The following is a 56,115-nucleotide window of genomic DNA, read 5'->3' as shown; positions in this document are numbered from 1 at the left end:
CCGCCTTGATGGCACGCCATGGTGGCTTGCAAGGATTGTTTGAGTTGCTCAGGGGTCAGGGGCGCCCCAAGATCGAGTCGCGGAGGATAAGACACGTTTAAACAAACAGATTCGGGAGTAGTTATCAAAGAAGGCATGGAGTCCTACAGGCATTACATGCTGCAAACTAAAAAATAACGTCAAGAATCTTATAGCACTAAAAATGAAATGGCCCGTGCTGCAAGACGTATGGCAGACGACTGGGTACTCATGTCTAAACTCAGTGCTATAACAAGATTTGGTTCAGCCGACTAACAGAAACAGGTCTGTATAGTCGTTCGCCCTACGCGCTTTACCCTGACAACAGAGGCCCATTAATGAAATGCTTCGGGATCTGCGGTCTGCTGTTATTGGCTCAAGCCAGCTCAGCGATGGCACAGGACAACACGCAACAAAATAAAGATGAAGGCTTCTGGTACTTGCAAACCAGTGTCTATACACGGCATTTTTCCCCAGATCCTGATCACAACAACAATCAAGACCTTATCGGCATTGAGCGCAATGATGGCTCTGGTTGGTTAGTGGGCGGCGCCACTTTTCGCAACTCATTTCGCCAACGCGCGTATTACGCCTATGCAGGTAAACGCTTTGATAGCGACACTTATCCGGTGTATTTAAAGTTGACGGCAGGGCTGCTGGAAGGCTACCACGGCAAATATCAGGACAAGATCCCACTCAACCGCTTCGGCGTGGCCCCAGTGATTATCCCCTCGGTGGGGACTCATTACGGCCCTGTGGCCGCCGAGCTGGTGCTGCTCGGTTTCAATGCCGCAATGATTACCACGGGGCTGCGTTTCTGATTTCGTGGCAGCCTGGCTTGCCAGCGATGCAGGCGATGCGATTTATCGGGAAAACCGCGTCGATTCCATCGCGGGCAAGCCCGCCCGCCCCCACGAAGATTTAAAGCGTCTACAGGGTTACTTCAAGGCCGTGGCGCGTAGGCAAACACGTCGGCGCGCATTTGGTGCGCGTCCATGCCTGCTTCAACCAAGGCGTCAAGGGTGCCGTAAATCATGGCAGGCGAACCGCTGGCGTACACGTGGACGGCGCTAAGGTCACTGATGTCTTCGCACACGGCTTCATGCAACAGCCCGCAACGCCCTTCCCAGCCGCACAAATCACTCACAACTTTATGCAGGAACAGGTTAGGAATCTGCTCCCAGGCATCCCACTCTTCCAGCGCGTAAAAATCTTCAGGGCGACGTACACCCCAGTACAAATGCACGGGGTGCGCAAAACCTTTCGCACGGCAGTGCTCGATCAGGCTGTGCATCTGCGCCATGCCGGTGCCCGCGGCGATCAGTACCAACGGTCCGTCCGGCAATTCAGACAAATGCGTGTCGCCAAACGGCAGTTCCAGGCGGACCATTTTGTTACGCTGAAGCTGTTCGATCAGGCTGCGGGCGCTGTCTTCACGTACCAGCACATGCAGCTCAAGGTCACGCCCCGAGTGCGGCGCGCTGGCCAGCGAGAAGGCCGATTTCTCGCCGTTTTCACGCTCCAGCATCACGTATTGCCCCGCGTGGTAACGCGGCGCCTTACCCGCAGGGGCACGCAAGCGCACCCGCCACACATCGCCACCCAACTCGACACATTCATCCAACTGACACACCAGACTACGCACCGGTAATTCTCCCAACGCAAGCACGCCATCCCACAACACCACACAGTCTTCAAGCGGTGCCGCCAGGCAGGTATAGACCTCACCGTGGTCACGTATCGCTCCCGCCTGCTCCACCTGGCCCTCAACCAGCAAGGCCGCACACACATGGCAATTACCATTGCGGCAGCTTTGCGGGCATTCATAGCCCAGGCGCTGCGCCGCATCCAGAATCCGCTCGCCAGGCAAGGTTTCCAACACGGCGCCTGAAGGCTGCAAGGTTACACGCATCAATCTATTCCTAATTGATTCCAGATGTCATCGATACGGCGAGTGACCGCTTCATCCTTGACGATGACCCGACCCCACTCACGGGTGGTCTCACCCGGCCACTTGTTGGTTGCATCCAGACCCATCTTCGACCCAAGGCCTGACACCGGCGAGGCAAAATCAAGATAGTCGATTGGCGTGTTGTCGATCATCACTGTGTCGCGCTTGGGGTCCATGCGCGTGGTGATAGCCCAGATCACGTCGTTCCAATCGCGAGCGTTGATGTCGTCGTCAGTCACGATAACGAATTTGGTGTACATGAATTGGCGCAAAAACGACCACACACCCAGCATTACGCGCTTGGCGTGTCCCGGGTACTGCTTTTTCATGGTCACGATGGCCATGCGGTACGAGCAGCCTTCGGGCGGCAAGTAGAAGTCGGTGATTTCCGGGAACTGCTTTTGCAGAATCGGCACAAACACTTCGTTGAGTGCCACACCCAAAATCGCCGGCTCATCCGGTGGACGGCCGGTGTAGGTGCTGTGATAGATCGGCTTGATCCGGTGTGTGATGCGCTCGACGGTGAACACCGGGAAGCTGTCGACTTCGTTGTAGTAACCGGTGTGATCGCCATACGGACCTTCGGGAGCCATTTCGCCGGGGTGAATCACGCCCTCAAGGATGATTTCAGCCGTAGCGGGCACTTGCAGGTCATTGCCACGGCACTTCACCAGTTCAGTACGGTTGCCGCGCAGCAGGCCTGCGAAGGCGTATTCGGACAGGCTGTCTGGCACCGGAGTCACGGCACCCAAAATGGTTGCCGGGTCGGCACCCAGCGCCACCGATACCGGGAACGGTTGGCCAGGGTGTTTTTCGCACCAATCACGATAGTCCAGCGCGCCGCCACGGTGGCTCAGCCAGCGCATGATGACTTTGTTGCGGCCAATGACTTGCTGGCGATATATGCCCAGGTTCTGGCGGTCCTTGTTTGGACCTTTGGTCACGGTCAGGCCCCACGTGATCAGGGGCGCCACGTCACCGGGCCAGCAATGCTGAACCGGCAACATGCCAAGGTCGACGTCGTCGCCTTCAATCACGACTTCCTGGCACACCGCGTCTTTGACGACTTTCGGGGCCATGGAAATGATTTTGCGGAAAATCGGCAGCTTCGACCACGCGTCTTTCAGGCCTTTAGGCGGCTCAGGTTCTTTGAGGAACGCCAAAAGCTTGCCGATTTCACGCAGCTCGCTGACCGCCTCGGCACCCATGCCCAAGGCCACGCGCTCAGGCGTGCCGAACAGGTTGCCAAGCACGGGGATGTCGTGACCTATCGGGTTTTCAAACAGTAAAGCCGGGCCTTTGGCGCGCAAAGTGCGGTCGCAGATTTCGGTCATTTCCAGCTTGGGAGACACCGGAACCTGGATGCGCTTGAGTTCGCCGCGCTTTTCCAGGCCGCTGATAAAGTCGCGTAAGTCGCGGTACTGCATGCTTGAGCCTCATGTTGGCCGTGGCGTTGGGGCAACGAGTGTAGCGCCCAAGCCGCGTGTTCAGAAGGGAGAGCTGCCCAAATCAAGACCTAATCAAGAAAGGTCAGACAGCAAAAAGCCGGGTTTCCCCGGCTCTTGCTTAGCTTCCGGCGATTTACTTACGCTTCATCGACAGGAAGAACTCATCGTTGGTCTTGGTCTGTTTCAGCTTGTCGATCAAGAACTCAATGGCTGCGACTTCGTCCATCGGGTGCAACAGCTTGCGCAGAATCCACATGCGTTGCAACTCGTCATCAGCGGTCAGCAACTCTTCACGGCGGGTGCCGGAGCGGTTGATGTTGATCGCAGGGAAGACGCGTTTTTCAGCGATTTTGCGGTCCAGAGGCAATTCCATGTTACCGGTGCCTTTGAACTCTTCGTAGATCACTTCGTCCATCTTCGAACCGGTTTCAACCAGTGCGGTAGCGATAATGGTCAGCGAGCCGCCTTCTTCGATGTTTCGCGCAGCACCGAAGAAACGCTTGGGTTTCTCAAGGGCGTGAGCATCAACACCACCGGTCAGTACCTTGCCGGAGCTTGGAATTACGGTGTTGTAGGCACGGGCCAGACGGGTGATGGAGTCGAGCAGGATGACCACGTCTTTTTTGTGTTCAACCAGGCGCTTGGCCTTCTCGATCACCATTTCAGCAACCTGCACGTGGCGAGTTGGTGGCTCGTCAAACGTGGAAGCAACCACTTCGCCGCGCACGGTGCGCTGCATTTCGGTTACTTCTTCCGGGCGCTCGTCGATCAGCAGAACGATCAAGTGCACTTCCGGGTTGTTACGCGAAATGTTCGACGCGATGTTCTGCAACATGATGGTCTTGCCCGCTTTTGGCGGAGCAACGATCAGACCGCGCTGACCTTTACCGATCGGGGCGCAGAGGTCGATAACACGACCGGTCAAATCTTCGGTGGAACCGTTACCGATTTCCATCTTCATGCGTACGGTCGGGAACAGCGGGGTCAAGTTCTCAAAGAGAATCTTGTTTTTCGCGTTCTCTGGACGATCGTAGTTGATCGTGTCGACTTTCAGCAGTGCGAAGTAACGCTCGCCTTCTTTTGGCGGGCGGATTTTGCCGACGATGGTGTCGCCAGTACGCAAGTTGAAACGTCGAATCTGGCTAGGCGAGACGTAGATATCGTCCGGGCCGGCCAAGTAAGAGGCATCAGCAGAGCGAAGGAAGCCGAAGCCGTCCTGGAGGATCTCCAGCACGCCATCACCGGAGATTTCCTCGCCGCTTTTCGCGTGCTTTTTCAGCAGGGAGAAAATCACGTCCTGCTTGCGCGAACGGGCCATATTTTCTATGCCCATCTGTTCGGCCAATTCGAGCAGTTCGGTAATCGGCTTTTGCTTGAGTTCAGTCAGGTTCATATAGGAATGACGTAATCATTTATGGAGGGGGAAATTAAGCTTTTGGCTTAATGAGGCCGCGCCGCAGAGAAGGCGACAGGATCGCGTACTAATTCGATAAGGAGTGCGTCGGCGACGGCTTGCAGGGGGCAGTGGAGAAACCAGTGCGGGGCCGAATGTAACACTTGAGTTTCATAGCGTCTAGTCCTTGAGCCATGAAAAAGCCCCGCACTTTGCGGGGCTTTTATCAACGCTTAGATATTAGCGTCGAGGAATGCAGCCAGTTGCGACTTCGACAGCGCACCAACCTTGGTGGCTTCAACGTTGCCGTTCTTGAACAGCATCAACGTTGGAATACCACGTACGCCGTGCTTGGCAGGGGTTTCCTGGTTCTCATCGATGTTCAGCTTGGCAACAGTCAGCTTGCCTTTGTAAGTCTCGGCGATCTCATCCAGAACTGGCGCGATCATCTTGCAAGGGCCACACCATTCAGCCCAGTAGTCGACCAATACAGCGCCTTCAGCCTTGAGAACATCGGCCTCAAAGCTAGCGTCGCTAACGTGTTTAATAAGATCGCTGCTCATGGAAGTCTCCGTGGTTGTAAGCAAAAACGTAGCACATCATAGCCGTCATCTCAGCGTTCAGGAAGCTGACACATCATTGACTCTTACTATGACGGTGCATGAGCCGGGGTATCGTGCCCTCTTATGACGCTCCGGGTGTCACAAAAGCGATCCCGGTCCGCGAAGCCGCATGCCTAATATGCTCACACATGGCTTTGTGCGCAGCCCCGCTGGCGTGACGGGCTAATGCTCGAAGGATCTTTTGGTGTTCTTGCCAGGTTTCCATCGCTCGTTCGGGCCGAATAAAGGGCAACTTCTGACTTTCCAGAAATATATCAGCGCGCGTGATCAGAATATTCGCCATGGCCTGATTACCGCTGGCCCGCAAAATGATCTGATGAAACTCAAAGTCCAGATGGGCCGCCTGCACAAAATCCTCGGCCTTTAACTCGTTGCGCATGGCATCGACATTGTCTTGCAGCACATCCAGTTCATCGCGGGTCAGCCTCACTGCCGCCAAACCCGCCGCAAACCCCTCTAACGCATAGCGCAGTTGAAAGATGTCTTGTGGGCAGGCTTGTGCAGCAAAGGGCCAGTCTGAAGCCGTAGCGATTACCCCCGGCTCATCCACCGACTGCACGTACACACCTTTACCCGGCTGCACACTGACTTCGCCCAGCGCACTCAATGACGACAACGCCTCACGCAACGAGGCTCGGCTAACGCCGAGCTGCACGGCCAGGTCACGTTGCGACGGCAGTGCGTCGCCCGGCGCAAATCCGCGCTCATCGATCAGTTTACGAATGGCTAACAGCGCCACTTCGGGTACAGCTCGCGCGCTTGAATTCATCACAAATCGGCTTGATCGGCTGAAGAAAGGCGTAGTTGTAAAGCTATTGCCAGCGCTCGGCAAGTCACGCCCCATAGGGGTTCAAGCCCTGAACCCAATGCCCGATTCAGGTGCAGAAACCCCACGAACTGTTCAGACCAGTCAGACCGCCAAGAGCCTTTTGAACTCAGCCTCTCAAGCCCGTCAACGGCTGTTGGCATGGCCTGTGCTCTGTCCGGAAGCAGACATCACCGTCCGCTTGTTTTCGGAGAGTTGCCATGACCCAACGCTATAGCGCCCTGATATACGCCTTGTTTGCCAGCCTGATGCTGAGCCAGGCACCGGCCCACGCCAATGACCTTGATGAGGTCATGGCACGCGGCACGCTAAAGGTTGCGGTCCCGCAGGACTTCCCGCCTTTCGGCTCGGTGGGCCCCGACATGAAGCCGCGCGGCCTGGACATCGACACCGCAAAGCTGCTGGCCGACCAGCTCAAGGTCAAGCTTGAGCTCACGCCCGTCAACAGCACCAACCGCGTCCCTTACCTGACCACCGGCAAAGTCGACGTGGTGATTTCCAGCCTCGGCAAAAACCCTGATCGCGAGAAAGTCATAGACTTCTCCCACGCCTATGCGCCCTTCTACCTCGGTGTGTTTGGCCCACCAGACGCAGAAATCAAGACGCTGGATGACCTCAAAGGTAAAACCATCAGCGTGACCCGCGGCGCCATCGAAGACATTGAGCTGACTAACGTGGCCCCTGCTGGCGTGACGATTAAGCGCTTCGAAGATAACAACTCAACCATAGCGGCTTATCTGGCGGGCCAAGTAGACCTGATCGCCAGCGGCAACGTGGTGATGGTGACCATCAGTGAGCGCAACCCCAAACGCATCCCGACCATGAAGCTAAAACTCAAGGACTCGCCGGTTTACGTGGGCGTAAACAAGGGCCAACCCGAACTCCTGGACAAAGTGAACCAGATTCTGGCCGCCGCCAAAGCTGACGGCAGCCTGGAAAAGAACGCGCTGCTATGGCTTAAAGAGCCGCTGCCAGCTGACCTTTGATCACGCACAACGGGGTCAACCATGGCTTATCAGTTCGACTTTTTACCGGTGCTGCAAAACAGTGATCTATTGTTACGCGGCGCCCTGTTCACCCTTGAACTGACCGCCATTGGCACGCTGCTTGGCGTGAGTCTGGGGATTGTTGGCGCCGTGGTCCGAGCCTGGAACATCCGCCCTTTCGCCGCACTGTTTGGGCTGTATGTCGAGTTGATTCGCAACACGCCGTTTCTGGTGCAGTTGTTCTTTATCTTCTTCGGCCTGCCCGGCCTGGGCCTGCATATCAGTGAATGGCAGGCCTCGGTGCTGGCGATGGTGATTAACCTGGGGGCTTACTCCACCGAAATCATTCGCGCCGGTATTCAAGCCATCCCCAAAGGCCAACTGGAAGCGGCAGCAGCCCTGGCCATGACTCGTTTTGAGGCGTTTCGCCATGTGGTCTTGCAGCCAGCGTTGGCCAAGGTGTGGCCGGCGCTGAGCAGCCAAATCATCATCGTGATGCTGGGTTCGGCGGTGTGTTCACAAATTGCCACCGAAGAATTGAGCTTCTTCGCCAATTTCATTCAGTCGCGCAACTTCCGAGCATTTGAAACCTACGCCCTGACTACCCTGATTTATCTGTGCATGGCCCTGCTGATTCGCCAGCTATTGAACGCGTTCGGCCGCCGTTACCTGAACAGGAGTCGCTGATGGACTTTACCTTCTGGGACATCGTGCGCAATTTGCTGACGGGGTTGCAGTGGACCGCTGCGCTGTCAGTCGTCGCGTTTATCGGCGGCGGCCTGATCGGCTTGCTGGTATTGCTGATGCGCATTTCTAAAAGCCGCTTCGCCCGGATCCTGGCGCGCGGCTATATAGAGCTGTTTCAGGGCACGCCCCTGTTGATGCAACTGTTTTTGATCTTCTTCGGCGTGGCATTGCTGGGCATCGACATTTCTCCGTGGATGGCCGCAGCCCTGGCACTGACGCTGTTTACCAGCGCTTATCTGGCCGAGATCTGGCGCGGCTGCGTCGAGTCGATTGCCAATGGCCAGTGGGAAGCCTCGGCCAGCCTGGCGATGAGCCCGCTGGAGCAAATGCGCTATGTGATTTTTCCGCAGGCTTTTCGGGTGGCCATCGCGCCCACCGTAGGGTTTTCGGTGCAAGTGATTAAAGGCACCGCCGTCACATCGATCATCGGCTTCACCGAGCTGACCAAGACCGGCAGCATGCTGGCCAACGCGACCTTTGAGCCTTTTATGGTCTACGGCCTGGTGGCGCTCGGTTACTTCCTCTTGTGCTACCCCTTGTCGCTCAGTGCGCGCTATCTGGAAAGGAGACTGCATGCCTCTGCTTAGAGTTACCGCCCTGCATAAATACTACGGCGACCATCACGTGCTTAAAGGTATCGACCTGAGCGTCGAACAAGGCCAGGTGGTCGCGATCATCGGTCGCAGCGGCTCGGGCAAAAGCACCCTGCTCAGAACCTTGAACGGCCTTGAGTCCATCAATGACGGGGTGATTGAAGTCGATGACGAATACCTGGACGCCGCCCGCGCCGACTTGCGCAGCCTGCGCCAGAAGGTCGGCATGGTGTTTCAGCAGTTCAATTTGTTCCCGCACTTGAGTGTCGGTGAAAACGTCATGCTGGCCCCGCAAGTGGTGCAAAAAGTGCCCAAGGCCAAAGCCGCACAGTTGGCGCGCGAGATGCTAGAGCGCGTGGGGCTGGGCGATAAGTTCGACGCATTCCCCGAGCGTCTGTCCGGCGGGCAACAACAGCGAGTGGCGATTGCCAGAGCGCTGGCCATGTCACCCAAGGTGCTGCTGTGTGACGAGATCACCTCGGCGCTCGACCCCGAACTGGTAAACGAAGTGCTCAATGTGGTGCGCCAGTTGGCCCGCGAAGGGATGACGCTGATCATGGTCACCCACGAAATGCGTTTCGCCCGCGAAGTCGGTGACAAGCTGGTGTTTATGCACCAGGGCAAAGTGCATGAGGTGGGTGACCCGAAAGTCCTGTTCGCCAACCCGAAAACCCCTGAGCTGGCGAATTTTATCGGTACGGTTGAGGTTTAGACCCTACGGGAGAGAGCTTGCTCGCGATCTGTTTAACGAGCTACAGATCGCGAGCACGTTCGCGCCTGCAATTAAAAGGCGGGGCTTATACAGGGTTTTGGTGACGGAAATTAGATTGCTAAAACAATACGGGTCGGCAGGAACACGCTAATGTGATTTCTGACGTGCTCCACATCAATGCAACTGACATCACGCGTTGGCGCGGGCGTTTGATCGTGGCACGATGGCGTAGTTATCGACCGAGACCCCTCTACCATGCCCCAATCCAAAAGCAAGAATCCATCCCTGATCGCCGCAATAGATCTGGGTTCTAACAGCTTTCACATGGTGGTGGCCAAAGCCCAGAACGGCGAAATACGCATTCTTGAACGTCTTGGCGATAAAGTGCAGCTCGCTGCCGGTATCGACGAAGACCGCAAACTCAACGAAGAATCCATGCAGCGTGGGCTTGATTGCCTGAAGCGTTTTGCACAGTTGATCAAGGGTATGCCATTGGGTGCCGTGCGCATCGTTGGCACTAACGCCCTGCGTGAAGCCCGTAACCGCAACGAATTTATTGTGCGCGCGGAAGAGATTCTGGGTCACACCGTGGAAGTCATTTCGGGACGTGAAGAAGCACGCCTCATTTATCTAGGCGTGTCGCACACCCTCGCCGACACCCCGGGCAAGCGCCTGGTAGCCGACATCGGCGGTGGCAGTACTGAATTCATCATCGGCCAACGCTTTGAACCGCTGCTGCGCGAAAGCCTGCAAATGGGCTGCGTGAGCTTTACCCAGCGCTATTTCCGCGACGGCAAGATCACCCCGGCGCGCTATGCACAGGCTTACACGGCTGCGCGGCTTGAGATCATGAGCATTGAGCACGCGCTGCACCGTTTGACCTGGGATGAAGCCATCGGCTCCTCGGGCACCATTCGGGCGATTGGCCTGGCCCTGAAAGCAGGCGGACATGGCACCGGCGAAGTCAACGCCGAAGGTCTGGCGTGGCTCAAGCGCAAGCTGTTTAAACTGGGCGAAGCCGACAAGATCGACTTCGAAGGCATCAAGCCTGACCGTCGCGCGATCTTCCCGGCGGGCCTGGCCATTCTTGAGGCGATTTTTGACGCCCTGGAATTGAAACGCATGGACCACTGTGACGGAGCTCTGCGCGAAGGCGTGCTCTACGACCTGCTGGGCCGCCATCATCACGAAGACGTTCGCGAACGCACCCTCAGCTCGCTGATGGAGCGCTACCACGTTGATCTTGAGCAAGCGGCACGGGTTGAACGCAAAGCCCTGCGCGCCTTTGATCAAGTGGCCAAGTCGTGGAAACTCGACGACGGCGTCTGGCGTGAACTGCTGGGCTGGGCAGCCAAGGTGCATGAAGTGGGGCTGGATATTGCCCACTATCACTACCACAAACACGGCGCCTACCTGATTGAGCACTCCGACCTTGCCGGTTTCTCACGCGAAGACCAGGAAATGCTCGCGCTGCTGGTGCGCGGTCATCGCCGTAATATCCCTAAAGACAAATTCGCCGAATTTGGTGCTGATGGCATCAAGCTGATTCGCTTGTGCGTGCTGTTGCGCTTTTCGATTTTGTTCTACCACATCCGTGGCAATCAGGAAGCGTCGCAGGTCAAACTGCGCGCCGAGGGCGACCACTTGGACGTGATCTTCGCCGATGGCTGGCTGGAGCAAAACCCATTGACCCAAGCCGACTTCGAGCAAGAAGCACAATGGCTGGAACGGGTCGGGATTGTGCTGACTATTTCCTAAGACTTGGCGCTACCCGTGGGAGCTGCCGCAGGCTGCGATCTTTAAGATCAAAAGATTGCAGACTTAGGCAACTCCCACGCGGTGTTCCCGAGTTACACCGACGGCCCGGTACTCACGGTCAGTACAGGCAGGCTCAGGCGGTCCAGCAAAGTTGCCTGGACGCTGCGCGGGTTCTGGTTGCCGGTCGGCGTGTTGCGCACGTAACGGCCGTCTGGTTGCAGGCTCCAGCTGTGCGTGTTGTCGGTCAGGTAGCACTCCAGCTCCTTCTTGACCCGCAGAATCAACTTTTTGCCTTCTACCGGGAAGCACGTCTCGACGCGTTTATCGAGGTTGCGCTCCATCCAGTCAGCACTCGACAGGAACATCTGTTCTTCGCCGCCATTGAGGAAGTAGAACACGCGCGTGTGTTCCAGGAAGCGGCCAATGATCGAGCGCACGTGGATATTGTGCGAGACGCCTGGAATGCCAGGACGCAGGCAGCACATGCCACGCACCACCAAATCAATGCGCACGCCCGACTGGCTGGCCTTGTACAGTGCGCGGATGATTTTCGGGTCAGTCAGCGAGTTGAACTTGGCAATGATGTGCGCAGGCTTGCCCTCTAACGCGAACTGGGTTTCGCGCTGGATCATGTCGAGCATGCCTTTTTTCAGGGTGAACGGCGCATGCAGAAGCTTTTTCATGCGCAGGGTTTTACCCATGCCAATCAACTGACTGAACAACTTGCCCACGTCTTCGCACAATGCATCATCAGACGTCAGCAAGCTGTAGTCGGTGTACAGGCGCGCGTTGCCCGCGTGATAGTTGCCTGTACCCAAGTGCGCATAACGCACGATTTCGCCCGCCTCACGGCGCAGAATCAGCATCATCTTGGCGTGGGTCTTGAAACCCACCACGCCGTAGATCACCACTGCACCGGCCGCTTGCAGGCGGCTGGCCAGTTGCAGGTTGGATTCTTCGTCAAAGCGCGCACGCAGTTCGATAACCGCCGTCACTTCTTTGCCGTTACGCGCAGCATCCACCAAAGCGTCGACGATTTCTGAGTTGGCGCCGCTGCGGTACAGCGTCTGGCGCACGGCCAGTACATGCGGGTCTTTGGCCGCCTGACGCAGCAAATCGACCACCGGAGTGAACGACTCAAACGGGTGCAGCAGCAAAATGTCTTGTTTGCTGACCACGCTGAAAATGTTCTCGCTGTTCTGCAACAGCTTTGGAATCGCCGGGGTAAATGGCGTGTATTGCAGTTCCGGATGGCTGTCCAGACCTGTAATGCTGAACAGACGAGTGAGGTTCACCGGACCGTTGACCTGGTACAACTCGGTCTCGTGCAGGCTGAACTGCTTGAGCAGGTAGTCGGACAGGTGTTTCGGGCAGGTGTCTGCCACTTCCAGACGTACTGCATCACCATAGCGACGCGAGAACAACTCGCCACGCAGGGCGCGGGCCAAGTCTTCTACGTCTTCAGTGTCGACCGCCAAGTCAGCGTTTCGCGTCAGGCGGAACTGGTAGCACCCCTTAACCTTCATGCCCTGGAACAGGTCATCGGCGTGGGCGTGGATCATCGACGACAGGAACACGTAGTTGTCGCCCGTGCCGCCCACGTCTTCAGGCACCTTGATAACACGCGGCAACAGACGCGGAGCCGGAATGATTGCCAGGCCAGAGTCACGGCCAAAGGCGTCGATGCCTTCAAGCTCAACGATGAAGTTCAGGCTCTTGTTGACCAGCAACGGGAACGGGTGCGTCGGATCGAGACCGATCGGGGTGATGATCGGCGCAATTTCGTCGCGGAAGAACTTGCGCACCCACACTTTGATCTTGGTGTTCCAGTGACGGCGACGGATAAAGCGCACCTGATGCTTTTCAAGCTCGGGCAGCAGAATGTCGTTGAGGATCGCGTATTGGCGGTCAACGTGGCCGTGTACCAGCTCACTGATCCGGGCCAGCGCTTGGTGCGGCTGCAGGCCATCGGCGCCAGCTTGCTCACGGGCGAAGGTGATTTGTTTTTTCAGGCCGGCAACGCGAATTTCGAAAAACTCGTCCAGGTTGCTGGAAAAAATCAGCAGGAACTTCAACCGCTCCAGTAACGGATAGGACTCATCCAGTGCCTGCTCCAGCACCCGGATGTTGAATTGCAGTTGCGACAGCTCGCGATGGATGTACAAGCTGCTGTCATCCAGACCAGGAACGGCAATCGTCGGGTGCGCAGGCGCAGGCGCCTCAGTCACAGCAGGTGCGTGAGCTTCCGGTACGGGCGGCGTTTCTAACGCCTCTTCCAAAACCGGTTCAGCCTCAGTAGCAACAAGTTCTGTCTGTCCTTCGGTATTCATTGAATGTTCCTGTAAGAGCGGGTTTGACTCTCGTGACCGTTAAGCGGCGCGTGCAATCAAGCTGCCAGAATGCCACCAACGCCTGCGGGTTTAAACCGCTCAGAGACGCTTTATGCGGGCTGGAGCCTGGTTAGAGGCTGATTTGTTGAATTTGTTCTGCGACGCCGAACTTCTAGCCGCTGGCGCAGGCTGCGATAAGGCCCGCAGGGCCTTCGCATTAAAAAACAGGACTGCTGCGCTAGCCATCGCACCCTGCGCCAGCGGCTAAACATTTTTATCTGCGTCGCGCGCGGCCTTTATAGCAACCTGCCATGAACACTAGATGACAACACCGCTGATGTAAGTCAAATACTTACCATTTGTAGGATTTGTTAACGACAAGACACAGTTCGATACTTTCCCGAACGTCCCTTAAGGCGTAGGCTGCGCGTTCATTTCGCCAGCATCCAGACAATGCTCCAACAATTTCTTCAAGAATTTGGCTACTTCGCCCTGTTTCTAGGGACGTTCTTTGAAGGCGAGACCATTTTGGTTCTCGCAGGCTTCTTGGCGTTCCGCGGATACATGGACCTCAAACTGGTCATGATCGTGGCATTCCTCGGCAGCTATGCCGGCGATCAGCTGTGGTACTTCCTGGGGCGCAAGCACGGCCGCAAACTGTTGGCGCGCAAACCGCGCTGGCAACTCATGGGCGACAAGGCGCTGGAGCATATTCGCAGGCACCCGGACATCTGGGTCTTGAGTTTCCGCTTCGTCTACGGCTTGCGCACGGTTATGCCTGTTGCCATTGGCCTCTCGGGCTACCCGCCGGGCCGCTACTTGCTGCTCAACGGCATTGGTGCCGCCATCTGGGCCATCGCCCTGGCCACCGCCGCGTATCATTTTGGCGCCGTGCTTGAAGGACTGCTGGGCAGCGTCAAGAAGTACGAGTTGTGGGTCTTGGGCGGCTTGCTGGTCCTTGGGTTGAGTCTGTGGGCGCGTCGGCGCTTCAAAAATGCCCGCCTGATCAAACAGGCCGCGATTGAAGCGCAAAAAAACCAGGCCGGCGAGGCTAGCAAGCCACCTGTTGAGTAACCCGGTTTTTGCGCCCGCACAGACCCTCCCTGTAAGGCGTTGCGCTCGCAGCGCCTGCGCAGCCGGGAACCTCCCTATGGCATCCAGTGCCAAATAAGGCGACATTAACGCCATAAATAAGGAGACCCACCATGACCACCAAACACGTTGCCGTTATTCTTTCCGGCTGTGGCGTCTATGACGGCACTGAAATCCACGAAAGCGTGATCACCCTGCTGCGCCTCGACCAACGCGGCGCCAAGGTGCAATGCTTCGCGCCCGACATTGCGCAGCTGCACGTCATCAACCACCTGACCGGCGAAGAAATGCCCGAGTCGCGCAATGTACTGGTTGAGTCGGCGCGTATCGCCCGGGGTGAGGTCAAGGACATCCGCGATGCCAAGGTCGAAGACTTTGACGCACTGATCGTGCCCGGCGGGTTTGGGGCGGCAAAAAACTTGTCCAGTTTTGCCTCTGAAGGCACCGCCTGTAACGTTCAGGCAGATGTGCTGGCGTTGGCCGAAGCCTTCGCCGAAGCGGGCAAGCCGATTGGCCTGATGTGCATTTCACCGGCCATCGCCGCCAAGATCTACGGCCCCGGCGTCACCTGCACCATCGGCAACGATCCCGACACCGCAGCCGCCGTTGAAAAAATGGGCGCGACCCACAAAGAGTGCGAAGTGTCCGAGATTGTTGAAGACAAGGCGCGCAAATTGGTCAGCACCCCGGCGTACATGCTGGCTCAGTCCATTAGCGAAGCCGCATCGGGCATCAATAAAATGGTCGACCGCGTCCTGGAGCTGACCCAAAAAGCCTAATCAGCCGCGCGCCAGCCGGGTCAGAATCCGGTCCAGCGAATTGGCGAACGCCTGCTTATCGCGTTCGCCATACGCGCCCTGCCCGCCTCCCATCTGACCTTGCTCGCGCAGATCAGTGAACAGGTTGCGCACCGCCAGCCGATCCCCCATGTTTTGCGGGTCAAACTCTTTACCACGCGGGTCCAGCGCGGCCACCCCTTTCTTGACCAGCCGATCAGCCAGCGGCACATCGCTGCAAATTACCAACTCACCGGGCACTGCGTGTTCGACGAGGTAGTCATCGGCCGCATCCGGGCCGCTGGGCACCACAATCAGTTTGACCAATGCATACGTGGGCTTGATCTGACTCTGCCCCGCCACCAGCACCACCTCAAACTGACGCTTGAGCGCAAACTTGATGACTTGATCCTTCGCAGCCTTGGGGCAAGCGTCTGCGTCGATCCAGACACGCATGGGAATAACTCCAGAAAATAGTGATCCAAACCCTGTAGCCGCTGGCGCAGCGGCTACAGGGGCAACGGGGTTTACGACGTCTGTACCCGGCGTTTTTCTACACGTTTGCTGCGCCCGTAAAGCACGATGATCGCCAGTATCGCCACAACTTGTGCGCCCAATGAATAGGCGTCGGCATGGATCCCCAGCCAGTCGAACTCGAAAAACGGCACAGGCCGTGTACCGAAGATCCCGGCTTCTTGCAGTGCTTTCACACCATGGCCCGCGAAGACGACTGACAAGGTGCACAGCAACGCGGCGTTGATGCCAAAGAACAGCGCCAGCGGCAACTTGGCAGAGCCGCGCAGGATGATCCATGCCAGGCCGATTAACAGCACCAGCGCCGTGGCACCGCCCGCCAGCACGGCGTTGTGGCCTGCCGGGCCAGCTTGCAGCCACAGGGTTTCGTAAAACAGGATCACTTCGAACAGTTCACGATACACCGAGAAGAACGCCAGTACAGCGAAGCCAAACCGCCCACCCCCGCTGACCAGGCTGGTTTTGATGTAGTCCTGCCATGCGGCGGCATGGCGGCGGTCGTGCATCCACACCCCCAGCCACAGCACCATGACGCTGGCAAACAACGCCGTGCAGCCTTCAAGCAGTTCACGCTGAGCACCGCTGACGTCAATCACATAGGCCGCCAGCGCCCAGGTCGCAAGGCCCGCCACCAAGGCCAGCGCCCAGCCGACGTTGACGCTGCGTGCCGCCGATTGCTGGCCGGTGTTGCGCAAAAAGGCGAGGATCGCGGCCAAGACCAAAATCGCTTCCAGGCCTTCACGCAGCAAAATCAACAGGCCCGAGATGTAGCTCAAGGACCAGCTCAAACCATCACTGCCGAGCAACCCGGCCGACTCTTTGAGCAAGGCTTTTGCGGTGTCCAGACGCTGTTCGACTTGCTCAATCGGCATACCGTCCTGCAACGATTGCCGGTAAGCCATCAAGGCTTTTTCGGTATTTTTGCGTACGTTGCTGTTGACGTTGTCCAGCGAGCTTTCAACCAGTTCAAAACCTTCCAGATACGCCGCTACAGACAGGTCGTAGGCTTGTTCGCGATCCCCTTCACGATAGGCCGCGAGGCTTTTATCGAGGGTTTCGCGGGTGTAGTCGAGCAACTGCGCCGGGCCACGCTTGACCTGCGGCGGCTGAGCCCGCTGTGCACGGAAAGTGGCAGCGGCCTGCGGGCCTTCAGCGGCCAACACTTCGCCAGGTGTCTGGCGGGCCAAATCAGCGAGGTTGTAGTTTTTATCGGCTTTAGCCGCCGCCGGATCAGCACTCAAACCGGCGACATAGGTGGCCAGATCCCAACGTTGACGGTCGTCCAACTGGTCGGCAAACGCTGGCATGTCTGTGCCTTCAACACCCAGCCCCAGCGTGTTGAAGATCGCGTAGAGGCTCAAGCGGTCCAGACGTTCTGCATCACGCAGGTTGGCTGGCGGCGGGGTCATGCCCACACTGGCCGGGCCATCACCTGCACCGGTCGCGCCGTGGCACACCGAGCAATGCTGGGCATACAACGGCGCGCCGCGGGTTGGATCAGGCGTAATGACCGGCGCCTGAGTGACTTCGTAGGCGACGGCGAGTTTGGCACCTAGCTGACGCGCCTCACGGGCGACACTGGCGCCGTCTTGGCGCTGTTCTATAGCCGATTGCAGGGCAGTGACGCCTTGCGCCAGTGCCGCGCGCTCAGGGCGTTCTGGCAAATCGGCAATCAGCCCCTTGAGGACCGTCAAAAACTCTAACTGCTCGCGGTATTCGGTTTCGTCGATGACCTTGCCGTCTTCAACCGTAGGCGGATAGTCCGCACCGATGTAGTCAATAAGGTGCAGCGCTTGAGCGGCGCCTTGCGGGGAGTTGGCAGACACAGCAAGGCTGCACAACGCAAGCACTGGCACTATTAGCCAGGCTAAAAAACGCGAGCGGGCGGTCATTAATAAATCCGAATGGAAATGAGAAGTAACATATTGTTCACTGTAAGAAGGGTTTGACTCAAGGCGAATATGAGGCGCACCCGACCGACAGATCAAAAATCTGCTCTGCGCATCAAATCAAGCGTCACGTCACTTGGCTTTGTAGTACTGCGTCATGAACTCGACGAAGGCGCGCACTTTGCGCGCCAGGTGTCTGGCATGTGGGTAGAGGGCGTAATAATGACGCTGTCCCGCGTGGTAGTCGGGGAGGATATGCACCAATTGGCCGTTTTGCAGGTGGGGTTGCACCGTCGCTCGAGTAAACGCGGCAATGCCCATGCCAGCCAACACAGCGCTATGCAACGAAGTGATGATGTCGGTCCTGAAACGCCCCTTGAGCGCCAGCGTGACCGCATCACCACGGGCACTGTTCAATCGCCACTCAGGGTTTGCGCCAAACATCAGCAATTGATGATGACTCAGTTCATCGACCTGACGAGGCAAACCGTGACGCGCTACATAGCCTGGCGATGCCACCAAAATCAGCTCAGAGACGGTCAAGGTTTTGGCCACCAGCGAAGAGTCGTCCAGCGGGCCGCTGATGCGCAGCGCTACGTCGAAGCGCTCAGCCACCAGGTCAACAAATCGATCTTCGCAGGACAAGTCAATCTGGATCTTCGGATAGCGCTGCTGGAACGCAGGCAACCAATGCATCAGTTCCAGCGTTCCAATCACCAGGGGTGCGCTGATACGCAACGTGCCCGAGGGGTCACCGTGATCAGCAACCGCCAGGGCCGCCTGATCCAGCCGTTGCAGAATGTCGACACACGCGGCGTAATAACGCTCACCCGCCTCGGTCAAACTTAATTGCCGGGTTGTGCGATTAATCAACCGCACACCCAGTTCTGTTTCAAGGTGCTGCAAATGCCGCGACATGGTCGAGGGGGTGGTCTCCCACGCCTCAGCTGCCGCCGATAAACCCCGGTTATCGACAATGCAACAGAACGCCCGGATGGCCAGCAACTGATTCATTGACAGGTTTCACATTAGGGGCAGTTGGGTGATCTGCGCGGTGGTCATGACATCGCCAAACGTGTCTTCAATTTCAGCCAAAGCTGCACGGTGCAGAGTGGTTTCATCAATCTTCGACCCATTGGTGCGGATGATGCTGCGAGTAGCCGACGCATCGGAGGCTACCACAACCTCAAACCCCAGGGGGACAGCGTCCCGCGCAGCACCCGCCACACAAGCGTGGGTCATGAGGCCTGAAATAATCACCGTCTTGATGCCTTTTTCTTTGAGCAGGCGATCCAGTTCTGTGCTGCGGAAAACACTGACGGTATTTTTTTGCAGCACAGTGTCACCCGCGCGAGGCTGCATGCGTGGATGGAAATTAGCCCCCTCACTGCCCCGCGCAAAAACGGCAGAGCCCTCTGGGGCAATGTGTTGAACCTGAATGACCGGGATTTTGTTTTTATCCGCGAAGGCAATCAGTTCAAGCGCTTTGCCAATTGCTTTCTGGCCGTCTGGGATGGGCATTCGCCCGGTGAAGTATTCCTGTTGAAAATCGATCACCAGCAATGCCGTTTTCCCGGTTTCAAGCCGGTTGATGGGGACGGCACCGGACATAGCGCGGATCGTGCGATGGTCATTGGCGGCAGGCGCGGCGGCCAAAGCAGACGTTGCTGCCAGGCTCAGGCAGGCCAGTAAGCAAGAGAGGCGTTTAGGCAGGGCAAAAGTCATGTGAGCTCCGGGTTTGGAATGATGCAGCGATGGGCAAAAGTCTAAAAAGACCTATGCCCTACCACAACGCCAAGGGGCACACATGACTTGTGCTGTTTTTGCACAGATCTCAGGTTGTCGCGCGGTGCAACGTCGCCAGAAAACCGGCTGCGCCCACAAACAAACCGGCAAAGGTTCGGTTCATGCGGCGTTGCTGTTTAGGCGTGCGCAGCAGGCGCAGCACCTTGGACGCCAAACCGGTGTAACCCGCCATGACGATCAGATCGACGCCGATCATGGTCACGCCCAGCGTCAGGTATTGACTCACCAGCGGTGCGTGCGGGTCTACAAACTGGGGCAAGACCGCCAGCATGAAAACCAATGCCTTAGGGTTGCTGATGTTGACCAGAAAGCCGCGAAAGATCAGCGCCAACGGCTTGCCGAGGGGGCGGATGGCGGCGTCATCGCCGAGGTCAGTTGGCAGCGCGCGCCATTGTTTGACAGCCAGGTAGACCAGATAGCCCACACCGAACCATTTGATCGCGTAGAAGGCGGTGGATGAGGCGGCAAGGACGGCGCCGACACCGGCGGCGACAATCGCGATTTGCAGTGCCAGCCCCAGTTGCAGGCCCAGGGCGTTCCAATAACCGCGCCAGAAGCCGTATTGCAGGCCGCACGACATCGAAGCAATGGCGCCCGCTCCAGGAGACAAGCTGATTACCCAGCAGGCAGCAAAAAAGGCCAACCACGTTTCAAACGACATCGCGCACCTCGGACAAAAACTGTAACGAGTCGTTAAGCTAATGCGCTGGATGAAAATTGACCAGAAATTTCTATAGCCGCTACCGCAGGCTGCAACAAGGGCCGCAGGCGCTTCAACAACAGGGTCGCTGCGCAACCCCTCGCAGCCTTCGCCAACGGCTACACGATCGGCTTAGATGTCGCCTTCGCGCCAGCGGCGCACGGAGCGCTGGAAGAACAGGCTGTTGGGGACTTGCACCATGCTGCTGCCACTGCCCGCTTCTGCAGGCTCAATCAGGGTGGTGTAAAGCAGGTTGATCGCAACGACCCGGCCTTTGACGCCCGGTTTGTCGAGGGTGTCGAGCAACTCCACAACGTCACCAATGCGAAACGGTCCCACGGTGAAGATCAACACGGCGCACAACAGGTTGGACAGTACGCTCCACATCGCGAAGAAGGCGATGGCCGCAACGGCCACAAACCCCGAGAGTGCGGTCCACAACACGGTGGCCGATACGCCCAGCCGCTCAAGGACGACGATCACCGCACTGCCCATGATGAACCAGCGCAAACCGCCCCGCAGCGGCATCATCAACTGTGGCGGGAACGGGTAACGCTCACTGAGTCGGGTCAGGAAGCGTGCGACGAAGCGTTGCGAGAAGTACCCCGCCAGCAGGATCAGCAAGATCTGCACGCCAATCCACAGCGGCGCAATCAGTTCGGCCGGTACCGGCAAGTTGAGCGATTCCATCAGGACAGGGCTTCCAGTTCGGCTTGCAAGGTTTCAAGCAGTTCCAGGGCTTCCATCCAGCGCTCTTCGAGCTGGCCTTCGAGCACTTTGAGTTTGGCCTGATCAGCCAGCAATTCGCGCAGCTCGTCTTTGCGTGCCGCCTCGTAGACGCCGCTGTCACCCAAGCTGGCTTCGATTTTGGCGAGCTTTTCGTTGACCTTGCCTAGTTCGCTTTCGAGCTTGTCGGCTTCGCGCTTGTGCGGTGCAAGTTGCTGACGCAAGGCTGCGGCCGCCTGACGCTGAGCCTTTTTATCGGTTTTGTCAGGGTTGATCACTGTGTTGCTTACCGGCGCGTTGCGCAGACGGTAGTCGGCCAGCCAGCGGGCGTAGTCTTCCAGGTCGCCGTCGAATTCCTGCACTTTGCCATCGGCTACCAACAAGAACTCATCGGTGGTGCTTTTAAGCAAGTGTCGATCGTGAGAGACCACCAACACCGCGCCGCTGAATTCTTGCAGGGCCATGGTCAGTGCCAGGCGCATTTCGAGGTCAAGGTGGTTGGTGGGTTCGTCGAGCAGCAGCAGGTTCGGCCGCCCCCACGCAATCAGCGCGAGTGCCAGACGGGCTTTTTCGCCACCCGAGAAATTCAGTACCGGCTCGTCGATGCGTGCACCACGGAAGTCGAAACCACCCAGGAAGTCGCGCAGGGTTTGCTCTCGTTCGGTCGGCGCCAGACGCTGCATGTGCAGTAATGGGCTGGCCTTGGAGTCCAGCGAGTCGAGCTGGTGCTGGGCAAAGTAGCCCACCACCAGGTTTTCGCCACGTGCCAAACGACCCGACAGCGGCTCAAGCTCGCCCGCCAGGTTTTTTATCAGGGTCGACTTACCGGCACCGTTCGGGCCGAGCAAGCCAATCCGTGCACCCGGAACCAACTGCAACTTGACCTTCTCAAGGATGGTTTTGTCGCCATAACCCAAGCGTGCATCCGACAAGTCGAGCAGCGGGCTGGAAAGTTTGACGGCCTCGCGGAACACAAAGTCGAACGGTGAGTCGACGTGAGCCGCGCTCAATTCTTCCATGCGCTCAAGGGCCTTGATCCGGCTCTGCGCCTGACGGGCCTTGGTGGCCTGGGCCTTGAAGCGGGCAATGTAGCTTTCCATGTGCGCACGTTGCGCCTGCTGCTTCTCGTAAGCCTGTTGCTGCTGGGCCAGACGTTCGGCGCGAGCGCGTTCGAAGGCGCTATAACCCCCACGGTAGAGGGTGATTTTGCGCTGATCAACGTGAGCAATGTTATCGACCACGGCATCGAGGAAATCCCGATCGTGGGAAATCAACAGCAGGGTGCCGGGATAACTTTTGAGGAAGTCTTCGAGCCACAGAATGGCGTCGAGGTCCAAGTGGTTGGTCGGTTCGTCAAGCAACAACAGGTCGGACGGGCACATCAGGGCCTGCGCCAGGTTGAGGCGCATGCGCCACCCCCCGGAGAAGTCAGCAACCGGACGGTCCATTTGTTCGTTGGTAAAGCCCAAACCGGCGAGCATTTTGCGGGCACGGGCATCGGCGGTGTAGCCGTCGGCGCTGTCCAGCTCGGCGTGCCAGCGGGCCTGTGCGGCGCCGTCCTGGTCGGCTTCAGCCTGCGCGAGGTTAGCTTGAACCTCGCGCAAACGCTGGTCGCCATCGAGAACGTAGTCGATCGCAATGCGATCGAGCGTGTCGATTTCTTGCCGCATGTGGGCAATCCGCCAGTCGGCCGGTAGCAGACAATCCCCGGAATCAGGCGTCAACTCACCCAGCAGCAAGGCGAACAAAGTGGATTTACCGGCGCCATTGGCGCCGACCAAACCGGCTTTGTGGCCGGCGTGCAGGGTCAGCTCGGCGTCTTCTAGCAGACGTTGCGGGCCACGCTGTAAAGTCAGGTTCTGAAGTCGGATCATAATGGCGGCGGAGTCTACCAGCTTCCCTCTCAACTGGCGCGAATTGCACTATGCAGACTGATCTGTGGAATTACTGTTTGAAGGTCTACGCCCTCCCCGGCATTGAGCACGCGTGTTTACGCTTGCAAACCCAGGGCTTGGATGTATGCCTGTTGATGTGCGCTGCATGGCTGGAACACCGCAGCGTGGCCTGTGACGAAGCACGTCTGGAGTGTCTAAGAGCCCTCGCCGAACCGTGGCAACGTGACGTGGTGCAACCTTTGCGCACGTTACGGACCCAATGGCGCGAAGCGGCCACGCGCGATGACGCGCTGTCGGCGTTACGCGGGCAGATCAAGGGACTGGAGCTGGAGGCGGAACGAACCTTATTGCGGCGTCTGGAGTCGGCCACCCAGGAATGGTTGCCAACCCAACCGCAACGCGACTGCGATTGGCTGCAAAGGATGGCGGACCGTGTCGCCCACCCAGATTACGACGCGCTGCAAACGCTGCGCGCCGCAATCAACCACGCTTAAGAAGCGCTGGTAGGGGTTGTTGCCGGGGTGGCAGCAGACGCCGGGGCTGGCGCAGCAGCAGAGGTCGCAGGCGCAGCAGCGGTTGCAGTAGCGGGTGCTGTCGCAGCCTTGGCAGGAGCAGCAGCGGGCTTGGCGGCAGCGGGCTTTCTTACCGCAGGCTTGGCAGCGGGTTTGGCAGCAGGCTTGACCGAGGCTTTCGCAGCGCTTGCCGCAGGCTTGGCAGCTGCTTTTGCCACAGCAGGTTTGGCCGCTGCCGGTTTTGCGGCAGCTGTTTTAGCGGCAGGCTTGGCCGCAGCTTTTGCAGCCACCGGTTTGGCAGCCACCGGTTTGGCCGCTGGCTTGGCCGCGGCTGTTTTGGCAACGGGGGCTTTAGCCGCAGCAGGTTTAGCTGCAGGCTTTTGTGCCGGGGCTTTGGCAGCAGGCTTGGCGGCTGCTTTTACCGGGGCTCTGGCTGGCGCTTTAACGGGCGCTTTAGCCACAGTCTTGGCGGCAGGTTTAGCGGGCGCTTTGGCGGCAGGTTTTTTGGTGCTGGTTGCAGGCTTAGCCTCGCGAGTCGACAGTGCCTTGCCAACAGCTTCTTTAACACGGCCAATACCTTGGGCCAACTTCAGGCTTTCTTGAGCATCGCGCTTGAGTTGCAGGATGTAGGCCCGCGTTTCGGTCTGGCGGTCTTTGAGCGAATCGAGCACGTCTTCAAGCTCTTTCACCGCAGACTTGGCTTTGGCTTGTGCCTTGGACTTGCCTGCGTGTGCAGCCTCTTGCAGTTTTTCACGCGACTTGTGCAGTTTTTCCTGCGCTTTGCCACGCTGCTTTTCAAGTTTAGCCAGCAGCTTCTCAGCATCAGCCAGCGCTTGGGAGCAAGCGCTTTCCAAATGCTCAAGCAGGCTGCCTGAGAGTTGTTGGAGCAGGTGCAACGGCGTATTAACAGACTTCTTGTTGGCCGACATGGTTTACCTCCTGGCTGAAGTGAGTGCGGCTCATACTAGACCTCTGCAAGAACCGCCGCTAGATCATGTTGACACTAACGATAGCCACGGGTTGCATGGCGTGGCAAAAGGTTGTGCTGGATCAATCTTTAAATCTGTTCGGTGCTGATTTTTGCATCCGATTCAACGCCTTTTAAAGCCCTGAATAAAACCCCGGATGTTGGCATAATCGCCCGCACTTCAGGCCGGAGAGTGCCCATGTCGCGTTCGCTTTTATTGCCCTTGTTGTGTCTTGCTTCGTGGGCTCATGCCGCCTCCTCACCAAGCCTGCAAGCCTCGCACGACCTGGCTTACAGCTTGGGTGCGAGTCTTGGTGAGCGCTTGCGCGATGAGGTCCCCGAGTTACAGATTCAGGCATTGATCGAAGGCTTGCGCACCGCCTACCAAGGTAAACCTTTGGCACTGAGCGATGAGCGTATTGAGCAGATTTTGATCGCGCACCAGGCACAAGCAGATGCCGAGCACGCTCAACCGCACAGTGAAGTCGCGCTGAGCGCCGAGGGTGATTTTTTATTGAAAGAAAAACAGCTGCCCGGCGTTCGCGAACTGGCCAATGGCATTCTCGTCACGGAACTCAAGCCCGGAGCGGGCGCAAAACCCGACGCTCAAGGTTCGGTGTATGTGAACTATGTTGGACGCCTGCCTGACGGCACGGTGTTCGACCAAAGTACTCAACCGCAATGGTTTCGCCTGGACAGCGTGATTGCAGGCTGGCGCTCGGCGCTGGTGCAGATGCCGGTAGGCTCGAAGTGGAAATTGGCGATACCGTCTGATCAGGCTTATGGCGCTGACGGGGCGGGAGATTTGATTGCACCCTTTACGCCATTGGTGTTTGAGATCGAGTTGCTCGATATCAAATAGAAAGTGTCTTGGTCGATATTGAGCTGTGAGAGCGGGCTTGCCCGCGATTGGATCGACAAGGTGTCTCAGACAAACCGCATCGTCTGCATCGCTGGCAAGACAGGCCCCCACTATTTTTAAGCCTGGGCAGCTTCTTTCTGTTTGTGCGCGCTGTGCAGCACTTCAATCAGGCAGTCTTCAAGCTCAAAACGCTCATCGAGCAAGGCGCCCAGTTTTTTGAATTCGCCTGCGAGTTTTTCACAATCCGGGCGGTGGGCTTTGCCGTCGCAATGATCGTTGAAAGCCAGGGCAGCTTCAGTAATCACGTTGATTCGAGGGTAGATGGTCTGGGCCAATGCGAGCCCTCGCTCATCATTGAAGGCTTCGGCCTCTTTATTGAGCTGCTCATAGATTTCGAAATGACCTGCAGAAACGTAATCAACCAACACCTGACAGAACTCTTTTTGAGGCCCGCGCTTGGGGTTGTTTTGTTGATCAATGACCGCTGCGTAAGCCTTCACAAGTGTACGGCGCTCGTTCAACCAGCGATCAATCAACTGGTGGACACCATTGAAACGTTCCTGAGCACTCTCACATCTTTCGAGCATGATGATCTCTCTTCCCTTGTGGGCCCATGCCACCCGATTTTTGACCGGGCCTACGTGGTCCAAAACCTGTGCTTACACACCGGCATTTGGCGGCATAACTCCAATAATGCGTGCGGGCCAGATTATGCCCGCGCGGCAACTGCTTCAAGGTACGCACGAGAGAAAGTTCATACAAGCGTTTAATGCAAACGGCTTCTTCCCGTCGCAGGCAGGGGACGTTTTCTGAAGAAAAGGGAGCGCAGCACCTGGAACAGGGTCAGCACCACCAGCCCTGAGAAGGCCAGCAGGCTCAGCTCGGGAATGCTCAAGTCAAACAGCGTCCATTGAATTTGCACACAGGCTTGTGTGCCCCTGTAGACCGACATAAAAATCTGGCTGAGCGGAAGGTTATTCCACAAATGAGCCAGATCAGGCTGACAAATCATCAGTTGCTCAGGCGCAAGTCGCTGACTGAGCACCTGTTTGGTCGCACTTGCCGCTCCGGCTATAGCCAGCAACATGGCGAGAAATGAATACACCCGCGAACCGAAATGGCGAGGTGCGTGAATATAAGCAATCAAGTTGACGAGACAGAAAGCCTGCAAGAGGTAACGCTGTATTAAACACAGCAAGCAGGGGGTAAGCCCAGCCCCATACTCCAGGTACAGCGAAGCGCACAGCACCAAGGCACTGGCTAAAAAAGCCACAAGGAACATGACACGTGAGCAGGCCAAAAACATGGCTTATCCGTAACAGAAGGGACAGGCGGTTACGGTAGAGGAAAGCCATCAGCCCTTTCAAGGCCAGCCAATACGGATACTTCCTTAAGCCTGTAGGGAATTACCGACAGGCAATGGAAGTATCGAGAGCAAATAGCGTCAGAAATTTCTGCAACCACCCGAAAGATGGATAACCCCCCGTTGCCGAGTTCGGCAACGGTTACGGGTTGCGGGCTGAGCTATTCCGGCAACGGCAGCGCCAACAGACGCTCATCCAATAGGTTCAAGCCTTCCTGGAACAGCTGATTGCTGCGGGCTGTGTCGCCCAACTGCGCCAGGAGCCGTGCAAGCTCTGCGCAGGTTTCAGGATTGCGTTCGAGTTTGAGGCTGCTTTCGAGGTAATCCCGAGCCTTGCCCCACAGGCTGTTTTGCAAGCACAGACGCCCCAGGGTCAGCAGCAAGCTGGCGTCGCCAGGATGCGCTTTGAGCCAGCCTTCGGCAGTCTGTAATTGCTTGACCGGGTCGCTGCCACGGAGCAGGCCATACAGCCGTACAAGGTGACTGTCGTAGCCACGCTTGAGTGCACCTCGCACCACTTCTTCGGCCTCCGCCTGCGCACCCAGTCGGCGCAATTGCTCGGCGTAAGCCAGGATCAGTGTCGGCTCTTGACGTTGCGCGGAGGTCAATTGCTGCCACGCCAGCGTCAGTGATTGCAGGCCCGCATCGCCTTCTGTATTGCGTTGCGCCGCCAGGCTGAGATTTTGCCCCCAGGCACGGCGCTCCAATTCGGCAAGTTCCTGGGCCGGCAACACTTTGTCTTTGCGCAGCTCAGGCAACAATCGGATCAGTGCCCCCCAGTCGCCGCGCTGTTGGTGCAGACGCTGCAACTGACGCAGTACCTGCACGTTGTGCGGGTGACGTTCGTGCATGGTTTGCAGGGTCGTCAGCGCGCCATCCGTGTCAGCGCGGTCGACCTGCAATTGCGCATGGCTCAGCGCAATGGCCAGTTCGGCCTGAGGCTGACGCTCCAGCGCACGCTCAAGCAGGTTGTCGCTTTCTTCGTAGTGCCCTTGCTCATTGGCTGCTCGCGCCGCACCGAGGTAGTACAGCAACGGTTGGCGCTCGGCTTCTGCCGCACGGGAAAGGTGTTTTTGAGCGCTGGCCCAACGCCCCTCGGCGAGGTCCATTTGCCCCTGCTCGATGGCGATCTGCACGCGACGGCTGCGGTTACGTCGCGACCAAGGGTTAACCAGTCCTGTAGAAGCCGTGAACAGCTCAACCAGCAACTTGATTCCCCAGATCACCAGCCACAGGATCACCAGCACGGCCACAGAGGCCCACACACTGGATTCGTAGCGGAAGTTTTTGTAGGCGATCAGCACATACCCTGCGTCCTCAGCGATTGCCAGGCCGACGCAAGCAGCGGCCGCAATCAACAAGAACACAATCACATAAAGGCGTTTCATGGACGGGTCTCCTGGGCAGGATTGGCAGCTGCACGGCCCGGTTCATCCGCCTCGACATGACGGCGTTCAAGGTACGCCTGAACCGTGCTCAAGGTACCCGCGAGGTCTGGCGTTTTGACCGTAACCGGCTGTTTGCTGAGCTCAACCACCTGTTCCAGAATCTTTTTGCTTAGGGCGTTGTCTTGATTGAAGTTGCCTTTGAGCACCTCTTGCGCTTGAGCCAGCGCCTGGGTGTACACCGACTCTTGACCATTGAGCGCAGCCCATTGTGCTTGCTCCAGCGCCAGGCTCAAGGCGAGACGCACTTGAGTCAGGCTTTGGCCCGCCAGCAGTGGGCGAACGTTTTTATCGGCATTGAAATCAATGCGGATGTAATGCGAGATCTCGTCCCACCATTGCGCCAAGCGGCTTGCGCCGTCGCCATCGGCGGTCAGGCCCAGCAATGAATCGCCTGAATCCTTGAATTCGGGCGCCAATGCGTTGAGTTGCGCCACTTGATCGCGCAAGGCCGCCAACTGCAGGAACAAGCCGGTGCGGTCAGGCTGCTCAACGCTGCGTAAGGCCGCCAGGCTCTTGGCCAATTGTTCGCGCGCAGCGAAAGAGGCCGGATCATTTTGTTCACGCAAAATGTCATCCGCCCCCTGCACCAACGCCTGCGCACTGCTAATGTCTTGCAGCGCCGACAAACGCAAGCTGGCCAAGCGCAACAAGTGCTCGGCCTCGGCCAGGCGCCAGTCTTTGCGGCTCGCACCCAGCACCGTTTCAAGGCGCTGATTCAAGCGCTGTTGATCGCCCTGCAATTGCACAACCAACTGACGCTGGTTATCCAGCTCGTTGGCCGAGGGCAATTGATTGAGGCGGGCCAGCAATTGTTGCTCGCCCTGTTTAATCGACAGTGTTTGCGCGCCGAGTGCCTGAACCTCAGACAACTGCTCGGCGGTGCTGGACTGCAGGTGTCGCACCTGCCATACGCCCCAACCGCCAATCGCTATACCGGCAGCCCCCAGCAACAGAGCGAAGGCGGCCAAGCCATTGCCCCGGCGTTCAGGTTTGCTCACTGGCTTTTCAACCGGCGCTTCTGGCGCGGGCTGCACGTGTTCTTTTGGCAAGACTGTTTCGCTCACGTATCCATCCTTTGCGTTAGAAAGCAGGTACGGGGTGTTCCCGTAGCGCCGCCAGCAAAGCCGCAGCACTCGCGCCACGACAATCCACAACGTTTTTGGCCCCGGCACTGCGCGCTATCTGCGCAACCCGGGCACTTGGAACAAACAACGTCATACATCCAAGTTGCGGCCAGGCATCGCCTGCCAACTGGTGCAAATGTTCAAACCCCTGTCCACTGCTGACCACCAGGCCGTTCAGGCGTTCCACTTTCACGCGCTGAGGCAGTGTTTGAGGCGGGTATGACGGCAAGTCTCGGCGATAAAGTTCAAGGTAATCGACCTGTGCGCCAAGGCTGCGCAGGCGGTCAGCCAGCATCTCTCGTCCACCTTCGCCTCGCAGGATCAACACCCTAGGCTCGTGACACGCAACGGCCTGCCTGAATGCAGGCAGCGCCAGCAAGGCTTCGCTGTCATCTGCCGATAGAGGGTAGCTAACATCGAGGCCATAGTCGGCGAGAATCTGCGCGGTAGCGGCCCCGACACTGAACCACTTTTGCGCGGGGGGGCGCGGCCAGGATTGGCTGACCAACTCCAGGCCAAGTCGCGCCGCTGGTTTGCTGACCACGATGACTGCGCAGTAACGATCCAGGCTGGCGATCAAGTCGCGCTGACGATCGCTCACGGCCAAAGGCTCAATGGCCAGCAGCGGCAGACAGCTGCTAAATACACCCGCAGCGGCCAACTCGCCCGCGAGGGCCGCCGACTCTTCAGCCGGTCGGGTCAGCAGCAGGCGCCAGCCTGTCACTCGTGGCCCGCCTCGCCGTAGACCGCTTTGAGAATTTCACCGGCACCTTGCGCCAGCAGGTCTTCGGCCACCTGAATACCCAATGCTGTCGCTGCGCTTTGCGGGGCACGTGCTTGAGCGCTCAACAACCTGCCACCGCTCGGCTCACCGACCAGCCCGCGCAACCAAATCTGCTCACCTTCAAGCACTGCATAACAGGCAATCGGCACCTGGCAGCCGCCATTCAGGTGCTTGTTCAGCGAGCGTTCGGCGGTGACGCGCACGGCTGTGTCGGCATGGTGCAGCGGCGCCAGCAAGGCGTGAATTTCGTTGTCAGCGCTGCGACATTCGATACCGACGGCACCTTGGCCACCGGCCGGCAGGCTGTCTTCGATGCTGATCGCCGAGGTAATACGGTCTTCAAAGCCCAAGCGGATCAGGCCCGCAGCGGCCAGAATGATGGCGTCGTATTCGCCCGCATCAAGCTTGGCCAGGCGGGTATTGACGTTGCCACGCAGAAAACGGATTTGCAGATCAGGGCGCCGGGTCAACAACTGGGCCTGACGACGCAAGCTAGAAGTGCCGACCACGCTGCCTTGAGGCAATTCGTCGAGACTGGCAAACGTATTGGAAACGAAGGCGTCGCGCGGGTCTTCGCGCTCGCAGATGCAGAACAGGCCAAGGCCTTCAGGGAAGTCCATCGGCACGTCTTTCATCGAGTGCACAGCGATGTCGGCTTCGTTTTCGAGCAGGGCGGTTTCCAGTTCTTTGACGAACAGGCCCTTGCCGCCGATTTTCGACAGCGGCGAGTCCAGCAGCTTGTCGCCACGGCTGACCATAGGCACCAGCGTCACCGCAAGACCTGGGTGAGCCTGCTCTAAACGGACTTTAACGTATTCGGCCTGCCACAGAGCCAGGGCGCTTTTACGGGTAGCGATGCGGATTTCGCGAGAGGACATGGATCAATCCGTACTGAAAAGATACGGCTGATAATAACAGCTCAGCCAAAACAGCTTTGACTTGTATCAGAAAGTACGTGGCCTCCCTGGCCCAAAACCCTCCCCCCGTACGCTCTGTAGCCCTGCAAGGCTAAAGCTGCTGCATCATTTTTCGCACACCCGCGACGTGACGCCGGCTAACAATCAGCGCATCGCCATTGAGCCCCTTGAGGAACAACTGGAAATGCCCCAACGGCGTGCGTTGCAAGCGCTCTATGCGATCACGTGCCACCAGTGCATTGCGGTGGATGCGCACAAAACGCTCACCGAATTCGTCTTCAAGGGCCTTGAGCGGCTCATCGAGCAGCACTTCACCGCCCTCGTGACGCAAGGTCACGTATTTATGGTCAGCAATGAAGTAAATCACTTTGTCGATGGGGATCAGCTCGATGCCTTTTCGGGTTCGGGCACTGATATGGCTGCGCGGGCCGCTGCCCGTTTGCGCAGCAGGCCGCGTGAGGGTCGCCAGTTGCACGCGATTAGGTCGGTGGGCGTTTTTCAAAGCCGCACTCAAGGCGTCAGCGCTGACAGGTTTGTGCACGTAGCTGACGCCGCTGTCTTGCAGGGCCTGCACGGAAAACTCGTCAGGCGCTACGCAAAACACCACCGCGGGTGGCAGTTCACGCTCACATAATTTGGCTGCTACCTGTAACCCGTCGAGGCCCGGCATCTGGATGTCGAGAAGAACGATATCCGGTTTCAGACTTTCGATAAGGTTCAGGGCCTCTTCGCCATGAGTGGCAGCAGGCTCTAGCAACGTATAACCCCCAGCGGCGCTGAGCAAACGGCTCAAATGTTCGCGGGCCGAGGTTTCGTCATCAACGATCAGGACATTCATATAGCGCTGTATTCCTGCGTGAGTCTCGCACAAGGATAGCGTAGACAGGTGAAGTGACAACTGTCACGGCGATCCACGCTAAGACTAGCGCGAAGGCCAAAAAGTGCCGCAAGTGGCACAGCAAAATTCACCTGTGTCTGTTGCTCGATTTAATACCGGATACGTCTAACAAGCTACAACGACCTGCAAAGACTGATCCATACGAGCAACTGTAGACGTTTGCCAAGACGAAAGTGACCAATTGAGACATTTCATTGCGGTATTTTGTTTATACCTCACTTCATCTAAAACCTGCCGACCTGCGTCAACGCCTTGAATGGCAACCCTGTTATGATCTGCAACAACGTTTTTATGTACTCCACTCAGCCGATTACGAGCGAATCCATGAGCACCGACAAGACCAATCAGTCCTGGGGCGGCCGCTTCAGTGAACCCGTCGACGCCTTCGTTGCGCGCTTCACTGCCTCCGTCACTTTCGACCAGCGCCTTTATCGCCACGACATCATGGGCTCTGTGGCCCACGCCACCATGCTGGCCAAGGTCGGCGTACTGACCGATGCCGAGCGCGACAGCATCATCGAAGGGTTGAAAACCATCCAGAGCGAAATCGAGGCCGGCACCTTTGATTGGCGTATCGACCTGGAAGACGTGCACATGAACATCGAGGCGCGCCTCACCGATCGCATCGGCGTGACCGGTAAAAAGTTGCACACCGGCCGCAGCCGTAACGACCAGGTAGCGACCGATATTCGCCTGTGGCTGCGCGATGAAATCGACATCATCCTGGCTGAAATTACGCGACTCCAGAAAGGCCTGCTAGAGCAAGCCGAGCGCGAAGCCGAGACCATCATGCCGGGCTTCACGCACCTGCAAACGGCTCAGCCTGTGACTTTCGGCCACCATATGCTGGCCTGGTTCGAAATGCTGAGCCGCGACTACGAGCGCCTCGTCGACTGCCGCAAGCGCACCAACCGCATGCCTCTGGGCAGCGCCGCACTGGCTGGTACGACCTACCCGATCGACCGCGAGCTGACCGCTCAATTGCTGGGCTTTGACGCTGTGGGTGGCAACTCGCTGGACAACGTTTCCGATCGCGATTTCGCTATCGAATTCTGCGCCGCCGCCAGCATCGCGATGATGCACTTGTCGCGCTTCTCCGAAGAGCTGGTGTTGTGGACCAGCGCTCAATTCCAGTTCATTGATCTGCCAGACCGTTTCTGCACTGGCAGCTCGATCATGCCGCAAAAGAAAAACCCCGACGTGCCCGAACTGGTGCGTGGCAAAAGTGGCCGTGTCTTCGGCGCACTGATGGGCCTGCTGACCCTGATGAAAGGCCAGCCGTTGGCCTACAACAAGGACAATCAGGAAGACAAAGAGCCGCTGTTCGACGCTGCCGACACCTTGCGTGATTCGCTGCGGGCCTTTGCTGACATGATCCCGGCGATCAAGCCCAAGCACTCGATCATGCGTGAGGCGGCACTGCGCGGGTTCTCGACTGCGACCGACCTGGCCGACTATCTGGTTCGCCGCGGCTTGCCGTTCCGTGACTGTCACGAGATCGTGGGCCATGCCGTGAAGTACGGCGTGGAGACGGGCAAAGACCTGGCTGAAATGAGCCTGGAAGAACTGCGCCAGTTCAGTGATCAGATCGAAGACGACGTATTTGCCGTGCTGACCCTGGAAGGTTCGGTCAATGCGCGTAATCACATCGGCGGCACTGCACCTGCACAGGTGAAAGCAGCGGTTGTTCGCGGCAAGGCGTTGCTGGCCAACCGTTAAGCAACACGTTGTAGCCGCTGCCGCAGGCTGCGTAAGGCTGCAAGGCCTTCAGAGATGGGGCTGCTTCGCCCCCTCTTGCAGCCTGCGGCAACGGCTACACGTTTTTTATCCTGCTGTTTTGATGCGTTCCAGGAACAGCGCCATACCCTCCATTAGCCGTTATTTTTTACTGCTGACCCACGCCAGAAACTGCGGCATTGCGGCTTCTCTGTCCGCTGCAATGCGCTGCACGTGCGGGTTTTGCTCAAAGCGCTCAAGAAGCGCCTTGGCCGCTGGCAACTCGGCCAACAGGTCCAGATTGAACACTTTATGACCTACAGCACACGCCAGGTTGACGCTGTAGAGAAAGTAAATGTCCGCCACACTCAGCGTTTCGCCAGCGACATAGGGTGAGAATTTTCCGTGGCGTGCGAGCGAAGAGATGCCTTGAAGCAATTCGGCCTTGGCTTTTTTCTTGATGGCCTCGGGCACTTGCATACCGAAGAAAGCCTCGGCGTAGCAAGCACGGGCAGGCAGCTCGATGTACAACTCGATTTCTTTAGCCAGCGCCCATACTTGCGCCCGCTCGAATGGTTCGCTCGGCAGCAGTTTTGGGCCAGGCTGAGTGTGTTCGATGTAGTCGAGAATAACGCTGGTTTCGTTGACGAAGCCCTGCTCGACGCCCAGCACCGGCACCTTAGCGCACGGGCTTATGCTGAGTGCCTCAGGGGTTTGCCCGGCAAAAAATGGCACCTCCTCAAACGGCAGGTCCTTTTCCAACAGCGCCAGCTTGACCATGTTGTAGTAGTTACTGACCGCAAATCCATAAAGCTTGAGCATTACGTATGCCTCCAGGCCGTGTTGGGGTTGGCTGCGGCTGTTATAGAGCTTCGCCGCTAAGCTGGCTAGCAGCATCACTTCGGTGAATACCGCTAAACTGCCGGTCTTAACTTAAGGAGCCTGCCCGTGAGCGAGCCAACAGATATCGACAACGACGAAGAAGAGTTCACCGAGTCCACACTGATCCAGGCGATTGAGAACCAGATTGAAAGCGGCAATCCTCCAGCCGCCAACGCTACGCTCAACAAGTTGACACTGGTCGGTTACGAGCGCGAAGAGATTCTGAACTTGATGGCCCACGTGCTGGCCGTGGAAATAGACGCGATGCTCGATGAGGATCGCGCCTTTAACACCGAGTGGTACGAGACGGCGCTTCGTGCACTGCCTGAGTTGCCACCCGAGAAGTCGTAACGCTTAGCTCAGCGATTGATCGCAGGCGCTCGCTGCCAATCCAATTCACTGGCCGGCATCGGGCGCCCGAACCAGTAGCCCTGGCCCAGATCGCAGTTGAGGTTGAGCAGGAACTGCGCCTGTTCAATTTGCTCAATCCCTTCGGCATGCACCTGCAGCCCCATGCTCTGAGAAAGAGCGATGACCGCGCGAACAATCGCCACGTCGTCGTTATCCTCAGGCAGCCCGGCGACAAATCCCTGATCGATTTTGAGTTTCTGCACCGGCAGGCGCTTAAGCCGCAGCAGTGATGAGAAACCGGTACCAAAGTCATCTATGGCCAAGCGCAAACCCAGCGCTCGCAGCCGGTGCATCTGCTCCAGCGCGCCTTGCGAGTCATCCATTACCGCGCTTTCGGTGACTTCAAGCTCCAGCAAGGCCGGGTCTAGCCCAGTGTCCGCCAGCACGGTTGAAACCAGCGTGTACAACTCCGGACGGGCAAACAGACGGCTGGATATGTTCACGGCCACGAACGACAAGTCCACACCTGCCAATTGCCACTGACACATCTGCCAACACGCTTGCTCCAACACCCAAGCGTCGATTTCGGCAATCAGCCCGGTTCGTTCGGCGATCGGAATAAACTCGCCCGGCGCCACCAGGCCTCGCAGCGGATGCTCCCAGCGCACCAAGGCTTCAACGCCAATCAATCGACTGGTGTTCAGGTCATGCACGGGCTGGTAGTAAACCCGCAGCTCATGCTGCTCCAGCGCTCGGCGCAGGTCGCTGGCCACCTCGATCCGGTTCAGGGCATGCACCGTGAGTTCTTCGGTATACAAGGCGTAGCCTTCACGGCCCGCATTTTTGGCCTTGAACAAGGCTGAGTCCGCGTTACGCAGCAACTGTTCGGCGTTCAGCGCGTCACCGGGGAACACGCTGATACCCACGCTGGCACTGATAAACAGCTGATACTTTTCGATATCAAAAGCGGCCTTCATGACCTCCAGCACCTGTTGCGCCAAGGTTTCTGCCTGGCTGGCTGAAGAGCAGTTTTCTATCAGCACGGCAAATTCGTCGCCACCCAATCGGGCCACGGTAAAACCTTTGCCAAAAACAGCCTGCAGACGCCCGCTGACCGCTTTAAGTAAAAGATCTCCGACGTTATGGCCCAGGCTGTCATTAATAATTTTGAAATGATCGAGGTCGATCATTAGCAGCGTGCAGCCTGACGTATGACGTTGCGCGGTGACCAGCGCCTGTTCGGTGCGGTCGGTGAACAGCAGCCGATTAGGCAAATCGGTCAGCGGATCATGATGGACCAGCCGTGCCAAATCACTCTGCGACTGTTTAATCGCCGAGATATCCGTAAACACCGCGACGTAGTGGCTGATTTGCCCTTTGGAATCGTTGATCGCCCGCACGGTTTGCCATTGCGGATAGATTTCACCGCTTTTGCGGCGATTCCAGATCTCGCCCTGCCAGTCACCGCTGTCTCTTAATGACTTGAACACTGCCTGATAGAACTCAGGGCCATGATGGCCTGATTTGAACATGTTGGGTCGTCGGCCCAGCACCTCTTCTACCGTATATCCGGTGATTTCAACCAGAGCGCGATTCACATGCACAATCACACCCTTGCGGTCGGTGACCAGCACCCCTTCGCGGGTGCAATCAAAGACCACCTCAGCCTGGCGCAGACGCTCTCGGTCCTGGCGTTGACGCTTCAGGCTGGCGCTCCCCCCCAAAAAGCTCAACAACCGGGCGCGGGCGACAAAAATCAGTACAGCGCTGACAAACGCCCAAATGTAGCTATTTATCAGTTGCCAATGCGCCAGCTGGGTCGGATCATCGAAAGATCTGGTTAATAAATGATCAGTAAGCTGGAGCCAGACTACCGATAGCAACCCGTATAACAAGGCTGCACGCAAGGCATCGCGATAAGAAACCGACATAAGAAAGTTATAACGCCTACAAAAAAAGGGGAATTATAGTGTAAGAAACATCCGGGCACTCTTCTCTGAAAGGGCGACTGGTTTTATCTGGCTGCATGGTGATAATGCGTGTTGCAGTTTTTTTCATCTTCCCGAGGGCCAAACAGCCTATGTGGTACAACGGTTTTCTCGACTTGTCAGCCTGGCAACTGGTTGCAGTCACCCTGTTGATGACCCACGTGACCATCATCGGTGTCACGGTTTATCTACACCGCTATTCAGCGCACCGCTCACTTGAACTCAACGGTGGCCTGAAACATTTCTTCCGCTTCTGGCTGTGGCTGACCACGGCTCAGAACACGCGCGAGTGGACGGCGATCCACCGCAAACACCACGCCAAGTGTGAAACCGTTGATGACCCGCACAGCCCGGTCGTTAAAGGGTTATCGACCGTTTTGCGAAAAGGTGCAGAGCTTTATCGCGAAGAAGCACAAAACCCTGAAACGCTGCGTATTTACGGCAAAAATTGCCCTGAAGACTGGATTGAGCGAAACCTTTACTCGCGCTACAAGCTGCTGGGCGTGATGTTGATGCTGGCTATCGACTTGCTGCTGTTCGGCGCCATCGGGCTGACGATCTGGGCGATCCAGATGATGTGGATCCCGGTTTGGGCGGCAGGCGTTGTAAACGGTTTAGGCCATGCAGTGGGTTATCGCAACTTTGAATGCCGCGACGCCGCGACCAATCTGGTGCCGTGGGGCATCATCATTGGCGGCGAGGAGCTGCACAACAATCACCACACCTACCCGAACTCGGCCAAGATGTCGGTCAAGAAGTGGGAGTTCGACTTGGGCTGGGCCTGGATCAAAGTGTTCAGCTTTTTGCGTCTGGCCAAGGTTCAGCGTGTCGCGCCTATCGCCCACCGGGTCGAAGGCAAAGGCAATCTGGACATGGACACCGCGATGGCGATCCTCAACAACCGTTTCCAGATCATGGCTCAGTACCGCAAGTTGGTCATCGCGCCGCTGGTTCAGCAAGAGCTGGCCAAGGTCGATCATTCGGTGCGCCACCAGTTCCGCCGCGCCAAGCGTCTGCTCTCGCGTGAAACCAGCCTGCTTGAAGATCGCCATCACCAGCGTATCGAAACCCTGCTGGAGCACAGCCACTCGCTCAAAGTGATTTACGAGAAGCGTTTGGCGTTGCAACAGATATGGGTCAAGACCAGCAGCAATGGCCACGACATGCTGGCGGCGATCAAGGAATGGGTACACGAGGCAGAAGCGAGCGGAATCCATTCGCTGAACGAGTTTGCCAAGCAATTGAAAACTTACTCGCTGCGTCCGGCAGCGGTGTGAGATCTGGTTAGCTCCCACCCATGTGGGAGCTAACCAAGGTTGTGATTTTTGATGCTTGAACACGATCAACAGATCGCAGCCTTCGGCAACGCCTACGCCTTGATCAACCGCGATAGCTCAGAGGTGCCGATTTTCAAGAGGCGAGCTGTTTTGCTTTGAGCCAATGCCTCGATGCCTTCTTCTGATTCCAGAATGGCCGCCTGACCCACCAGGTTCATGACCAGCGCTTCACGCGAATACACCCCGCCACCCAAGTGATAGACCGCCGCGATCAACTCGCGCAATTCCAGCGGCAGGCGCCAGCGCGTGCGCAGTGCGGAGCCATAAGCGGCACCAAATTCGGCCAGCGACTCGTCAATCGTTGACGTGTCCAGTTCGCCGCCCGCCTCCTGCCACTCCTGCAAACACCGCAACACGGCCAGGTCGCCCAAGCGATGCAGCAAGCCTGCGCAATAGCAGCGCTCCTGGTCCAGGTTCAGCATGTTTGCCAACGTTCGACCATACTCAGCCGCCCGCAGTGACACGCCCCATTGGTGTGCGGCGTAATCGGCTAAACGAGGGTCGCTCAGGTACGCGCTGTACTTAAGTGTGAGCCCTTGCACTAGGTTCATGCTTTGCGCAGGTCCGAGCCGTTGTAACGCGTGGGCAAGCGACTGGGCTGGGCGCGTGAGGTGCTGCGCCGCGCTGTTGGCCGCAGCAATCAGCACAGCGGTAATGTGTGGATCGGTGCGCACTTCCTGTTCCAGCAAAGCCAGGTCCAACCCGTCTGGACTCAAGCTGCTTTTGACCGCCGATCGAGCGTCAACCCACAACGGCGCACCGTCTGAAGACACTCGGCGCTGTGTCAGAAAGCGCTTGAGGGTCATGCCTGGGGCTAGCTCTGGCACGTCGCACAACACTTCTTGCCCAGCGCTCAGCAACAGCCCGTGCAGACGTTGGGTCAGACCGTTCATGTCCAGCGGTTTAGTCAGGTAGGCGGTCGGCGCCAGCGGCAACACTTCACGCACACTGGCGCTGTCATTGCGGCTGCTCAACAAAATAAACGGTAATACCGGGCTATGGCGGCGTTGGCGCACAGCACGCAAGACGTCTAGACCGCTAACCCCCGGAAGATCCCGGTCTGCGATCACCAGGTCATAGCTTTTTTGACCCAGCAACACGAGCGCTTGCTGGCCTTCACCACACACGTCCAGTTGTGCGTCACAGCGCACACTCAAGACCACTTGTTTGAGCAAGTCCCGAGACCAAGGATCGGCCTCTGCAATCAATACACTCGGTACTGCGGATAAATCTACAACAGTCATGCAATTTGCTCCCAGCGCAATGCCTGCACCTTAGTCAAAGGCAGCGCGTGGATACAGAAAAAAGCATGTAAATAGCCTGCTCAAACCAAAAAAAACCGCCGAAGCGGTTTTTTTTGTCTATCGAGTCACATCTTCACTGTCGGGCTTACGCCAGCTCAGCGAAGCACTCTTCGATAATGGCCAGGCCTTTGTCCAGTTGCTCGTCTGGCGAGGTCAACGGAACTAGCACGCGCAATACGTTGCCGTAAGGGCCGCACGACAGCAGGATCAGACCTTTTTCTCGTGCTTTAGCGACTACTTGAGCCACGGCTGCAGCGTTTGGTTTGTGCGAGTCGCCGCCTTCGAAAAGCTCGACAGCGATCATGGCGCCCAACGCACGTACATCGCCGATCACCGGGTGCTTGGCCTGGATGGCTTTGAGGCCAGTTACCAGGCGCTCGCCGACCGCTTTGCAGCGATCCAGCAGGTGCTCTTCTTCAAACACTTCGAGCACGGCCAGTGCCGCTGCGCATGCAATCGGGCTACCGGCATAGGTGCCGCCCAGGCCGCCTGGAGCAATGGCGTCCATCAGCTCAGCCTTGCCACACACACCGGCCAGCGGGAAGCCGCCAGCGATGGATTTAGCGAAGGTGGTCAGGTCGGCAGTGACGCCCATCTGTTCCATGGCGAAGAACGTACCGGTACGACCAGCGCCGGTTTGTACTTCGTCCGCGATCAGCAGAATGCCGTGTTTGTCGCACAGTTCGCGCAGCCGAGCCATGAACGCCTTCGGCGCCACGTAGAAACCACCTTCGCCCTGAACAGGCTCGATGATGATGGCGGCGATGTCTTTAGGCTCGGCATCGTTCTTGAAGATGCGTTCGATGCTGGCGATGGAATCGTCAACGCTGATGCCATGCAGCTCGCATGGGTACAGTGCGCGGAAGATACCGCCTGGCATCAGGCCCATGCCCGCCGAATACGGTACTACTTTGCCGGTCAGGCCCAGGGTCATCATGGTGCGACCGTGGTAAGCGCCGGTGAAGGCGATTACGCCAGCACGGCCAGTAGCTGCACGGGCGATCTTGACGGCGTTTTCGACCGCTTCAGAACCGGTTGTGACCAGCAGGGTTTTCTTGTCGAAATTACCCGGCACTTTGGCGTTGATTTTTTCGCACAGCTCTACGTACGGCTCGTACGCCAGTACCTGGAAGCAGGTGTGGGTCAGCTTGGTCAGTTGCTCTTGCACGGCAGCAATGATTTTTGGGTGCAGGTGACCGGTGTTCAGTACCGCGATACCGCCTGCGAAGTCGATGAATTCACGACCTTCAACGTCAGTCACGGTAGCGTTTTTTGCCGATTCGGCAAAAATCGGGTGGATCTGGCCAACGCCGCGCGGGACTGCGGCTTCACGGCGTTTCATCAGAGATGCGTTGGTCTTGTTGCTCATGGTGTTCCTCATTCGCTGCTTATCAAGCAGCGTGGTTCAAGGCTGACGCGCCAAGGAGACACTCATGCCAGCATGCGATGATCGACTGGCATGGCGCACCCGGCCACAAAAGTTAACAGTTTGAAACGCAGAAGAAGCATCGCTCTCGTGCCTCTTCTGCTTGAACCACCCGCCGGGTTTAGATACCCAGGCAGAGATATTTGATTTCCAGGTAGTCTTCGATGCCGTACTTGGAACCTTCACGGCCCAAGCCCGATGCCTTGATCCCGCCGAACGGGGCGACTTCGTTGGAAATCAGGCCGGTGTTGACGCCGACCATGCCGTATTCCAGGGCTTCTGCCACACGGAAGACGCGGCTCAGGTCGCGGGCATAGAAGTACGACGCCAGACCAAATTCGGTGTCGTTGGCCATCGCGATCACTTCAGCCTCGTCTTTGAAGCGGAACAGAGGCGCCAGCGGGCCAAAGGTTTCTTCCTTCGCCACAGCAGCGTTTTTAGGCACGTTGATCAGAATGGTCGGCTCGAAGAAGCTGCCTTCCAGGCTGTTGCCGCCTGCCAGCAAGGTCGCACCTTTGCTCAATGCGTCAGCAATGTGTTCTTTGACTTTGGCTACAGCCTTGTCATCGATCAGCGGGCCAGTGGTGGTGCCTTCGTCCAGACCGTTACCGATCTTCAACTTGGTCACCGCCACTTTCAGTTTTTCGGCGAATGCGTCGTACACACCATCTTGAATGTACAGACGGTTGGCACAGACGCAGGTCTGGCCGTTGTTGCGGTACTTGGAGATGATCGCGCCTTCGACGGCCTTATCCAGGTCTGCGTCGTCGAACACGATGAACGGCGCGTTGCCGCCCAATTCCAGCGACACTTTTTTGATGTCTTTCGCGCATTCGGCCATCAGTTGGCGACCGATTTCGGTCGAGCCCGTGAAGGACAGTTTGCGTACGATCGGGTTGCTGGTCAGCTCGCCGCCGATGTCGCCAGCGCTGCCGGTCACAACGCTCAACACGCCTTTCGGAATGCCGGCACGGTGCGCCAGCTCAACCAGAGCCAAGGCTGAGAACGGGGTTTGCGAAGCAGGCTTGATCACCATCGTGCAGCCAGCGGCCAAAGCCGGGCCCGCTTTACGAGTGATCATGGCCGCCGGGAAGTTCCACGGAGTAATGGCCGCAGTCACGCCAATCGGTTGCTTGATCACGATCAGGCGCTTGTCTGGCTGGTGGCCTGGAATCACGTCGCCATAAATGCGCTTGGCTTCTTCTGCGAACCACTCGATGAACGAAGCGGCGTAAACAATTTCGCCCTTGGCTTCAGCCAGCGGCTTGCCTTGTTCCAGGGTCATCAGGCGACCGAGATCATCCTGGTTTTCAATCAACAGCTCAAACCAGCGACGCAGTTTGGTTGCACGCTCTTTGGCAGTCAGAGCACGCCAGGCTGGCAATGCATTGTCGGCGGCTTCAATCGCACGACGGGTTTCGGCCGCGCCCATTTTTGGCACAGTACCAATAATTTCGCCCGTTGCCGGGTTGTTAACCTTGATCGTCTGACCACCGTCCGCATCCACCCAAGCACCATCGATGTAGGCTTGTTGGCGGAACAACTGTGCGTCTTTGAGCTGCATGTTGGATTTCCTTAACAGCACCGCGCAGGCGCGGAGCGAATTATTGATAGAAGAAAGGCGCCATAGAAGGCTGCCGTCAGGAAGTCATTCACTGGCCAAAGTATCTAAATAGCGCACAAAGAGAAGGCCGTGCGGTTCAGCACTCAGACAAGAGCGTTTGAAATCTCAAACGAATCCTAGGATCAATGGGGGTAAAGGACAATAGGTTGTTCGAAAAAAAGAACAAACGGTGTTGTTTTACCCTTTTCTCACCTGGCCCCCATTAATAGCTCATAACGCGAGAAGAAACACCCCACGAATCATCTCCATGGACGAGCGACACGCAGATGAGTATTATGGCGCCCGCGTTGCACCAGTAGCTCAGCTGGATAGAGTACTGCCCTCCGAAGGCAGGGGTCGTGGGTTCGAATCCCGCCTGGTGCACCATCTTCTTTCCCTTGTTCAAGGGAACTCGCTGCAAAAATCCTCACTACACATTTCTCTGCGCACTCCGCGCAAAGCGTTGTCGTACCTGATCGAAAGCGGGCTAAAGTGTGCGCTCCACGTCAGGAAGACTGCTCATGTTCAGCCATATCCAGATTGGCGCACGGGATGTGCCAGCGATGATTGCTTTTTACGATGCGGTGCTGGCGACGCTGGGGTGGGTGCGCGTGGCTCATGAGCACGAAGACACGGGCCCTGCAGGTGCGGGCTGGCAACGGCCGGGGCACTATTGGCCGCAGTTTTATGTTCAACAGCCATTCAATGGTTTGCCCGCGACATGGGGCAATGGGGTGCAGGTGAGTTTTGGCGCGCACTCTATTGAGCAGGTGAACGCCGCGTGGGAGACAGCTTTGCGGCTAGGTGCCAGTGATGAAGGTGCGCCGGGGGATCGCCCGCAGTATGGCGCCGACTATTACGGGGCGTATTGCCGCGATCCGGAAGGCAATAAGCTGTGCTTTGTGTTTGCGAAGGGGTTGTTGCCTGAGCTGGCGTGACTCGCCATACGTCTTGTGGCAGCGCCGACCGGCGCTCGCTTGCCTGCGATGTAAGCCCCCGATTTGTCTGATCAATCGAGGGGCTGCCATCGCGAGTAAGCTCGTGTGTGCCGTTAAAGGCGGTCTGGGCCGTTTCCGAAGCGGGTGATCATCAGGTTGATGAAGTCTTCCAAGCTCATTTTTTGGCCGTTGAAATCAACCTGGCCTGCTGCGTAGTTGAGTGATGCCAGGATGTTGTTGCCCTCCACTTGCGCCACGCCGGTTTGCACGGCCATGACGCCCGCCATTTCGCTGTTCATGTTGGCCATTTTCTCAATGGTTTGAGGGTCTGTTTGACCGGCCAGTTGCGCCTGAACAACCGACAGGTCGGCAATCATCGGCTTGGACAGCACCAGTTTGGCGTTCAGAGATGTCAGCACTTGCTGGGTCAGCTCGAGCGGAGGTTGTTCGAACGTGGTCGGTGGAGCAAGGCTTACGGCCAGGTTGAAGTCACTTTGGCCATTGGCGGTTTTGATTGTGAACTTTTCCAGCGCCAGCTGTGGCTTGGCCGTCAGCATTTGTTTGACGTCGGCCTGCATCTGGGTCTGTTCAGCCTGGGTCAACGGGGCCACCGTTTTTGTACCGTCAGGTTGCGGCTGGAATTTGGTCTGATAGAGCGTTAATAGCGACTGCATGGACGGAATATCCAGACTGCTGGCCGTCATGATCATTTGCGCACTGCCCACTGGCTTGTCGTCCAGAGTGAAGTCGCCCACGTTGTAGCTCAGGCGCCCGGACATCAGGTTGCCGTTGGCCGACGCAGAACCCGCATATTCGAAGTTTTTGACCTTGGCCACCGATGGGCGCTCGCCGAACGTCAGTTGGCCTTCACTCAACTCCAGAACGTTCTGGCCCAAGTAAAAACCAAAGGCGCTTTTGTTCAAATCACTGGCCACGGTCAGGCCATTGAGTTCGATGCGTGCACGCGGCTTGCCAGGCGTGGTGCTCACAAACTCCAGGTGGTCCATGTAGCCTTTGCCTTTGACATTTTTCCCGTCGGCGTCCGACTGAGCACTCAGGGTCAAGCCGGAAAAAATGAAGTTGGCGTTTTCATCAAGCTTGGCTTCAAGGGGCAACAGCGCCAAATCGCCATCAATCGAGCGGTTGTAGCCAATCGTTACCTGCCCCTTCAGCGGGGACTGGTCTTTGGCAGCTTCAAACCATTTTTCGGTGAACGGGGTTTTTACCAGCGAATAGTTGCTGGTCGCCATGACCGGCATCCACTTGAAGGTTTTGATGCGCGACCATGGCAAAGGACCGTGTTCGATGTGGTCTACAAGCAGAAACACCATCGGCGGCTTGCCCATGTCTCTGTCGTCTTGGATGTCGACTCGGTAATGCGCCGTACTGCTGTATAGATTGCGTTCAAATGAGGCCAGTTCGATGGTGGCGCTGGTCGGGGTGCCCTTGAGCTGTTGCGCCAGTTCAACGTTGGCCTGCTCCAGGGATTGTTCCAGCTCACCCTGAAGCTTGGTCCCGGTGTACCACGCACCCGCAGTATTCAGAGCCCCAGCAATTACAACAATGCCTACCAGTACGCCTAATGGTTTATTCATCAGTTGACCCGTTCAATGTCCGTTGTGTTGAAAGATATGCGGTCTTTGCTGAGCCCTTCATGGGCCGAAAAGTGGCGGCAGGTTAACACTCGCGACAGCCCGACGCTTTTTTCAGCGGCGCCGATGTGCTGCACCGATCAGGCGCTACGCGATCATGGCCGTGAGCATAGCGCTTGAAACCGGCGCCCTAGGGCATTTCTACTCGCCTGACGGATGGCGATACTGATTATTCCTACAAAATTAAAGGCACAGTCCTAATGCCTAAATATTAGCCCTCGCTCGCCATCAACTGCGTGACATTACTGTCATGGTTTCGCGTTGGCCGGCGCGGGTGTACGACTACTTTCCCAGCCGCCCCCCAGGGCCAAAAACAGATCGATCTGGCTCATAGCCACTTGTGTGTTGGCCGCCGCCAATTGCGCCCGAACGTCGGTGTAAGTGCGTGTGGCCTGCAAGTCTGAAAGGAAGGAGGCACGCCCGGCCTGGAAAAACTGATGGGTCTGGTCGGCAGCCGTTTTGGCCGAGGCGCCGGCATCGGCCAATGCATCACGGCGCTGAAGCACGGAGGTGTATTGCACCAGGCTGGTCTGGGTTTCGCGAATAGCGTTCAGCACCACACCATCAAACGTTGCCAGCGCTCCTTGGGTGGCCGCTTCGGCTTCTCGGATCCGCGCTCGGGTACCGTTGGTGGGAATGGTCCAGCTCAACAGAGGACCAAAGCCCCAGCGATTGGTCGGCGCGGTGCCGAGATTGTCCAGTATACCGACAGTGCCAATGGTCGCTCCGATGCTGATGTCCGGGTACAGCGAGCCGGTGGCTACGCCAATTTGAGCCGTTGCCGCCGCCAAATGGCGTTCAGCCTGACGCACGTCCGGACGGCGCTTGAGCAGTGCCGCGCCGTCGCCTACCGGCAGCAGTTGCGCCATATGCGGAAGCTCAGCACAGGTGGCGACGGTGGCAGGCAATTGGTCCAGCGGTTTGGCGAGCAACATCGACAAACGAAACAGTCCCGCCTGACGCAACGCCTCATACTGCGGCAATTGGGCACGCAAGGATTTGAACTGGGTTTCGGAGCGCGTGACCTGGGTTTCATCACCTCGACCAGCATCACGCAGACGCTGAGTCAGGGAGGTGGTTTGCGCTTGCAGTTTTAGCGATTCTTCAGCGATTTGGCGCTCTTCATTGGCCGCACAGACTTGGGTGTAGGCGCGAACAACATCAGCAACCACGGTGATGCGCGCGGTATCAGCAGCCGCCTGGGTCGCATCGGCATTGGCCTGCGCCGCTTCGATGCCGCGTTGCAAGGTGCCCCACAAGTCGAACTGGTAGGAGGTGCTGATGCCGATGTCGCCAACGTTTGCCACGGGTACTTTGTCAGCCAGCAGGAAGGCCTCTCCGGACTCTTGAATACGTTGAGCACCCGCCTTTACCGAAGCACTCCACCCGCCCGCCGATTGCGCTTGTTCAACCTGAGCCCGCGCCCGCGAGAGGTTTGCCGCAGCCACCCGCAGGTTGGTGTTAGAGGCCATGGCCTGACGGACCAACTCGTTCAGCGTCGGGTCTTGGTAGAGCTTCCACCAATCGTTTGGCACCGGCGCCGACACAACGTTGGCGCCCTCACCCGCCAACTCACCCTGCACGTCTGGACGCTGCATGGCCGAGTCTTTGGGCAGTTGATAGTCAGGCCCGAGCATCTGGCAACCTGACAGCAGCAAACCCAGCCCTACGGCTGCCAGGTGAACAGCTTTCATTGCGCCTTCTCCTGCGCAGCCTTGGTCTTGGGTGAGTCCGGGACGATGGAGACAGTCGCGGTACGCCCGGCGATCATGCGGAAGTCTTCAGGGACATCATCAAAGACGATGCGCACAGGAATCCGCTGCGCCAGCCTTACCCAGCTGAATGCCGGGTTCACGTTGGGTAGCAGGTTCTGGCCGCTGGTGCGGTCGCGGTCTTCGATGCCTGCCACGATGCTTTCAACATGGCCGCGCAAGCGGGCGTCATCACCGACCACGCGAATATCAACGCTTTGGCCGACATGAATGCCATCGAGTTTGGTTTCTTCAAAATAACCATCGATGTGGAATGAACTGCTGTCGACAATCGACAAGACGGGTCGCCCGGCTGTCACAAACTCGTTGACCCGCGGCGCGCGGTCGTTGACGTAGCCATCAACCGGGCTTCGCACCACAGTGCGCTCAAGGTTGAGCTGTGCACTGTCGACCGCGACTTCGGCTTCGGTCAGCGCCGCCTGCGCGCGCATTTCACGCGACTGGCTTTCTTCCAACTGCTCACGGGCGACAAGGTTGCCCAGGCCACGGTTGCGTCGGTTTTCACGCTGGGCCTGAGCCAGTGTTTCCTTGCGATCAGCCACTGTCGCCTGAGCCTGACGCAGCGCCAGTTTGTAACGCTCCTGGTCGATGATGAATAACACCTCATCGCGGGTTACGGGCTGGTTGTCACGCACATCCACTTGTTTGATCAGCCCGGACACATCGGGAGAGATTTGCACCACGTCAGCACGGATGTGGCCATCGCGGGTCCACGGGGCAAACATGTAGTACATCGTCATGCGCCAGACCACGACGCAGGCAAACGCCACCACCAATAAGGTAAGAACAACGCTGCCCAAGGTCATTAAAGGTTTTTTCATGTCATTAGATATCGACTAAACGAATCCACAACGCCGAGTAACAGAGCGTAGAGACCGACGTTGAACAATGCCCGGTGCCAGACCAGACGGTAAAAGTGCACACGCGTAAGCAACGCGTGAACCACCAGAAACAGTAAGTAGGTGATACCCATCAACACCAGGAGCGTTGGCAGGAACACCCCGCTGATATCGATCTCTCCGATCATAACGGCGCTCCATCAATGCCCTGAACATGCGGCTGTTGCAGGTTGTCGTTATCCACAATGAATTCAACGCCCGGCAGCAGTGCCAAACGCAAGCCGCTAAGCGCATGGAGCAAGTGAACACGTGCTTCACTTTCCTCTTGCAGGGCGTTTGCATTGAGCGCACGACGGGTTCGGTCCATGGTCATTTGCAGGGCACTGGGCACGGGTAAACGCTCACCGGCTGAGAGGCAGGCGCGAAAGTAATCGCCCACGTCACTGACCACTTGGCGCAGTAACAGTTGCGGCCCGCCTGTGACACGCGGGGCGTAGGCCAGCAAGTCGAGAAGGTTTAGCGCTACGCGCAGTTCACGCAGAGCCACCCCGGTGTCTTGCCCAGTCATAGCCAGGCGCGGCAAGTGCTGCATCAGGCGGTCAAGCATTTGCGACCCCATTTGCCGATGCTCGGCCAAGGTGGCGGGTTTGGTCAGTTTGACGATGTCGCGCCAACTGAAACGGGTCAGTCGTTTGGCCGCGAGCTCGGCGCCAAACGGACGCGAGATCAGGGTCCAGACGAAGGCAAACAGCAGCCCGATCGGACCCGCCAGGTTGGCGTTGATGAAGACTTGGAAGTCAGCATCGTAAGCACCCTGGATGCTGATGAAAGACGCCGTGTTGACGATGGTCAGCAAGGTGCCCAGATAGAACCGCGGCTGAACGGTCAGGGTGCCGACGCAAATAAACGGCACCGCGAATGCTAGCACCAGCATCGGAAAATCATGCAGGTTGGGCAGGATCACAAAGAGGTACAGGCTGGCGAACAATACGGACAGCGATGTCCAGAAGAAGAACCGGTAAATCTGCGGTGCGGGGTCATCCATGGCCGCAAAGAAGCTGCAGGCAACGGCCGCCAGAATGACTGCGCTGGCGCCGTCAGTCCAGCCGAGAAAAATCCACAGTACGCAAGCAATAACGATGGCGGTGACGGTGGAAAACGCCGAATACAGCATCAGGCCACGGTCTAGAAAGGGGGTCAGGCGACCGAGCCGCCAATGCCGGTAAACCGCGCGCCAGACTTCCTGGTCGCGCGTGGCAATGGCCAATTGCAGGCTGCGGCAGTCTTGCCACAAGTCGATCCACTCTCCCAGTCGGTAGAGCACGTTGGACAGCAGTAACTGACGACGATCATCCAGTGCTTCGGCGCTGGGTTGCAGTAATTCCAGCTCTTGGCGCAATGCTTTCCATTGTTCAATCGGGGCGCCCTCACTGGTCTTTTCAAGCCATGTTCGTGCGTGATCCAGCACCGGCGTCACTTTCTCGACCAACTCCGGGGTCCGCCGCTCCAAGGCGTAAAGGGCATCGTCCAGCGCATCAACCACGGGTAGCAAATGGATCATGCGCCCACGCAGTTCTTTGGTGTTGCGCACGGTCTGCGGGTGCGCGCCGTCATGTGGCAACTGGCCAATCATCAACTCAAGGGTGTTGAAGGTCGCCACCATGGATGAACGCAAGCCGCTGGCTTTACTCGGATCTACGTCACGGGCGAGGAAATGCTTGCTGTAATTGGCCGCATCAATGAACCATTTTCTGGCCGAGTCGATAAAGACTGGCGTCAGGCGACGTGGCCAGAACATGCTGCCCACCACTGCCGCACACACGATGCCGAGCATGATTTCTTCGGTACGTGAGACGGCGATGTCAAATACGTTGAGCGGGTTGTCCACAATCGGCAAAGCGATCATCGGCATGGTGTAGCCAGCCAGCATGAAGACGTAGCTATTGGCGGTGCGCAGGTGCAATGACAAGAACAACAGGATGCCCGTCCACAGCGCAATCACCAGCACCAGTAAAAACGGTGTTTGCACAAATAACGGAACAAAGAAAACCGCCGCCGAGGCGCCCAGCAATGTGCCAAGGGCACGGTAGACGGCCTTGGAACTGGTCGGCCCGACGAAGGGGCTGGAGACGATATAGACCGTCGCCATCGCCCAATACGGGCGGGGCATTTCCATCAGCAAGGCGATGTACAGCGCGATCATTGATGCCGCGAACGTGCGCACGCCATAGAACCAGTCGCGAGCGGGCGGCAGGCTGCCGAAGAAGCCGTTCAAGAAGCAGCTCCACTAGGTAGTTGGCCTGCGGCGTCGAAGGCTTTGATCACTCTTAGTGCGGCTTCTTGATCGGCTAAGGAAACACCTGCCAGCGCAGCACGCCGCAGTTGCACAAGTTGCGCTTCAATCGATTGCACCAGCGCACGGCCAGTGTCGGTCAGGCTTAAGGTTTTGGCGCGTCGATCGCTAGCGTCTTCATGACGCAGCACGTAGCCCGCCTTGCACATTTGGTCGAGCAGGCGCACCAGCGATGGACTTTCCATGCCGGCCGCTTGGGCAACAGTGACTTGCCGCACGCCTTCACCCAGACGGCCTATAATCAGCAGCGGCATGGCGCAGGCTTCGGAGATTCCGTAGTTGACCAGCGTGGTTTGGCAGACGCGACGCCAATGGCGAGTCGCAACTACCATTCCGGTGCTGATGCTCATTTGGAGTTGATCAAGAGAGTCAGGCAAGAGGCATCACACATTGTTAGTTTGCTAACTATTAATACTGCGCGGCCAAATGCGCGCAGTCAAGTGTTGCTAATTAATTCTGCCTCCCTGTGATCGGTTTTGCGTGGAGCATCAGGTTTAACTGATCGACCACTTCGGCCCAATCAGCATCGTCAAGAATTTCATTGCGCAAGAAGTCGGCTTGAGAAGTTGTCCAAAAACGCGCATCCGCCAGCTTCAGGCCAGGCTTGAGCGGCGAGTGCGTGGTGACGAATTTTTCAATATCTGTGGGCCCTGCAGGCAAGCCCAATTGCTCGAACAGCGAGGAGAGACTATGGGTGGACGCTTCCATCAGATGAGCTTCCTTTGTGTTCACGGCCACAGTTGTCGGCACCGCAGGTCAAATATAGTCGAACCTGGGTGTCATTGATGATCAGATCCTGGGTTTTATCCCAGCCTGGCGGAATAGGCGCGAAGTCATCGGGTTGTACGCTGCTGCTGACCAGCCAGACGCGACCGGAGGCCGCGGGCAGGTCAACCAGATGATCGACGTAGATTTTGGCGCCATCGGCGTTAACCAGCGTGCCGAAACCATAAGCCGTAGGCCGCCCGGAAAGGCCTTCTGGGGTAGGCGGTGTGTAGAGCATGGGTTGGACATGGGTTGTGTTGTAGTAGACGTAGCTGAAGTACCAGAACAAATCGCTGACGATAATTCGGTCGCCGGGTAAAAACTGCTGATTGACATGCGCAACCAATTGGTCAAAGCGGTCGGCGTCTCCGGTCAGGTTACTGCGCAGCCCCACGCATTCAACGCCAAGGAACAGTGCAAACACTGAGATCGCCAAGGCCCGTCTGTGCTTAAGCAAGCGATCAACCGCTATTGCGACAATTAACGGCAGGCCAAGGGCGGCGCACGTCACATAGCGCTCTATAAACATAGGCGAAGCAAACGAGATCGCGTAAATCATCAGGATCGGCAGCAGGGTGTAAATAACAATCAGGGCGTGAAATTTATAGGGTGTGTCGTCTCTAACGGCGACCCACACAGCCCCCGCAAAGAGCACTAAGGGTGCCAGCCAAAATAATGGCGCTGGAAGATTAGTGCCTTCGCTCTGCATCAGCACCTGCCAGATCATGGACGGCAAAGCTCGAGCATCGACCGGGTTCTCCCAGCCCACATCCCCACCGGCTTTAAGTTCGTCCATGTGTTGCAATAAGTCAGCCAGTCCCGGAAGCCAGGGCGCGAACAACACCACAATGCAGGCGTTGGAAATCCACCAGGCCGGACGCTTGATCAACGCACCCGCCACACTGTTGCGGGTACTCAGAAGCAGCAGATACAACCAGTGCGCGATGACGCAGAAAGCCGTGAAATAGTGGGTGTAAAACGCAGCGGTCATCAGCACGCTGTAGATGATCAGGTAACGGGTTTTATGCGGACTTTTGACCCAGTAGACCAATGCAATCGTTGCCGCGATCAGCCACATTCCCAGTAGCGAGTACATCCGCACTTCCTGGCTGTAGCGCACGGCGGTCGGCAGCAGCGCTAATAAGATGCCCGCGATTAACGCAGCCCGTTGGGTCGCGATGAGGCGTACGAGCCACATCCCAAGGAACACACTTGCGATACCCGGCAGAACGCTCAGGGTGCGAATCGAAACAAGGCTGTCGCCGAATAATGCGATCCAGCCATGCAATAACATGAAATACAGCGGTGGATGAACATCGTGTGCAGCATGGAACCAGATGCCGCTGAGCGAATAGTTGCTCAGCATCAAGCTGGAGCCTTCGTCGCACCAAATTGCAGAGACCGTTGAGCCGTAGAACCGCACTGCCGACGCCAAGAGCACTATGCCCCATAGCCAGGGTTGACGAACCAGTCGGACCAGCATATTGCGGGACGGTTGCAAACGCTGAAACAGTTGCTTGTCCAGATTGTTATTACTAATGACGCCCATCCTTCACCCGCTGTGCATTAAGACTTCGACTGGAGTCGTTTTTACTTTCGCGATTGTAGGGCACAAGCTTCGGCAAAAGGAGACGCTTGCCTGATGTATGTCGCAAGCCTAAAACATAGCGGCCCCTTTCAATCACTTCCTGTCCAGACGCGCTAAACTATTTGTAACTGGGTTTTACACGGATGGAGCCAGTCCCTGACTTAAATTGGATCCAAATAGGCGCGCTTCATTTCTACCCTGAGTCGTATCAATGTGACCGCAAAATACAGTCCTTTAAGCAGTATAGAAATACACGGCCCTATTCCTGCCCATTTGGCGCGGTCAGTGATTGAAGAGGCTTTGCGCAACGCCATCCTCGATGGTCGATTACCCTGCGGTACGGCTATTCGACAGCAAGCATTGGCAGAGTTGTTCGGCGTCAGTCGCATGCCGGTTCGCGAGGCTTTGCGTCAGTTGGAGGCCCAAGGTTTATTGCAGGTCGTGCAAAACAAGGGCGCAGTCGTTGCGCCTTTGATTGAGGACAATTCGCTGGAAACCTATGAGCTTCGCTTCTTACTTGAAGCTCAAGCCTTGCGCTTGTCAGTGCCGCTTTTGAATGAGGAAGATTTGGAGGCTGCCTCTGGCTACATCGAGGCGCTTGAAGCCGAAATTGATTTCGCAAAGATCGGCACTCTCAATAGACTTTTTCACGAAGCGCTTTACCGCAAGGCCCCGAACAAAAAGCTGTTGGCGTTGATCAAAGATGGGCTTGTTGAGGAAGAACGTTTTTTGCGCTTCAACCTTGAACAGATGAACTTGGGCAGGCTGTCTCAGGACGATCACCGGGCCTTACTAAGTCATGCTCGAGCCGGAGATGTTGAAGGCTGTATCGCGGAGTTGGAACTGCATCTACAGCGTGCAATTGAAGCGATTACTCAGTATTTGAGCAGCCAGAAACCAAAACAGCCCTGACATGCAACCTGCCAGGGCTGTGGATAAGCCGGTGAAGTGTCTGAGCCTCAGATTTTAAAGCTGTCGACCAATTGTTTGAGGCGACTCGCTTGCTGCGAAAGCGCATCACAGTCTTTGAGCGTTTCGTTGAGGTTCACCACGCCTTGTTGGTTGAGCAGGTTTATTTGGTTGATATCCACGTTCAGGCTTTCGACTACTGCGGTCTGCTCTTCCGTGGCAGCCGCTACTGATTGGTTCATGCCGTCAATTTCTTCGATACGCTGAGTCACGCTAATCAAACGGGCACCGGCCTGGTTGGCGACCTCAACGCTGTCTTCACTGGAGGTCTGGCTGGCATTCATGGTGCTGACGGCCTCGCGGGAGCCGACTTGCAACGAGGTGATCATTTTGTGGATCTCCTCTGCCGACTCCTGAGTGCGGTGAGCGAGGTTGCGCACCTCATCCGCGACAACGGCAAACCCGCGACCGGCTTCACCCGCACGCGCAGCCTCAATGGCTGCGTTGAGGGCCAGCAAGTTGGTTTGCTGCGAGATACCTTTGATGACATCCAATATGTGACCAATGTTGTCGGTGCTGGCATTCAAGGTTTCGATTTGTGCGCATGACAAACTGATCTTTTGTGAGAGTTCAGTCATTGCCTGGATGGTCAGCTCAACCACTTTGCGGCCATCGTCGGCTTGTTCGCTGGCTCCGCTGGCATGCTGCGAAGCATCTGCGGCATTACGCGCGATCTCCTGGGTGGCAGCCCCCAGTTCGTTTATAGCGGCGGCAACACTGTTGGTACGTGCACTTTGTTCGTCTGAGCCAATAATCGAGGCGTTGGACGACGCCATTACCCGCTCGGACAAGTCGTGTACCTGACGAGTGACGGAGGACACTTCGGAAATAGACGCATGAATACGCTCAACAAACTGATTGAATGAGCCAGCCAACTCACCAAACTCATCTTTGCTCTCAATCACCAGACGGCGTGTCAGATCACCTTCTCCTTGAGCAATATCCTGCATGGCGCGGCCCATCGTTCTGAGTGGACGCATCAGCACTTGAATCAACAGGCTCAGCAGGAGTGCAATTACGGCTACGGCAATAAACATCGCGATTAATGCAGAAGTGCGAAATTTAGAGAGTGGTGCGTAGGCTTTTTCTTTATCCAGTGACTGGCCAATGTACCAGTCTGCAGATGGTAAACCTGTCACAGGGGTAAACGAGATAATCCGCTCCTGACCATTGAGCGTCACGTCCTGGATCCCTTTCTCGATCTTCAGAGAACTGGCGGGGTAGATATCTCGCAGGTTTTTCATCACCTGGTCTTTATCTGGGCTGACGATGACTTGACCGTCGCCGCTCACCAAAAATGCGTAGCCCAGGCCGCCAGAATCCACTGAGTTGATGATCTTGACCAGACTCTCCAGGCTCAAGTCACCACCCACCACCCCCAGTAGTTGGCCATCCTTTTTGACAGGCATGGCGATGGTCACAATCAGACCTCCTACAGCCGCCATGTAAGGCGGTGTAAGCATCGTCCTGCCCGCTTCCACACCTTGCTTGTACCAGGGGCGCTCACGCGGATCATAGCCTTCAGGCATTTTGGCGTCCGGCCGTTGAGTAAACACGCCATTGGTTTGGCCCATGTAGGTGAACTGGAAGTTCGAGGTGAACGCTGGCTGGTCAATCAGTCCTGGGAGGTCAGCTTGACTACCTTGGTGTACAACATTCTGTGCAAGGCTCTCCAGCATCAGGATACGGCCACTCAACCAATTCTGGACGCTGCTGGCAGTCAGGTTACCTGCCTGCTGCACTGACGCTTCAATGTTCTGCCTGATGGTATTTCGTTGTAAGTAGTCGTTGTACAACGTGAACAACGCAAACGCCAAAACTACTACGCCGGATGCGGCTAGAAGAATTTTATGGCTGAACTTGAGATTCATAGCATGGGACTTCTTAGGCCGAGAGGGGGTATGCGTGCGGGCTCAAACCTCTGTGCAGCCATTAGGGCTGCGGTTCGTTCGGGCCTCAATGCTCAATACACGCATTGTTCATCAGGCTGTCGGCATCAATGGCTGAAAACTTAGCTGTTTGTGGTGGTTATTTGTTTGGTCCTACGAAAGAGCTGTCGCAAGTGCGCGAATAATCTTAAGCCATGGAGGACCACGCCTTGCGTCCACGCCAATCAGGATGGCCATGTCTGCGTAGGAATCAGTTCTTTGAATGTCTGGATTTGTCTATCGGAGCCATTGTTCGGCAGAGGACTGCTCATGCTCGCGTAGAGGCTGCTGAGCGTGTTTTTCCGGCTGGGTGCCGTGCGGGCGGACCTTGGCATCTACGTGAGCACACGTAACGTGTTGACTGGCTGCTTGCGAATAATCTGATGGAGGGCCGTTTATATGACGCAAAAACAAAACCCCTGTCTGCGTTAGCAGACAGGGGTTTCGGAATTCAATCTTGACGATGACCTACTCTCACATGGGGAAACCCCACACTACCATCGGCGATGCATCGTTTCACTACTGAGTTCGGGATGGGATCAGGTGGTTCCAATGCTCTATGGTCGTCAAGAAATTCTGTGACAGATCCGTTAGCAATAACGTGTCTGTGAAAACGTGGTACTTCTATAAAAACAAAATCCCTGTCTGCGTGAGCAGACAGGGATTTTGGAATTTAATCTTGACGATGACCTACTCTCACATGGGGAAACCCCACACTACCATCGGCGATGCATCGTTTCACTACTGAGTTCGGGATGGGATCAGGTGGTTCCAATGCTCTATGGTCGTCAAGAAATTCGGTAGCCAGCTCGTTTACCTTACGGTTAACGCTCCAGCGAATGGGTATGTAATAGAGTCGGTGTTTTGTGAGTTGCAAACTTTCGGTTTGTATCGTCTTCACACACCGCAATCTGGTGCTCTTTCGAGTCAGCAAATTGCTTGGGTGTTATATGGTCAAGCCTCACGGGCAATTAGTATTGGTTAGCTCAACGCCTCACAGCGCTTACACACCCAACCTATCAACGT

At 57.1% G+C, this 56,115-nt stretch carries 51 protein-coding genes, 1 tRNA gene, 3 rRNA genes and 2 pseudogenes (1 of these 57 only partly in view); 16 read left to right on the top strand and 41 right to left on the bottom strand.

The annotated features are described in order from the left end of the window. Positions 1-137, bottom strand: partial view of a gamma-glutamylcyclotransferase gene (locus tag ACIQYF_RS00285; protein ID WP_402855176.1) — the start only. 520 nt of this gene lie to the left of the window's left edge; the window shows 137 of its 657 coding nt (coding positions 1-137); the start codon lies at positions 135-137; the stop codon falls past the left edge of the window. A gap of 219 nt (positions 138-356) precedes the next feature. Here ACIQYF_RS00285 and ACIQYF_RS00280 point away from each other — a divergent pair, with 219 nt between their 5' ends. Next, entirely contained in the window at positions 357-839 is a 483-nt protein-coding gene (locus ACIQYF_RS00280) for a sn-glycerol-3-phosphate transporter (protein WP_402855173.1), read from the top strand. A 122-nt stretch (positions 840-961) separates the two neighbouring features. Here ACIQYF_RS00280 and ACIQYF_RS00275 read toward each other — a convergent pair whose 3' ends face one another. The 5 genes from ACIQYF_RS00275 to ACIQYF_RS00255 all read right to left on the bottom strand — a co-directional run bounded on the left by ACIQYF_RS00275 (position 962) and on the right by ACIQYF_RS00255 (position 6,202). Then, positions 962-1,930, bottom strand: coding sequence for a CDP-6-deoxy-delta-3,4-glucoseen reductase (locus ACIQYF_RS00275; protein ID WP_402855170.1), 969 nt, complete (start codon positions 1,928-1,930; stop codon positions 962-964). Continuing rightward, positions 1,930-3,396: a 4-hydroxy-3-polyprenylbenzoate decarboxylase gene (gene ubiD, locus ACIQYF_RS00270; protein WP_402855167.1), complete on the bottom strand. Its 1,467-nt coding sequence runs from the start codon at positions 3,394-3,396 to the stop codon at positions 1,930-1,932. Before ubiD ends, ACIQYF_RS00275 begins: the two co-directional genes overlap by 1 nt. Before the next feature lie 154 nt (positions 3,397-3,550). After that, positions 3,551-4,810 (bottom strand): transcription termination factor Rho, encoded by a 1,260-nt coding sequence (rho, locus tag ACIQYF_RS00265; RefSeq protein WP_003438291.1) that lies wholly within the window; start codon positions 4,808-4,810, stop codon positions 3,551-3,553. A gap of 233 nt (positions 4,811-5,043) precedes the next feature. Continuing rightward, a complete protein-coding gene (trxA, locus tag ACIQYF_RS00260; protein ID WP_003206727.1) occupies positions 5,044-5,373 on the bottom strand; it encodes a thioredoxin TrxA in 330 nt (109 codons plus the stop codon). A 121-nt stretch (positions 5,374-5,494) separates the two neighbouring features. Next, positions 5,495-6,202 (bottom strand): FadR/GntR family transcriptional regulator, encoded by a 708-nt coding sequence (locus ACIQYF_RS00255; RefSeq protein WP_402855163.1) that lies wholly within the window; start codon positions 6,200-6,202, stop codon positions 5,495-5,497. Between the two features lie 257 nt (positions 6,203-6,459). Between ACIQYF_RS00255 and ACIQYF_RS00250 the strand changes: the two genes are divergently transcribed. The 5 genes from ACIQYF_RS00250 to ppx all read left to right on the top strand — a co-directional run bounded on the left by ACIQYF_RS00250 (position 6,460) and on the right by ppx (position 11,055). After that, positions 6,460-7,245: a transporter substrate-binding domain-containing protein gene (locus tag ACIQYF_RS00250; RefSeq protein ID WP_402855160.1), complete on the top strand. Its 786-nt coding sequence runs from the start codon at positions 6,460-6,462 to the stop codon at positions 7,243-7,245. A 21-nt stretch (positions 7,246-7,266) separates the two neighbouring features. Next, entirely contained in the window at positions 7,267-7,932 is a 666-nt protein-coding gene (locus ACIQYF_RS00245) for an amino acid ABC transporter permease (RefSeq protein ID WP_402855157.1), read from the top strand. Then, positions 7,929-8,579: an amino acid ABC transporter permease gene (locus ACIQYF_RS00240; RefSeq protein WP_402856151.1), complete on the top strand. Its 651-nt coding sequence runs from the start codon at positions 7,929-7,931 to the stop codon at positions 8,577-8,579. The genes ACIQYF_RS00245 and ACIQYF_RS00240 overlap by 4 nt, the downstream gene beginning before the upstream one ends. Further along, positions 8,566-9,297 carry an amino acid ABC transporter ATP-binding protein gene (locus ACIQYF_RS00235; protein ID WP_402855155.1) on the top strand — a complete coding sequence of 244 codons (732 nt, stop codon included), beginning with the start codon at positions 8,566-8,568 and terminating at the stop codon, positions 9,295-9,297. The genes ACIQYF_RS00240 and ACIQYF_RS00235 overlap by 14 nt, the downstream gene beginning before the upstream one ends. A gap of 255 nt (positions 9,298-9,552) precedes the next feature. Beyond that, complete coding sequence (ppx, locus tag ACIQYF_RS00230) at positions 9,553-11,055, top strand: exopolyphosphatase (RefSeq protein ID WP_402855152.1); 1,503 nt, start codon at positions 9,553-9,555, stop codon at positions 11,053-11,055. Between the two features lie 92 nt (positions 11,056-11,147). Here ppx and ppk1 read toward each other — a convergent pair whose 3' ends face one another. After that, positions 11,148-13,385: a polyphosphate kinase 1 gene (ppk1, locus tag ACIQYF_RS00225; protein ID WP_402855149.1), complete on the bottom strand. Its 2,238-nt coding sequence runs from the start codon at positions 13,383-13,385 to the stop codon at positions 11,148-11,150. Positions 13,386-13,838: 453 nt separating this feature from the next. On the opposite strand from ppk1, the gene ACIQYF_RS00220 reads away from it, so the two are divergent. Together ACIQYF_RS00220 and elbB are read left to right on the top strand one after the other, a co-directional pair. After that, a complete protein-coding gene (locus ACIQYF_RS00220; protein WP_402855146.1) occupies positions 13,839-14,459 on the top strand; it encodes a DedA family protein in 621 nt (206 codons plus the stop codon). A 131-nt stretch (positions 14,460-14,590) separates the two neighbouring features. Then, positions 14,591-15,256, top strand: coding sequence for an isoprenoid biosynthesis glyoxalase ElbB (elbB, locus tag ACIQYF_RS00215; protein ID WP_402855143.1), 666 nt, complete (start codon positions 14,591-14,593; stop codon positions 15,254-15,256). Here the strand turns inward: elbB and ACIQYF_RS00210 are convergent, their stop codons facing one another. The 7 genes from ACIQYF_RS00210 to ACIQYF_RS00180 all read right to left on the bottom strand — a co-directional run bounded on the left by ACIQYF_RS00210 (position 15,257) and on the right by ACIQYF_RS00180 (position 22,782). Then, positions 15,257-15,709, bottom strand: a complete 453-nt coding sequence (locus tag ACIQYF_RS00210) for a YaiI/YqxD family protein (RefSeq protein WP_402855140.1) — start codon at positions 15,707-15,709, stop codon at positions 15,257-15,259. It lies immediately after the preceding gene. A gap of 71 nt (positions 15,710-15,780) precedes the next feature. Beyond that, positions 15,781-17,679: an FTR1 family protein gene (locus tag ACIQYF_RS00205; RefSeq protein ID WP_402855137.1), complete on the bottom strand. Its 1,899-nt coding sequence runs from the start codon at positions 17,677-17,679 to the stop codon at positions 15,781-15,783. A 129-nt stretch (positions 17,680-17,808) separates the two neighbouring features. Beyond that, positions 17,809-18,690: a LysR family transcriptional regulator gene (locus ACIQYF_RS00200; RefSeq protein ID WP_402855135.1), complete on the bottom strand. Its 882-nt coding sequence runs from the start codon at positions 18,688-18,690 to the stop codon at positions 17,809-17,811. Between the two features lie 9 nt (positions 18,691-18,699). Continuing rightward, on the bottom strand, positions 18,700-19,401 hold the full coding sequence (locus tag ACIQYF_RS00195) for a cysteine hydrolase family protein (protein WP_402855132.1): 702 nt from the start codon (positions 19,399-19,401) through the stop codon (positions 18,700-18,702). A 109-nt stretch (positions 19,402-19,510) separates the two neighbouring features. Continuing rightward, positions 19,511-20,143 (bottom strand): LysE family transporter, encoded by a 633-nt coding sequence (locus tag ACIQYF_RS00190; protein ID WP_402855129.1) that lies wholly within the window; start codon positions 20,141-20,143, stop codon positions 19,511-19,513. 171 nt (positions 20,144-20,314) lie between these two features. Then, complete coding sequence (locus tag ACIQYF_RS00185; RefSeq protein ID WP_402855126.1) at positions 20,315-20,872, bottom strand: mechanosensitive ion channel domain-containing protein; 558 nt, start codon at positions 20,870-20,872, stop codon at positions 20,315-20,317. Beyond that, complete coding sequence (locus tag ACIQYF_RS00180) at positions 20,872-22,782, bottom strand: ATP-binding cassette domain-containing protein (protein WP_019408434.1); 1,911 nt, start codon at positions 22,780-22,782, stop codon at positions 20,872-20,874. The genes ACIQYF_RS00185 and ACIQYF_RS00180 overlap by 1 nt, the downstream gene beginning before the upstream one ends. 50 nt (positions 22,783-22,832) lie before the next feature. Between ACIQYF_RS00180 and ACIQYF_RS00175 the strand changes: the two genes are divergently transcribed. After that, a complete protein-coding gene (locus ACIQYF_RS00175) occupies positions 22,833-23,297 on the top strand; it encodes a TIGR02444 family protein (protein WP_402855122.1) in 465 nt (154 codons plus the stop codon). Here the strand turns inward: ACIQYF_RS00175 and ACIQYF_RS00170 are convergent. Then, positions 23,294-24,244, bottom strand: a complete 951-nt coding sequence (locus tag ACIQYF_RS00170) for an AlgP family protein (RefSeq protein WP_402855119.1) — start codon at positions 24,242-24,244, stop codon at positions 23,294-23,296. The genes ACIQYF_RS00175 and ACIQYF_RS00170 overlap by 4 nt on opposite strands. 237 nt (positions 24,245-24,481) lie before the next feature. Here ACIQYF_RS00170 and ACIQYF_RS00165 point away from each other — a divergent pair, with 237 nt between their 5' ends. Continuing rightward, positions 24,482-25,144, top strand: a complete 663-nt coding sequence (locus tag ACIQYF_RS00165; protein ID WP_402855116.1) for an FKBP-type peptidyl-prolyl cis-trans isomerase — start codon at positions 24,482-24,484, stop codon at positions 25,142-25,144. Positions 25,145-25,260: 116 nt separating this feature from the next. Here the strand turns inward: ACIQYF_RS00165 and rsd are convergent, their stop codons facing one another. The 8 genes and pseudogenes from rsd to ACIQYF_RS00125 form a co-directional block, all read right to left on the bottom strand. Beyond that, entirely contained in the window at positions 25,261-25,731 is a 471-nt protein-coding gene (gene rsd / locus ACIQYF_RS00160) for a sigma D regulator (protein ID WP_402855113.1), read from the bottom strand. Positions 25,732-25,910: 179 nt separating this feature from the next. Further along, positions 25,911-26,450 carry a disulfide bond formation protein B gene (locus ACIQYF_RS00155; protein WP_402855110.1) on the bottom strand — a complete coding sequence of 180 codons (540 nt, stop codon included), beginning with the start codon at positions 26,448-26,450 and terminating at the stop codon, positions 25,911-25,913. Between the two features lie 218 nt (positions 26,451-26,668). Next, the gene (locus tag ACIQYF_RS00150) at positions 26,669-27,895 is read right to left on the bottom strand and encodes a heme biosynthesis protein HemY (protein ID WP_402855107.1); all 1,227 of its coding nucleotides are present in this window, start codon (positions 27,893-27,895) and stop codon (positions 26,669-26,671) included. Beyond that, positions 27,892-29,019, bottom strand: coding sequence for a uroporphyrinogen-III C-methyltransferase (locus ACIQYF_RS00145; RefSeq protein WP_402855104.1), 1,128 nt, complete (start codon positions 29,017-29,019; stop codon positions 27,892-27,894). Before ACIQYF_RS00145 ends, ACIQYF_RS00150 begins: the two co-directional genes overlap by 4 nt. Positions 29,020-29,035: 16 nt before the next feature. After that, positions 29,036-29,803: a uroporphyrinogen-III synthase gene (locus tag ACIQYF_RS00140; protein ID WP_402855102.1), complete on the bottom strand. Its 768-nt coding sequence runs from the start codon at positions 29,801-29,803 to the stop codon at positions 29,036-29,038. Beyond that, positions 29,800-30,741: a hydroxymethylbilane synthase gene (gene hemC, locus ACIQYF_RS00135; RefSeq protein WP_402855099.1), complete on the bottom strand. Its 942-nt coding sequence runs from the start codon at positions 30,739-30,741 to the stop codon at positions 29,800-29,802. The genes ACIQYF_RS00140 and hemC overlap by 4 nt, the downstream gene beginning before the upstream one ends. Before the next feature lie 130 nt (positions 30,742-30,871). Further along, complete coding sequence (locus tag ACIQYF_RS00130; protein WP_402855096.1) at positions 30,872-31,618, bottom strand: LytR/AlgR family response regulator transcription factor; 747 nt, start codon at positions 31,616-31,618, stop codon at positions 30,872-30,874. Then, positions 31,615-31,731: pseudogene (locus ACIQYF_RS00125) on the bottom strand (sensor histidine kinase); the annotation flags it as partial. The gene ACIQYF_RS00130 and the pseudogene ACIQYF_RS00125, both read right to left, overlap by 4 nt. Before the next feature lie 271 nt (positions 31,732-32,002). Between ACIQYF_RS00125 and argH the strand changes: the two are divergent. After that, positions 32,003-33,397, top strand: coding sequence for an argininosuccinate lyase (gene argH, locus ACIQYF_RS00120; protein WP_402855093.1), 1,395 nt, complete (start codon positions 32,003-32,005; stop codon positions 33,395-33,397). A gap of 159 nt (positions 33,398-33,556) precedes the next feature. Here the strand turns inward: argH and ACIQYF_RS00115 are convergent, their stop codons facing one another. Continuing rightward, positions 33,557-34,216, bottom strand: coding sequence for a glutathione S-transferase family protein (locus ACIQYF_RS00115; RefSeq protein WP_402855090.1), 660 nt, complete (start codon positions 34,214-34,216; stop codon positions 33,557-33,559). A 126-nt stretch (positions 34,217-34,342) separates the two neighbouring features. On the opposite strand from ACIQYF_RS00115, the gene ACIQYF_RS00110 reads away from it, so the two are divergent. Further along, positions 34,343-34,627 (top strand): hypothetical protein, encoded by a 285-nt coding sequence (locus tag ACIQYF_RS00110; RefSeq protein ID WP_402855087.1) that lies wholly within the window; start codon positions 34,343-34,345, stop codon positions 34,625-34,627. An 8-nt stretch (positions 34,628-34,635) separates the two neighbouring features. On the opposite strand, the gene dibA is transcribed toward ACIQYF_RS00110, so the two are convergent. Next, entirely contained in the window at positions 34,636-36,558 is a 1,923-nt protein-coding gene (dibA, locus tag ACIQYF_RS00105; protein ID WP_402855084.1) for a phosphodiesterase DibA, read from the bottom strand. 149 nt (positions 36,559-36,707) lie between these two features. On the opposite strand from dibA, the gene desA reads away from it, so the two are divergent. After that, positions 36,708-37,892: a delta-9 fatty acid desaturase DesA gene (gene desA, locus ACIQYF_RS00100; RefSeq protein ID WP_402856148.1), complete on the top strand. Its 1,185-nt coding sequence runs from the start codon at positions 36,708-36,710 to the stop codon at positions 37,890-37,892. A 92-nt stretch (positions 37,893-37,984) separates the two neighbouring features. Here the strand turns inward: desA and ACIQYF_RS00095 are convergent, their stop codons facing one another. The 3 genes from ACIQYF_RS00095 to gabD form a co-directional block, all read right to left on the bottom strand. Continuing rightward, positions 37,985-39,196: an HDOD domain-containing protein gene (locus tag ACIQYF_RS00095; protein ID WP_402855082.1), complete on the bottom strand. Its 1,212-nt coding sequence runs from the start codon at positions 39,194-39,196 to the stop codon at positions 37,985-37,987. Positions 39,197-39,341: 145 nt separating this feature from the next. Next, on the bottom strand, positions 39,342-40,625 hold the full coding sequence (gene gabT, locus ACIQYF_RS00090; protein WP_402855080.1) for a 4-aminobutyrate--2-oxoglutarate transaminase: 1,284 nt from the start codon (positions 40,623-40,625) through the stop codon (positions 39,342-39,344). Positions 40,626-40,803: 178 nt separating this feature from the next. Next, positions 40,804-42,246 carry an NADP-dependent succinate-semialdehyde dehydrogenase gene (gene gabD / locus ACIQYF_RS00085; RefSeq protein ID WP_402855078.1) on the bottom strand — a complete coding sequence of 481 codons (1,443 nt, stop codon included), beginning with the start codon at positions 42,244-42,246 and terminating at the stop codon, positions 40,804-40,806. Between the two features lie 349 nt (positions 42,247-42,595). Between gabD and ACIQYF_RS00080 the strand changes: the two genes are divergently transcribed. Both ACIQYF_RS00080 and ACIQYF_RS00075 read left to right on the top strand, forming a co-directional pair. Continuing rightward, a tRNA-Arg gene (locus ACIQYF_RS00080) sits at positions 42,596-42,672 on the top strand. Between the two features lie 134 nt (positions 42,673-42,806). Next, positions 42,807-43,223 carry a VOC family protein gene (locus ACIQYF_RS00075; RefSeq protein ID WP_402855075.1) on the top strand — a complete coding sequence of 139 codons (417 nt, stop codon included), beginning with the start codon at positions 42,807-42,809 and terminating at the stop codon, positions 43,221-43,223. Between the two features lie 113 nt (positions 43,224-43,336). Here ACIQYF_RS00075 and ACIQYF_RS00070 read toward each other — a convergent pair whose 3' ends face one another. The 8 genes from ACIQYF_RS00070 to ACIQYF_RS00035 all read right to left on the bottom strand — a co-directional run bounded on the left by ACIQYF_RS00070 (position 43,337) and on the right by ACIQYF_RS00035 (position 52,153). Further along, positions 43,337-44,818 carry a YdgA family protein gene (locus ACIQYF_RS00070; RefSeq protein WP_402855073.1) on the bottom strand — a complete coding sequence of 494 codons (1,482 nt, stop codon included), beginning with the start codon at positions 44,816-44,818 and terminating at the stop codon, positions 43,337-43,339. A gap of 305 nt (positions 44,819-45,123) precedes the next feature. Then, positions 45,124-46,569, bottom strand: coding sequence for an efflux transporter outer membrane subunit (locus ACIQYF_RS00065; RefSeq protein WP_402855070.1), 1,446 nt, complete (start codon positions 46,567-46,569; stop codon positions 45,124-45,126). Then, on the bottom strand, positions 46,566-47,468 hold the full coding sequence (locus tag ACIQYF_RS00060) for an efflux RND transporter periplasmic adaptor subunit (RefSeq protein ID WP_402855067.1): 903 nt from the start codon (positions 47,466-47,468) through the stop codon (positions 46,566-46,568). Before ACIQYF_RS00060 ends, ACIQYF_RS00065 begins: the two co-directional genes overlap by 4 nt. Continuing rightward, positions 47,465-47,674, bottom strand: coding sequence for a DUF1656 domain-containing protein (locus ACIQYF_RS00055; RefSeq protein WP_402855064.1), 210 nt, complete (start codon positions 47,672-47,674; stop codon positions 47,465-47,467). The genes ACIQYF_RS00060 and ACIQYF_RS00055 overlap by 4 nt, the downstream gene beginning before the upstream one ends. After that, positions 47,671-49,761 carry an FUSC family protein gene (locus tag ACIQYF_RS00050; protein WP_402855061.1) on the bottom strand — a complete coding sequence of 697 codons (2,091 nt, stop codon included), beginning with the start codon at positions 49,759-49,761 and terminating at the stop codon, positions 47,671-47,673. The genes ACIQYF_RS00055 and ACIQYF_RS00050 overlap by 4 nt, the downstream gene beginning before the upstream one ends. Further along, positions 49,758-50,189, bottom strand: a complete 432-nt coding sequence (locus ACIQYF_RS00045) for a MarR family winged helix-turn-helix transcriptional regulator (protein WP_402855058.1) — start codon at positions 50,187-50,189, stop codon at positions 49,758-49,760. Before ACIQYF_RS00045 ends, ACIQYF_RS00050 begins: the two co-directional genes overlap by 4 nt. Positions 50,190-50,289: 100 nt before the next feature. Further along, positions 50,290-50,547: a DUF2789 domain-containing protein gene (locus tag ACIQYF_RS00040; RefSeq protein WP_402855055.1), complete on the bottom strand. Its 258-nt coding sequence runs from the start codon at positions 50,545-50,547 to the stop codon at positions 50,290-50,292. Continuing rightward, positions 50,528-52,153 (bottom strand): glycosyltransferase family 39 protein, encoded by a 1,626-nt coding sequence (locus tag ACIQYF_RS00035; RefSeq protein WP_402855052.1) that lies wholly within the window; start codon positions 52,151-52,153, stop codon positions 50,528-50,530. Before ACIQYF_RS00035 ends, ACIQYF_RS00040 begins: the two co-directional genes overlap by 20 nt. Positions 52,154-52,405: 252 nt before the next feature. On the opposite strand from ACIQYF_RS00035, the gene ACIQYF_RS00030 reads away from it, so the two are divergent. Then, on the top strand, positions 52,406-53,104 hold the full coding sequence (locus tag ACIQYF_RS00030) for a GntR family transcriptional regulator (RefSeq protein WP_402855049.1): 699 nt from the start codon (positions 52,406-52,408) through the stop codon (positions 53,102-53,104). Between the two features lie 47 nt (positions 53,105-53,151). Here the strand turns inward: ACIQYF_RS00030 and ACIQYF_RS00025 are convergent, their stop codons facing one another. The 5 genes and pseudogenes from ACIQYF_RS00025 to ACIQYF_RS00005 form a co-directional block, all read right to left on the bottom strand. Continuing rightward, complete coding sequence (locus tag ACIQYF_RS00025; protein ID WP_402856145.1) at positions 53,152-53,937, bottom strand: methyl-accepting chemotaxis protein; 786 nt, start codon at positions 53,935-53,937, stop codon at positions 53,152-53,154. 69 nt (positions 53,938-54,006) lie between these two features. After that, positions 54,007-55,032: pseudogene (locus tag ACIQYF_RS00020) on the bottom strand (cache domain-containing protein); the annotation flags it as partial. 512 nt (positions 55,033-55,544) lie between these two features. Beyond that, positions 55,545-55,660 (bottom strand): 5S ribosomal RNA (gene rrf, locus ACIQYF_RS00015). Positions 55,661-55,766: 106 nt separating this feature from the next. Beyond that, positions 55,767-55,882, bottom strand: a 5S ribosomal RNA gene (gene rrf / locus ACIQYF_RS00010). A 157-nt stretch (positions 55,883-56,039) separates the two neighbouring features. After that, positions 56,040-56,115 (bottom strand): 23S ribosomal RNA (locus tag ACIQYF_RS00005); the annotation flags it as partial.

The organism is Pseudomonas sp. NPDC096917 (assembly GCF_044762555.1).
GTDB lineage: Bacteria > Pseudomonadota > Gammaproteobacteria > Pseudomonadales > Pseudomonadaceae > Aquipseudomonas.
This window is presented reverse-complemented; position numbering and strand designations above follow the sequence as displayed.

What these genes read in the sequence shown, in the direction of transcription:
- ACIQYF_RS00060 (WP_402855067.1), bottom strand. Translation starts at nt 47,468, where the DNA reads ATGAAAAAACCTTTAATGACCTTGGGCAGCGTTGTTCTTACCTTATTG.
- ACIQYF_RS00170 (WP_402855119.1), bottom strand. Translation starts at nt 24,244, where the DNA reads ATGTCGGCCAACAAGAAGTCTGTTAATACGCCGTTGCACCTGCTCCAA.
- hemC (WP_402855099.1), bottom strand. Translation starts at nt 30,741, where the DNA reads ATGTCCTCTCGCGAAATCCGCATCGCTACCCGTAAAAGCGCCCTGGCT.
- gabD (WP_402855078.1), bottom strand. Translation starts at nt 42,246, where the DNA reads ATGCAGCTCAAAGACGCACAGTTGTTCCGCCAACAAGCCTACATCGAT.
- ppx (WP_402855152.1), top strand. Translation starts at nt 9,553, where the DNA reads ATGCCCCAATCCAAAAGCAAGAATCCATCCCTGATCGCCGCAATAGAT.
- ACIQYF_RS00210 (WP_402855140.1), bottom strand. Translation starts at nt 15,709, where the DNA reads ATGCGTGTCTGGATCGACGCAGACGCTTGCCCCAAGGCTGCGAAGGAT.
- gabT (WP_402855080.1), bottom strand. Translation starts at nt 40,625, where the DNA reads ATGAGCAACAAGACCAACGCATCTCTGATGAAACGCCGTGAAGCCGCA.
- ACIQYF_RS00150 (WP_402855107.1), bottom strand. Translation starts at nt 27,895, where the DNA reads ATGAAACGCCTTTATGTGATTGTGTTCTTGTTGATTGCGGCCGCTGCT.
- rsd (WP_402855113.1), bottom strand. Translation starts at nt 25,731, where the DNA reads ATGCTCGAAAGATGTGAGAGTGCTCAGGAACGTTTCAATGGTGTCCAC.
- ppk1 (WP_402855149.1), bottom strand. Translation starts at nt 13,385, where the DNA reads ATGAATACCGAAGGACAGACAGAACTTGTTGCTACTGAGGCTGAACCG.
- ACIQYF_RS00035 (WP_402855052.1), bottom strand. Translation starts at nt 52,153, where the DNA reads ATGGGCGTCATTAGTAATAACAATCTGGACAAGCAACTGTTTCAGCGT.
- ACIQYF_RS00235 (WP_402855155.1), top strand. Translation starts at nt 8,566, where the DNA reads ATGCCTCTGCTTAGAGTTACCGCCCTGCATAAATACTACGGCGACCAT.
- ACIQYF_RS00055 (WP_402855064.1), bottom strand. Translation starts at nt 47,674, where the DNA reads ATGATCGGAGAGATCGATATCAGCGGGGTGTTCCTGCCAACGCTCCTG.
- ACIQYF_RS00275 (WP_402855170.1), bottom strand. Translation starts at nt 1,930, where the DNA reads ATGCGTGTAACCTTGCAGCCTTCAGGCGCCGTGTTGGAAACCTTGCCT.
- ubiD (WP_402855167.1), bottom strand. Translation starts at nt 3,396, where the DNA reads ATGCAGTACCGCGACTTACGCGACTTTATCAGCGGCCTGGAAAAGCGC.
- argH (WP_402855093.1), top strand. Translation starts at nt 32,003, where the DNA reads ATGAGCACCGACAAGACCAATCAGTCCTGGGGCGGCCGCTTCAGTGAA.
- elbB (WP_402855143.1), top strand. Translation starts at nt 14,591, where the DNA reads ATGACCACCAAACACGTTGCCGTTATTCTTTCCGGCTGTGGCGTCTAT.
- ACIQYF_RS00155 (WP_402855110.1), bottom strand. Translation starts at nt 26,450, where the DNA reads ATGTTTTTGGCCTGCTCACGTGTCATGTTCCTTGTGGCTTTTTTAGCC.
- ACIQYF_RS00185 (WP_402855126.1), bottom strand. Translation starts at nt 20,872, where the DNA reads ATGGAATCGCTCAACTTGCCGGTACCGGCCGAACTGATTGCGCCGCTG.
- ACIQYF_RS00040 (WP_402855055.1), bottom strand. Translation starts at nt 50,547, where the DNA reads ATGGAAGCGTCCACCCATAGTCTCTCCTCGCTGTTCGAGCAATTGGGC.
- ACIQYF_RS00280 (WP_402855173.1), top strand. Translation starts at nt 357, where the DNA reads ATGAAATGCTTCGGGATCTGCGGTCTGCTGTTATTGGCTCAAGCCAGC.
- ACIQYF_RS00065 (WP_402855070.1), bottom strand. Translation starts at nt 46,569, where the DNA reads ATGAAAGCTGTTCACCTGGCAGCCGTAGGGCTGGGTTTGCTGCTGTCA.
- ACIQYF_RS00070 (WP_402855073.1), bottom strand. Translation starts at nt 44,818, where the DNA reads ATGAATAAACCATTAGGCGTACTGGTAGGCATTGTTGTAATTGCTGGG.
- ACIQYF_RS00045 (WP_402855058.1), bottom strand. Translation starts at nt 50,189, where the DNA reads ATGAGCATCAGCACCGGAATGGTAGTTGCGACTCGCCATTGGCGTCGC.
- ACIQYF_RS00245 (WP_402855157.1), top strand. Translation starts at nt 7,267, where the DNA reads ATGGCTTATCAGTTCGACTTTTTACCGGTGCTGCAAAACAGTGATCTA.
- ACIQYF_RS00095 (WP_402855082.1), bottom strand. Translation starts at nt 39,196, where the DNA reads ATGACTGTTGTAGATTTATCCGCAGTACCGAGTGTATTGATTGCAGAG.
- ACIQYF_RS00130 (WP_402855096.1), bottom strand. Translation starts at nt 31,618, where the DNA reads ATGAATGTCCTGATCGTTGATGACGAAACCTCGGCCCGCGAACATTTG.
- ACIQYF_RS00165 (WP_402855116.1), top strand. Translation starts at nt 24,482, where the DNA reads ATGTCGCGTTCGCTTTTATTGCCCTTGTTGTGTCTTGCTTCGTGGGCT.
- ACIQYF_RS00205 (WP_402855137.1), bottom strand. Translation starts at nt 17,679, where the DNA reads ATGACCGCCCGCTCGCGTTTTTTAGCCTGGCTAATAGTGCCAGTGCTT.
- ACIQYF_RS00190 (WP_402855129.1), bottom strand. Translation starts at nt 20,143, where the DNA reads ATGTCGTTTGAAACGTGGTTGGCCTTTTTTGCTGCCTGCTGGGTAATC.
- ACIQYF_RS00025 (WP_402856145.1), bottom strand. Translation starts at nt 53,937, where the DNA reads ATGGCGTCGTCCAACGCCTCGATTATTGGCTCAGACGAACAAAGTGCA.
- dibA (WP_402855084.1), bottom strand. Translation starts at nt 36,558, where the DNA reads ATGTCGGTTTCTTATCGCGATGCCTTGCGTGCAGCCTTGTTATACGGG.
- ACIQYF_RS00175 (WP_402855122.1), top strand. Translation starts at nt 22,833, where the DNA reads ATGCAGACTGATCTGTGGAATTACTGTTTGAAGGTCTACGCCCTCCCC.
- ACIQYF_RS00220 (WP_402855146.1), top strand. Translation starts at nt 13,839, where the DNA reads ATGCTCCAACAATTTCTTCAAGAATTTGGCTACTTCGCCCTGTTTCTA.
- desA (WP_402856148.1), top strand. Translation starts at nt 36,708, where the DNA reads ATGTGGTACAACGGTTTTCTCGACTTGTCAGCCTGGCAACTGGTTGCA.
- trxA (WP_003206727.1), bottom strand. Translation starts at nt 5,373, where the DNA reads ATGAGCAGCGATCTTATTAAACACGTTAGCGACGCTAGCTTTGAGGCC.
- ACIQYF_RS00255 (WP_402855163.1), bottom strand. Translation starts at nt 6,202, where the DNA reads ATGAATTCAAGCGCGCGAGCTGTACCCGAAGTGGCGCTGTTAGCCATT.
- ACIQYF_RS00200 (WP_402855135.1), bottom strand. Translation starts at nt 18,690, where the DNA reads ATGAATCAGTTGCTGGCCATCCGGGCGTTCTGTTGCATTGTCGATAAC.
- rho (WP_003438291.1), bottom strand. Translation starts at nt 4,810, where the DNA reads ATGAACCTGACTGAACTCAAGCAAAAGCCGATTACCGAACTGCTCGAA.
- ACIQYF_RS00180 (WP_019408434.1), bottom strand. Translation starts at nt 22,782, where the DNA reads ATGATCCGACTTCAGAACCTGACTTTACAGCGTGGCCCGCAACGTCTG.
- ACIQYF_RS00250 (WP_402855160.1), top strand. Translation starts at nt 6,460, where the DNA reads ATGACCCAACGCTATAGCGCCCTGATATACGCCTTGTTTGCCAGCCTG.
- ACIQYF_RS00075 (WP_402855075.1), top strand. Translation starts at nt 42,807, where the DNA reads ATGTTCAGCCATATCCAGATTGGCGCACGGGATGTGCCAGCGATGATT.
- ACIQYF_RS00115 (WP_402855090.1), bottom strand. Translation starts at nt 34,216, where the DNA reads ATGCTCAAGCTTTATGGATTTGCGGTCAGTAACTACTACAACATGGTC.
- ACIQYF_RS00195 (WP_402855132.1), bottom strand. Translation starts at nt 19,401, where the DNA reads ATGACTTTTGCCCTGCCTAAACGCCTCTCTTGCTTACTGGCCTGCCTG.